This is a genomic window from uncultured Bacteroides sp. (assembly GCF_910578895.1).
Taxonomy (GTDB): Bacteria; Bacteroidota; Bacteroidia; order Bacteroidales; family Bacteroidaceae; genus Bacteroides.
The window spans coordinates 1-41,142 of record NZ_CAJTSC010000032.1 but is presented as its reverse complement, the minus strand read 5'-3'; the positions used below and the strand labels follow the sequence as shown (position 1 = coordinate 41,142).

General features: G+C 43.8%; 39 protein-coding genes and 1 tRNA gene. 18 read left to right on the top strand and 22 right to left on the bottom strand.

Features of this window, described 5'->3' with window-relative positions; translation table 11 throughout:
* Window positions 1-252 precede the first annotated feature (252 nt).
* A complete protein-coding gene (locus QZ327_RS09415) occupies window positions 253-723 on the top strand; it encodes a hypothetical protein (RefSeq protein ID WP_294618805.1) in 471 nt (156 codons plus the stop codon).
* Window positions 724-796: 73 nt separating this feature from the next.
* Here QZ327_RS09415 and QZ327_RS09410 read toward each other — a convergent pair whose 3' ends face one another.
* A complete protein-coding gene (locus QZ327_RS09410; protein WP_117967222.1) occupies window positions 797-1,936 on the bottom strand; it encodes an IS481 family transposase in 1,140 nt (379 codons plus the stop codon).
* Between the two features lie 392 nt (window positions 1,937-2,328).
* Between QZ327_RS09410 and QZ327_RS09405 the strand changes: the two genes are divergently transcribed.
* From QZ327_RS09405 to QZ327_RS09395, 3 genes are all read left to right on the top strand, one after another.
* On the top strand, window positions 2,329-2,709 hold the full coding sequence (locus tag QZ327_RS09405) for a hypothetical protein (protein ID WP_294618804.1): 381 nt from the start codon (window positions 2,329-2,331) through the stop codon (window positions 2,707-2,709).
* Window positions 2,706-4,025, top strand: coding sequence for a hypothetical protein (locus tag QZ327_RS09400; protein WP_294618803.1), 1,320 nt, complete (start codon window positions 2,706-2,708; stop codon window positions 4,023-4,025). The genes QZ327_RS09405 and QZ327_RS09400 overlap by 4 nt, the downstream gene beginning before the upstream one ends.
* Window positions 4,026-4,100: 75 nt before the next feature.
* A complete protein-coding gene (locus QZ327_RS09395) occupies window positions 4,101-4,754 on the top strand; it encodes a hypothetical protein (RefSeq protein WP_294618802.1) in 654 nt (217 codons plus the stop codon).
* A 288-nt stretch (window positions 4,755-5,042) separates the two neighbouring features.
* On the opposite strand, the gene QZ327_RS09390 is transcribed toward QZ327_RS09395, so the two are convergent.
* Window positions 5,043-5,720, bottom strand: a complete 678-nt coding sequence (locus tag QZ327_RS09390) for a hypothetical protein (protein ID WP_294618801.1) — start codon at window positions 5,718-5,720, stop codon at window positions 5,043-5,045.
* Window positions 5,721-5,938: 218 nt separating this feature from the next.
* Here QZ327_RS09390 and QZ327_RS09385 point away from each other — a divergent pair, with 218 nt between their 5' ends.
* From QZ327_RS09385 to QZ327_RS09350, 8 genes are all read left to right on the top strand, one after another.
* Window positions 5,939-6,307, top strand: a complete 369-nt coding sequence (locus QZ327_RS09385; RefSeq protein ID WP_195592467.1) for a helix-turn-helix domain-containing protein — start codon at window positions 5,939-5,941, stop codon at window positions 6,305-6,307.
* Window positions 6,308-6,319: 12 nt separating this feature from the next.
* Complete coding sequence (locus QZ327_RS09380; RefSeq protein ID WP_294618800.1) at window positions 6,320-7,921, top strand: phage/plasmid primase, P4 family; 1,602 nt, start codon at window positions 6,320-6,322, stop codon at window positions 7,919-7,921.
* Between the two features lie 13 nt (window positions 7,922-7,934).
* The gene (locus QZ327_RS09375; RefSeq protein ID WP_294618799.1) at window positions 7,935-8,915 is read left to right on the top strand and encodes a BT4734/BF3469 family protein; all 981 of its coding nucleotides are present in this window, start codon (window positions 7,935-7,937) and stop codon (window positions 8,913-8,915) included.
* Window positions 8,916-9,798: 883 nt separating this feature from the next.
* Window positions 9,799-10,008: a helix-turn-helix transcriptional regulator gene (locus tag QZ327_RS09370; protein ID WP_104405766.1), complete on the top strand. Its 210-nt coding sequence runs from the start codon at window positions 9,799-9,801 to the stop codon at window positions 10,006-10,008.
* A complete protein-coding gene (locus QZ327_RS09365; RefSeq protein WP_104405765.1) occupies window positions 10,005-11,138 on the top strand; it encodes a DNA cytosine methyltransferase in 1,134 nt (377 codons plus the stop codon). Before QZ327_RS09370 ends, QZ327_RS09365 begins: the two co-directional genes overlap by 4 nt.
* On the top strand, window positions 11,125-12,204 hold the full coding sequence (locus QZ327_RS09360) for a restriction endonuclease, SacI family (protein WP_104405764.1): 1,080 nt from the start codon (window positions 11,125-11,127) through the stop codon (window positions 12,202-12,204). The genes QZ327_RS09365 and QZ327_RS09360 overlap by 14 nt, the downstream gene beginning before the upstream one ends.
* A 2-nt stretch (window positions 12,205-12,206) precedes the next feature.
* Window positions 12,207-13,229 carry a helix-turn-helix domain-containing protein gene (locus QZ327_RS09355; protein ID WP_117693058.1) on the top strand — a complete coding sequence of 341 codons (1,023 nt, stop codon included), beginning with the start codon at window positions 12,207-12,209 and terminating at the stop codon, window positions 13,227-13,229.
* Between the two features lie 156 nt (window positions 13,230-13,385).
* Window positions 13,386-14,618: an ImmA/IrrE family metallo-endopeptidase gene (locus QZ327_RS09350; protein WP_117693061.1), complete on the top strand. Its 1,233-nt coding sequence runs from the start codon at window positions 13,386-13,388 to the stop codon at window positions 14,616-14,618.
* 52 nt (window positions 14,619-14,670) lie between these two features.
* Here the strand turns inward: QZ327_RS09350 and QZ327_RS09345 are convergent, their stop codons facing one another.
* The 14 genes from QZ327_RS09345 to QZ327_RS09280 all read right to left on the bottom strand — a co-directional run bounded on the left by QZ327_RS09345 (window position 14,671) and on the right by QZ327_RS09280 (window position 26,225).
* On the bottom strand, window positions 14,671-15,213 hold the full coding sequence (locus tag QZ327_RS09345) for a hypothetical protein (protein ID WP_234119096.1): 543 nt from the start codon (window positions 15,211-15,213) through the stop codon (window positions 14,671-14,673).
* A 24-nt stretch (window positions 15,214-15,237) separates the two neighbouring features.
* Window positions 15,238-16,449, bottom strand: coding sequence for a relaxase/mobilization nuclease domain-containing protein (locus tag QZ327_RS09340; RefSeq protein ID WP_234119094.1), 1,212 nt, complete (start codon window positions 16,447-16,449; stop codon window positions 15,238-15,240).
* Window positions 16,450-16,464: 15 nt separating this feature from the next.
* Window positions 16,465-16,863 carry a hypothetical protein gene (locus QZ327_RS09335; RefSeq protein ID WP_117693675.1) on the bottom strand — a complete coding sequence of 133 codons (399 nt, stop codon included), beginning with the start codon at window positions 16,861-16,863 and terminating at the stop codon, window positions 16,465-16,467.
* A 164-nt stretch (window positions 16,864-17,027) separates the two neighbouring features.
* Window positions 17,028-17,621 carry a hypothetical protein gene (locus tag QZ327_RS09330; RefSeq protein WP_234119093.1) on the bottom strand — a complete coding sequence of 198 codons (594 nt, stop codon included), beginning with the start codon at window positions 17,619-17,621 and terminating at the stop codon, window positions 17,028-17,030.
* A gap of 50 nt (window positions 17,622-17,671) precedes the next feature.
* A complete protein-coding gene (locus tag QZ327_RS09325; protein ID WP_117693681.1) occupies window positions 17,672-18,019 on the bottom strand; it encodes a hypothetical protein in 348 nt (115 codons plus the stop codon).
* 142 nt (window positions 18,020-18,161) lie between these two features.
* Window positions 18,162-19,547: a virulence-associated E family protein gene (locus QZ327_RS09320; RefSeq protein WP_234119091.1), complete on the bottom strand. Its 1,386-nt coding sequence runs from the start codon at window positions 19,545-19,547 to the stop codon at window positions 18,162-18,164.
* Between the two features lie 4 nt (window positions 19,548-19,551).
* Window positions 19,552-19,869: a DUF3853 family protein gene (locus QZ327_RS09315; protein ID WP_117693687.1), complete on the bottom strand. Its 318-nt coding sequence runs from the start codon at window positions 19,867-19,869 to the stop codon at window positions 19,552-19,554.
* 179 nt (window positions 19,870-20,048) lie between these two features.
* Window positions 20,049-21,293, bottom strand: a complete 1,245-nt coding sequence (locus tag QZ327_RS09310) for a DUF6043 family protein (protein ID WP_234119089.1) — start codon at window positions 21,291-21,293, stop codon at window positions 20,049-20,051.
* A 12-nt stretch (window positions 21,294-21,305) separates the two neighbouring features.
* Window positions 21,306-22,799 carry a tyrosine-type recombinase/integrase gene (locus tag QZ327_RS09305; protein WP_234119088.1) on the bottom strand — a complete coding sequence of 498 codons (1,494 nt, stop codon included), beginning with the start codon at window positions 22,797-22,799 and terminating at the stop codon, window positions 21,306-21,308.
* A gap of 609 nt (window positions 22,800-23,408) precedes the next feature.
* A tRNA-Ile gene (locus QZ327_RS09300) sits at window positions 23,409-23,482 on the bottom strand.
* Between the two features lie 92 nt (window positions 23,483-23,574).
* Window positions 23,575-23,886 (bottom strand): DUF4491 family protein, encoded by a 312-nt coding sequence (locus QZ327_RS09295; protein ID WP_294618798.1) that lies wholly within the window; start codon window positions 23,884-23,886, stop codon window positions 23,575-23,577.
* Between the two features lie 156 nt (window positions 23,887-24,042).
* Entirely contained in the window at window positions 24,043-24,507 is a 465-nt protein-coding gene (locus QZ327_RS09290) for an Lrp/AsnC ligand binding domain-containing protein (RefSeq protein ID WP_004291634.1), read from the bottom strand.
* Between the two features lie 248 nt (window positions 24,508-24,755).
* Window positions 24,756-25,619 (bottom strand): FKBP-type peptidyl-prolyl cis-trans isomerase, encoded by an 864-nt coding sequence (locus tag QZ327_RS09285; protein ID WP_294618797.1) that lies wholly within the window; start codon window positions 25,617-25,619, stop codon window positions 24,756-24,758.
* A gap of 12 nt (window positions 25,620-25,631) precedes the next feature.
* The gene (locus tag QZ327_RS09280; RefSeq protein ID WP_294618796.1) at window positions 25,632-26,225 is read right to left on the bottom strand and encodes an FKBP-type peptidyl-prolyl cis-trans isomerase; all 594 of its coding nucleotides are present in this window, start codon (window positions 26,223-26,225) and stop codon (window positions 25,632-25,634) included.
* Window positions 26,226-26,424: 199 nt separating this feature from the next.
* Between QZ327_RS09280 and QZ327_RS09275 the strand changes: the two genes are divergently transcribed.
* Window positions 26,425-27,123 (top strand): NAD-dependent deacylase, encoded by a 699-nt coding sequence (locus tag QZ327_RS09275; RefSeq protein WP_294618795.1) that lies wholly within the window; start codon window positions 26,425-26,427, stop codon window positions 27,121-27,123.
* 141 nt (window positions 27,124-27,264) lie between these two features.
* Here QZ327_RS09275 and QZ327_RS09270 read toward each other — a convergent pair whose 3' ends face one another.
* Both QZ327_RS09270 and QZ327_RS09265 read right to left on the bottom strand, forming a co-directional pair.
* On the bottom strand, window positions 27,265-28,011 hold the full coding sequence (locus tag QZ327_RS09270) for a glycosyltransferase family 2 protein (RefSeq protein ID WP_294618794.1): 747 nt from the start codon (window positions 28,009-28,011) through the stop codon (window positions 27,265-27,267).
* Window positions 28,004-29,269 (bottom strand): glycosyltransferase family 4 protein, encoded by a 1,266-nt coding sequence (locus QZ327_RS09265; protein ID WP_294618793.1) that lies wholly within the window; start codon window positions 29,267-29,269, stop codon window positions 28,004-28,006. Before QZ327_RS09265 ends, QZ327_RS09270 begins: the two co-directional genes overlap by 8 nt.
* Window positions 29,270-29,572: 303 nt before the next feature.
* Between QZ327_RS09265 and QZ327_RS09260 the strand changes: the two genes are divergently transcribed.
* The 5 genes from QZ327_RS09260 to QZ327_RS09240 all read left to right on the top strand — a co-directional run bounded on the left by QZ327_RS09260 (window position 29,573) and on the right by QZ327_RS09240 (window position 33,844).
* Window positions 29,573-30,424, top strand: coding sequence for a hypothetical protein (locus QZ327_RS09260; RefSeq protein WP_294618792.1), 852 nt, complete (start codon window positions 29,573-29,575; stop codon window positions 30,422-30,424).
* Window positions 30,421-31,173 carry an NTP transferase domain-containing protein gene (locus QZ327_RS09255; RefSeq protein WP_294618791.1) on the top strand — a complete coding sequence of 251 codons (753 nt, stop codon included), beginning with the start codon at window positions 30,421-30,423 and terminating at the stop codon, window positions 31,171-31,173. The genes QZ327_RS09260 and QZ327_RS09255 overlap by 4 nt, the downstream gene beginning before the upstream one ends.
* Window positions 31,174-31,402: 229 nt before the next feature.
* Window positions 31,403-32,446, top strand: a complete 1,044-nt coding sequence (locus QZ327_RS09250; RefSeq protein WP_294618790.1) for an N-acetylneuraminate synthase family protein — start codon at window positions 31,403-31,405, stop codon at window positions 32,444-32,446.
* Window positions 32,443-33,303: a glycosyl transferase family 2 gene (locus tag QZ327_RS09245; RefSeq protein ID WP_294618789.1), complete on the top strand. Its 861-nt coding sequence runs from the start codon at window positions 32,443-32,445 to the stop codon at window positions 33,301-33,303. Before QZ327_RS09250 ends, QZ327_RS09245 begins: the two co-directional genes overlap by 4 nt.
* A gap of 43 nt (window positions 33,304-33,346) precedes the next feature.
* The gene (locus tag QZ327_RS09240) at window positions 33,347-33,844 is read left to right on the top strand and encodes an HAD family hydrolase (RefSeq protein WP_294618788.1); all 498 of its coding nucleotides are present in this window, start codon (window positions 33,347-33,349) and stop codon (window positions 33,842-33,844) included.
* A 59-nt stretch (window positions 33,845-33,903) separates the two neighbouring features.
* On the opposite strand, the gene QZ327_RS09235 is transcribed toward QZ327_RS09240, so the two are convergent.
* From QZ327_RS09235 to metG, 4 genes are all read right to left on the bottom strand, one after another.
* Window positions 33,904-35,223: a glycosyltransferase family 4 protein gene (locus QZ327_RS09235; protein WP_294618787.1), complete on the bottom strand. Its 1,320-nt coding sequence runs from the start codon at window positions 35,221-35,223 to the stop codon at window positions 33,904-33,906.
* On the bottom strand, window positions 35,220-36,671 hold the full coding sequence (locus QZ327_RS09230; RefSeq protein ID WP_294618786.1) for a lipopolysaccharide biosynthesis protein: 1,452 nt from the start codon (window positions 36,669-36,671) through the stop codon (window positions 35,220-35,222). The genes QZ327_RS09235 and QZ327_RS09230 overlap by 4 nt, the downstream gene beginning before the upstream one ends.
* A 195-nt stretch (window positions 36,672-36,866) precedes the next feature.
* On the bottom strand, window positions 36,867-38,534 hold the full coding sequence (locus tag QZ327_RS09225; RefSeq protein ID WP_294618785.1) for an RNA-binding domain-containing protein: 1,668 nt from the start codon (window positions 38,532-38,534) through the stop codon (window positions 36,867-36,869).
* Between the two features lie 115 nt (window positions 38,535-38,649).
* Window positions 38,650-40,692 carry a methionine--tRNA ligase gene (gene metG / locus QZ327_RS09220; protein WP_294618784.1) on the bottom strand — a complete coding sequence of 681 codons (2,043 nt, stop codon included), beginning with the start codon at window positions 40,690-40,692 and terminating at the stop codon, window positions 38,650-38,652.
* Window positions 40,693-41,142 lie beyond the last annotated feature (450 nt).

Sequence of the window (41,142 nt, the reverse complement as noted above, 5' to 3'; positions counted from 1 at the left end):
AGCCTATATGGGGCTCTTCTTACTTTCCTGCCCGGTAATTCTATTCATTAGGGATCGGGCTTTCTTTATGCAAAATTACCGGTGCGAGAGTTTAATTCAGGTTAAGAATATAGTTAAAATACCTTTTTCTTTTATATTCCGACAAAAAAGAGGATATATGTAATGTCCGATGATTCATGTATTCGGAGTATTACTAAATTCAAAAATAAATAAAGTTATGGCACGAAAGAAAAAGTAGAAGAAGAACAACCGGTGACTGCCGAAGTTGTAGAGACTAAAAAGAAATCTTCAAAGAAAGCACCAAAGACTAAAATGTCTACTCAAAAAGAAAGCATACAGGAAACCGGTGTTCAAGAGCCGATTGTCAAAGAAGAAAATACGAAAGATTCTTTTAAAGACAAAGATTATACAATCGATGAGCTTATAGATATGTTAGGGCCGGATATTGATTGTGAGGATGATACAGAGTTTTCATTAACGGAAAATACTTCTTCACAAGAACAGGAATACACAATAGAGGATATGCTTTCCGCATTGGACGAGTCAATCGATGATGACGATGAAGAATGTGTTTCAGATGAAATACTTGATAAATTCGACAAGACACTCGAAGAAAAAGGTTTGGGCGATGATTATTTTCGGAAGAAAGAAGAACGGCTTAAAGAAATGGATCTGGAGCATGAACTTCACGAATTCGCCATTGATGAAATGCTGAATGAATAAGAATATCTAATTTTGTAACCTGCAACAGTCTCTTTATGTGTAATAGTCAAGACTTGTTCTGACATTTGTTTTACTATCGGACAAAAAAACTGTCAGATGTTTGTTGCGAAGTTACACAACTTTCTTCATCCTCACAACCGAATGAGATTTTATCATGCTCATTCGGTTTTATCATTTCCAGATTTTGCAGTTGATACTTTCTTGCCACAGCGATTCCTTCGATAAAAGTTTGCATGGGCGTTTTTCCGAAACAGTACTTTCCGGAGTGTGTTCTTTGGGTATTGTAGGAGTTCATCCACGCATCAAGGTCTGCTTGCAGTTGTTCGATAGAGGTATAGATTTTCTTTCTGAATGCAATAGCATAGAACTCATTCTGCACGGTTCTGTTAAATCGCTCACATATACCGTTTGTCTGAGGGCTTTTCGCCTTAATCTTGGAATGATCAATGTCTTCCACAGCCAAATACAGTTCATACTCATGATTTTCTCTATTTCCGCAGTATTCCGTTCCTCTATCTGTTAGCATACGCATCAGTTTCAAGTTATGCTGCTCGAAAAAAGGAATAACCCTATCGTTAAGCATATCGGCAGCGACAAGCGCATTCTTTCTGTCATACAGCTTGGCAAATCCGATTTTGGAGTAAGTATCAATGACGGTCTGTTGATAAATGTGTCCCACACCTTTGATATATCCTACATAATAAGTGTCTTGGGCAACAAGAAAACCGGGATAATAAGTTTCTATCTCTCCATGAGCCTGCTTTTCTTCTTTTGCTTTCTCCAATGCCGCCACTTGGTTCTCGTCGAGGACAATGCCCTCTTGTTCCACTTTGGCCGACAATGCTTTCAAGCGTTTCTGGAAGGTCTCCATATCGTTCCGTAACCAAATGGAACGTACTCCGCCTGGCGAAATAAGAATACCTTTCTTGCGCAGTTCATTGGATACACGAACTTGCCCCAATGCAGGATTGTCTATCGCCATCTGTACGACTGCCTGCTCAATGTGTTCTTCCACACGGTTCTTTATGACAGGCTTGCGGCGGGAAATCTCCTGCAAGGCGACTTCACCGCCTTGTTCATACAACTCTTTGAAACGATAAAAACTGTCACGGCTGTAGCCCATAATCTTACAAGCACGTGATACGTTTCCTAACTGTTGGGAGAGTTCAAGCAATCCCAGTTTGTTCTTGATGACCTTTTCTGATGTTGTCATAACTCAATCTGTTTTCTGTTACAAATTTATTCTTTTTATACGTAACTGTCAGATTAAGTCTTGACTAATTCACTTTATGGGATGTAACTTTGTGATGTGCCTTATTTTTTCTAATTTTGTACCGTCGTGGCAACATGGCGGACATATTAGAAATTTAAGGTACACGAAAGTGTTTAACTGATTCTCTACGACGAAGTCTGGTAAACTATCTGTAGAACGGGAATAAGTTGGCATCTCTCGCGTCATATCCGTATATGGCGTGGGGACTGTTGCTTGTTTTAGTTCAAGGTCTTACCAGAGCCCGTCGTATAAAATAAGTTAATGGCCTCACGCTTTCTGCATTTAATTAACTCTTCTGATTTGAGGCTAAGGGAGATAAAATTAAAATCAAAATGAAAACTTTTAGAATGATTGCAACCTCGTTATTAATGATTGTGTTGTGTTTGAATTTCGTTGCATGCAGTGATGACGATGATGAAAATCCATCTCCTTATCCTACAGCGGAAGAACTTGTTGGAACTGTATGGACTGGAGTCAATGCTGACAAAGACGCTTATCAAATCAAGCTGACAAGCAAAACGGATTTAACTTTGAACATTACAAGTGAAGATGGAGACAAGTATGTTGATAACGCTGTATTGAAATACCAATACAATGCGAAAGATGGTAAATTCACTTCAAGCTATGAAGATATGTCCATTGCTGGGACTATTACCAAAACAGAAATGACCTTTACAATAGAAGGTGAGAAAATCATATTGAAGAAGAAATGATGAACAAATTATTTAACGTAAGCACCATGCCCTTACTCGGCATGGTGTTTCTATTCATGGCAGCCTGTTCCGATGATGCGGATAATTCAGACCCGAATAATGACATACAAAACATTGAAATGCCATCATCTGGTGCTGAATCTCCGATTGTCAGCGGTAAGTTAGTTGTTATACGTGGTAATGGTTTCTCCGAAAATAGTGAGATATGGTTTCAAACATCTTCACGCTCAGGCGAGAAAAAGGCAGATGTTATTTCATATTCTGATGAAAGTATCTCATTCATCGCACCTAATATGACAGGTAATTGTGATGTCATTTTAAGACAAGAAGGAAAAGAAAAAACATTAGGCCAAATGTTCTTGGAAGAAAAAGATGTGGACAATATGAATGATTATACCTATGCCGCAGGTTACAACGTTGTGGATTTTGAAGACAACGAAAATACTTTTCCTATATTATATGTATTCGATAGGCAAAGTGGAGACTTTGAAAAGAAGAACGAACTACCCAATGGAGAAATCATAAAATTCATATTGGCTGAGAATAACGGAAATCAGAATATTTATTATTTCAAACGCTGTTTACCAATAAGTAAAGAAGTCAGTTTGTACAAATATAATCTTGCAAAACAGGAAGAAAAGAAGGTTTGTGCCAATTGGCTGAATAAATTTTACAATGCTTCGCCCGGAATGGCCATTGGTATGATTGAGAATACGTTATGCGGTTTGGAAGCATCTGTAGACAAAGGGTTTGAAATTGTTTCTTTTGACGATAATGGAAAAACAACTCTTTTGAAAAAGGCTTTCCCTTACGACCGAATTAACGGGAAATACGTTACTCAATTTTATTGTGAAGATGATAATCTACTGTTTAATTATGACTCAAAAAGCCGTTGTGTCTTAGTTACCGGAAGTATCAGATTTGAAGATGATAGAGAATCTTTTGACTGTCTTCTATCTTTAAACATGAAAACAGGCGACATCAAGCTTCTGCGTGATGAACAGAATGACGCATATTATTATGAAGTGCTTAACACGAAACAGGGATTTGTTTTACTTGAAATAGGAAAAGATATTGATAAGACTATTGTAAAAACAATCAATCCCGAAACTTTAGAAACAACATCTATCTTGGCTGAAATTGGCGAATACATTACATCTGCCATATATAATGAAAAAACAAATTCAATATATTGGGAAAGCAGTAATGGCACATCAGAAGACTATGTTATGGAATACAACTTTGATTCAAAAGAAGTAAATGTTTCAAACAGTAGTTTGCCATATATTGAAACTCTGTTCTCTATCAAGTATTGATTTTTTTCACAAATAATCTAATCCTCTTATTGCTTATGTAGTAAGAGGATTTTTTATACCCAAAAACTTTAAAACATGAACGAAAGAATTACTCCATCCAACATTACGAAACTGAAAGCAAATGAAATATTCGTGTTCGGTTCAAACTCAAACGGTGTACATAATGGAAATGCCGCAGCAACAGCGATGAAATTCGGTGCTATTATGGGACAGGCTGTGGGAATACAGGGACAGACCTATGCGATGCCTTCCAAACACATTGAGAATCTTAAAAAACATATTGATGATTTTCTACTGTATGCAGAACAACATTCGGAATATACTTTTTTAGTTACAGAGATAGGATGCGGAATATCCAAACATTCGCCATTTGAGATTGCACCGTTATTCAAAGAAGCGGTTCATATAAAGAACATCAATTTGCCTTTGTCCTTTTGGGATGTTCTGAATGGTGGCATACAAGCCAGAATCAAACAGGTTGCCGAAAAAGAATCTCCTTCCGTTTCTGATTTTTGTCAAAGAACGGGATTGTCTTTTACTATACTGATGAACATTTTATTCAGAAAAGAACTTCCTACCGTTTGGATTGTGCAAAAGATACTAATTGCCTTTCCGTCTATAAATGCAAGGTGGCTACTTTTGGGAGAAGGCGATATGAAGCTCACGAAACGCAACAGTTTTCTCACAAGAATAAACGATTTTCTGCATGTCCTTTTCGCTTCCAAATAGACGTGAAATTATTATTTCCTCATACCAAAAATGAGGATGTTTTCGTCTCCTGTATCGAACTTTTCTCCTGCCTCTAATACTTGGTATAAAGAAGCACGAGCATATCTCGAATATGAAAGAATAAATAAAAGTAGAAAATTATTACATAGTGAATAAAGTGAGTGAAGTGAACTATATTTTATAAAAAGTATAAGGTTTTATATCGTTATATGGTCTATAGAATAAGAAATATGCTCTATTATAGAAATATAGTTCACTTCACTCACTTTATTCACTTTTTACTTATTCTTATAGAAGGATTTCGGGAGGGAAATTCTTTATATCAAAATTTTCTATGGCATTCCATAAGTCTTCCTGATATTCATATAATGGCTCTATTAAGACTTCTGGTAAAATAGCCTTGTCTGATATTGGGGCGAGACGGAAACCGGAAGTTTCAAATTTGCGTCCAACCTCACTTTTCATTCTATAGGATTCAACGACCTCAAAAGAATACTCTCCTAAAAACTTCAATCTGCAATATTTTTGAGGATACCAGCCGATACAGACGATTTCACCTTCAAGCAATGATGAAAACTTGAAATAGTCCATTCCATTGAATCCTTTCTCTATGTCAAAGTCCGTATTGGTCTGTTTGTATTCGTGGCAGAATGTTTCCCAATCCTTATATCCTAAAGCACGAGCCATGAAAGATAATTTTCCAACATCCGGCTTTCTTTCCTTGTCTGCATCCTTATCTCCCCAATAACGACGTAATGTATCAACGCTGATAGTTTCAGATTGCTGGATAACGCTTCCATCCTCATATTTTGAGAGAGGAAAATTTGTATCGCTCTGTTTCTTTATATAATCGCATAGGTCAGAGTATGCATTGTCTGAACTCAAATCTATATTAGAAACTCTTACTAACTCGTTTTTTAAAGTTTCAAACCTCTCTTTGTCTATCGGTATTCTTTTCTTTGCCATATTGCTACATGATGTTTATGACAAAAATACAAAACGTAGCCAACTAATCAAATATATTTCATGCCTGAACGTGCCAAAATCAATAATTTCTTTTCGATAATACATGTAACCGGTTGATAATTAATATGATATAATCGTGCCTAAATGTGCCTGAACGTGCCTTTTTATGCCCTTCCAAAAGTTGCCGAACTTTGCACCAGAAACAAAAAACAAAAGGTATGGAACATCAAAAAACAAGTTATGACACGTTGCCGGAACGGATAGATTATCTGATTCAGGAAATATCGGAGATAAAAAACATTCTGATGAACAGAATAGAAAAAAGGGAAAAAATACCAAAGTGGCTGAATAAGGAGCAAGCCTTAAGATATATCCAAAAACAAGGGTATAAATTAAGTTCATCTAAACTCTATAAATTATCAGCGACAGACAATATACCTTGCCATAGGTCAGGGCGTAATCTGTATTTCTTTGCTGAAGAATTGGATAAATGGTTAAACAACCAAATTGAGGAGGAAGACAAAACGAGCCAAAATCTTTCAACTCAATCAATACAATTAATTATAAAATCGGCTCAAAAAAGATAGGAGATAAATAATATGAATAGTAATAATAATAATATCCCAATGATAAATCATCCATATAAAACAGCAAAAGGCTTGAAACGGTATGTAAGAGATATTTTGAAGCAAGTACAACAAGAGGAAACATTGAAGAAAATAATAGATATATCTTCTAAAATAGATTATCCGGTTATTTATCATCTTGATGATGATAAAAAACTTGAAAAACTTTCAGAACTACGTAGGAAAGAAAACAACGGGGGATTGTCAGAAAATGAAAAAAGAGAATTAATGAGCTTCGAACCGGATGATGAAGTCAAATATATTATATTGATAGAAGAATTATTGAAGAATGCGGATGAGTTTAAATTGGGGCTCGGCATTGAGCCGGACAGTATTCAGCCATATATTTATATGGGCTGTTACTGGAAAAACATAACCCGTCCACTTTTGAAGGAATTTCTTGCTGTAGCAGCAAATAAGGCGGGCTTCAATTATTATGATATAAGACTGAGTAGGAATCTTGAAAAACTGTATAACCAGTTTGTCGCTCTTTGCACTCTTGTACCGGATTTGAATGAGAAAAAAGATGAGGTGAAAATTAATCTAAAGAATGGGACATTTGTCATTTCAAAGGACAGACAAGTATCGAGAGACTTTGACAAGCGGGATTTTTTTAAATACCAATTGCCTTTTGAATATAATCCTGAAGCGACTTGTGATGAATTTAAGGCTTTTTTAAATAAGGTTTTGCCTGAAAAAGAATCACAAATGATTCTTGCAGAATACTTGGGGTATATTTTTACTCAAAACTTGAAATTGGAAAAGTGCTTGATTCTGAAAGGTGAAGGAAGCAACGGTAAATCCGTCATATTTGAAATAGTGCAAGCACTGCTGGGAGAACATAACACTTGTTCCTATACGATAAGTAATTTATGTAATGAAAATGGATATTTTAGGGCGCAGCTAGGTAATTATCTGCTTAACTATTCTTCGGAACTTGGAGGAAAGAATATCAATCCAGACTTATTTAAGAAGCTAATTAGCAATGAGCCTATTGATGCACGTTCTCCTTACGGCCATCCGTTTATACTTCGTCATTACGGGAAGTTCATGTTCAATACGAATAAGTTTCCTAATAATATTGAATTTACCCATGCCTACTTGCGAAGGTTTATAATCTTGAACTTTGAAGTTATTATTCCGGATGAAGAGCAAGATAAGCATCTCGCCGAGAGAATAATATCCAAAGAATTAAGCGGTATTTTCAATTGGGTGCTTGAGGGATTGGGCAGATTGTTAAAACAACAGCAATTTACAGAATCACCAAAAGCAAAAGAACTTCTTGAGGAAATGAGATTTGAGTCTGATAGTGTGGCGCAATTCCTTGAAGAAAAACAATATTTGCCTTCCACGTCAGGAAATGATAAAATCTTGTTGAAAAGATTTAGAGAAGAATATCAAGCGTATTGTCACATCAAGAAGCTGATACCTGTAGGGCAAAAAGAATTTTCGACCCGCATAAAGAGTTTGAAATTTGAGATTCAGAAAGGTGGCGGTGGAAATAATTATATTTTTGTGAAACGTAACGATATTGCTAGACAATTTTTAGAAAATTCATTGCCTGATGGCCTGTAAAAAAGTAAGAAATATGGAAAATATCATAAAAGTATCAATGTTTGAAAGTGCGCAAAGTCGTTATGCAAGCGGAGTAGTGAACTTGTGGGATTGGTTGTTCTTAGAGGACTATCGTACTGTTTTAATCAAAGAACTTCGGAATGAATCTGATTCGATGAAACGGCGAGAATTGAAAGAACTTCTTCCTGCAATAACTGTCAGTTGTGTTTGTTCTGAACGACGAACTGAAAAAATTTACGAGTATACGAATTTGATTTGTATTGATATTGACGGAAAAGATAACCCGTCAATATCAAACATAGAAGACCTTAAGATTAAGTTGGGTGAACTGCCTTATATTATGTATTGTGGTTTGTCTGCAAGCGGAAATGGCTTGTTCTGTATCATTCCTTATGCAGACCCTACTAATCATAAGAATGTCTTTGAATCTATTAAAAACGATTTTGAAGAAATGGGTATCATTATAGACAAAAGCTGTGGCGATATATGCCGTTTACGCTTCCTTTCGCATGATACGCAACCGTATGTCAATAAACATGCGGAAGTTTATATGTCTGAGCCAAAATCAAAAGCAGTGGAATATATTTATAAGCCAAAACAGAGATCTAAAACGAAACCACCTAAACCCCAAACGATTCTTATTCCCAGCGTTATAGAAACATTTCTTCGTCCAAGTAATTTGGTTTTGGAAAGCGCCACTCCTTTAACAAAGAAACAAAAGGTTGAACGGCTATTGAATGAAATAATCAGAAATCAAGTGGATATTACTTATTACTACAATGATTGGATTGCCATTGGCAATATTATTAAGAATATGTTTGGTGAGGAAGGTAGGGCTTTATTTCATAAGGTCAGTAGTTTTTATCCCAATTATGATTATGATGAAACTGATAGGGAATATTCCGTTATGATAATTGGACGGTATCGATATAATAGTGACCGCTTATTTGAAATAGCCGCAGAATACAAGCTCATTTCCCCAATCAAAAAATAATTTTGAGAAGAAAAGGGATAACTACCGGTGTGTAGCTTATCTCTTTTCCTATATCCGTTTGTGCAAATTATATGCGAAAACCTCATCATGGGCATGAATCGGAGAGAACTCTTGCCAATAGAAGAAACTAAAAGAAAAAGAATATCATTTACTGGTGTGTCACGTTTGTTATTGATTATCACCACTTTCCAGAGGTTGTGTGTAAATTGTGTGCAAGGAGTTTCGGTGTGCAAGAAAAAAGCCGCTACAAGGTTGCTTGTAACGGCCTGGTTTTCTTTGCTTTATGTCTTGTGGACCAGCCTGGGCTTGAACCAGGGACCTCCAGATTATGAGAACGATAAGATGATATTCTGTAATAGTTTGTTTCGTTAATATTTACTGAATGTCAGTTAGTTGCAAAATTCGCTATCCTCTATGAAACTCACCAAATACCCCTAACTGAAACCGTTTGTTTACGCATTGTTTACGCAGAAAACTGCCAGATTGCCATCCGGAGTTATGCGAAATGTAGTTCCATGGTATGGTGCATAAGACATAATGCCAAGTAAAAATGTATTTCCACTCTAAATATAGACAGTAAGGACACTCTGACACTTTTGACTCCAACTCTGACACCATACTTGTCATTCATATGTCGACTTAGACACCAACTTGGACACTTCTGAAACCAACTTAGACACTAACTCTGACACTTTTAGTTCAAACTCAGACACCAAACTTAGACACTCTGACAATGGTTTGGTGACTCTGACCCTTTCACGATACTTTATCCGATCAACATAGGAAATATCTAAAATAGGAATGTTTTTGGAAAATAATCATCATATAACGACTATATTTTGCTGATTTTTGATAATTTTGTATCGTAATAAGATTATACGCCATGTGTAAGGAATACATTAACAGAATAAAAATAGCTTTAGCAGAGCAAAATAAGACAAACCGTTGGCTTGCAGAAAAAACGGGCAAAAGTGATATTACAATAAGCCGATGGGTACAAAATAAAACCCAGCCATCACTTGAACAATTGGTTGAAATAGCCAAAGCATTAGAAATTAGTCCTAAGGATTTAATAAACGATATAAAGCAATGACTATAAAAGAACGTAACAATACCAACAAAATCAAGACAATTTCGCTTTTTTCTGGAGCAGGAGGTTTGGATATTGGGGCAATTATGGCAGGAGCACATATCGTATTCGCAAATGATATGATGAAAGAAGCTTGTATGTCATACTCAACTAATATTGGTAGCCATATTATAAACGGTGATATTAATTCTGTCATGAATAGACTTGACGGAATTGAAGATGTTGATATGGTTATTGGTGGTCCTCCATGTCAAGGTTTTTCCGTGGCAGGAAAGATGGATGTAAATGACAAAAGAAGCCAATTGATTTGGAGCTATGTAAAGGTTGTTTCAAAGGTTAAACCAAAAGCATTCATCATGGAAAATGTTAAGGCTTTAGGACTTCTTGATAAATGGAAACCGATAAGAGAAAAATTATTATTGGAGTTCCGAAACTTAGGGTATTCTGTCAATTTTATAATTCTTAATGCTTCTGACTATGATGTGCCACAAGCTAGGGAGAGAATTTTTGTTATTGGAATAAAAGGAAATTGTAATAATGTGCCAAATTGGGAAAAGATGATAAAGCACTATTCCCATAAAGCTCCAACTGTTCGTGAGGCATTGCAAGTGTTGGATAAGGCAGGATACGGCAACAATCCTAGTACATGTAGAGCGAAAATAACATTGGCATCAAATCCAATACTGCGCAAGTCTCCTTATGCAGGTATGTTATTTAATGGTTTGGGGAGACCTACTCGTATAGATGGATATAGCGCGACATTACCAGCTTCAATGGGAGGAAATAAAACACCCATCATTGATGAAAAAGAGCTATATGAAAATTGCGCTCCTTGGATTGTAACTTACCATGATGAAATTATGAAAGATCCTACTAAAGCAGCATTTATGGAAGCTCCTTCTTTTTTAAGAAGAATGACTGTGGAAGAAGCAGCAATCTTACAAACGTTTCCTATAGAATATAAATTCTGTGGTTCTCAATCATCGAAATATACTCAAATAGGAAATGCAGTTCCATGTAATATGGCTAAGGCTGTTGCAACAATGGTTATTAACGTTCTTAATGGTGATGAAAATGTAATTTATCAATCTAAAGAACATAATTTATTTGATTTTTGTTATGCAGAAAATTGATAAAGAAGAGGCGGAAAAGATTCTTCTAAAGACTAATGAAAAACCTATATTTCAAAACGATCCTATTGGAGTCTCTATAGATTTTATACTAAAAGGTTCTCATAAGACATACAGATATGTATTGGTTACGGCATTGTTAGCTAAGAGCGTCAATAAAGATGTTGATATTTTGAGCCTTCAAGCAAAAGATAGCTCCGTTGGAGCATATGATGCAAGAAGCCTATGTCATAAGGTAATAGTTCCATTTGAAAGGAGTACTTACCCTAATAGTCTTGGCGGTTCAAACGAACCCTTCTTGAATAAACCTGCCCGTTTCCAACGACTGGCTATGACTAATGCCGTTAGAAGTGGTAACGATTCGAAAATTCTTGAAAGTATGATAAATACTTTGTCGGAAATCAAAACAAAGGAACAAGCACAGATATACTTATCGTCAGCTTTGTATACCTTGCAACATATCTATAGTGAAGTTAAGGAAAAGTATTCAATTCCAGATTTGGAGATTGAGGATGAAACAAATCCTCAATCCATCCTAGACTATGTGAATACTCTCATTAAAAACTCATTTGAAGGTGAAATGTGTCCATTAGTTGTTGCTGCTATAGAACACCTTTATTATAAAGGGGCAAAGACTGTGGTTCCGCATAAAGTTAATGAAAGTGGGGCATCTTCAAAGGAGGTTGGCGATATTGACATTTTTGACAATGCGGAACAATTGGTGTCATCTATCGAAGTTAAGGATAAAGACTTTACAAAAGAAGATGTGGAACACGCTATTGCAAAATTTGCACAAGCTCAGATAGAAAAAAGCCTTTTTATATTTGGCAAGCATGTTAACTTTGAACAGCATGAAGTACATGAAACGGCAGCTGTACTCGGGAAAAAAGGATATTTTTGTTCAGTAGTATCAATCCTTGATTTTGTACGTATGCGTCTATATTCTATGAATGGAGATGTCTCAATAAATCAATTGGCTCATCTGTTATTGGAGTATGCCAAACAGATAAATGCTAAAGATGATACTATTGAATGGATTAAAACATGTACAATTGAATTTGGCTTATAATCATGCAGCAGATAAAAACAATAAATGATTTACAAAAACTTATCCAAAACGAAATAGAAGAATCAACCGTTTTGGAATATAAGGGTTCTTTTGCAAAACAAAATCCAAAATGGAAAGAAGAATTGGCTAAAGACATTAGTGCATTGGCTAATTCCAATGGAGGTACTATTATATTTGGAATAAGAGAAAAAGAGAGTGAAGGGGGAAATTCTATACCTAAAGAATTGCTCCCTATACCAAATACAGAAATGTCAAAAGACAAACTATCTCAACTTTTATCATCAAATATTCAGCCAAAAATTGAAGGGTTGGAAATCACATATATATCACATGACGAAGAAAGTGGTTTTTATGTTGTTTCTGTACCTCGCAGCAATACTGCACATCAAAATAGGCTTTCACATGTTTATTATAAAAGGAGAAATGCCACAGTAGAGGCTATGGAGGATTATGAAATTAGAGACGTAATGAATCGGAGCAAAACTCCAATAATTGATATTGATTTCACTTTGTTAGTCACAAAAATAGATGTAACTCAAAATAAAACTCCTTTTGGTCTCTTTACAGCAAACAAAATAGAAGAAAGGAGTACGAGATATGAATACACCTTAAAATTTCGGGCTGTAAATAATGGGCAAATTCTTGCAAAGTATGTAAATTTCTATATTTATATTCCCCAGCAAATAGTAGAACAGTCTAAAGAATATGACTTAGAGGATGGTTATTCTGTGATATATGAGGACAATACAATTAGGGATGTTGTCGGTTTTGAATTAGGAAGACCCCTATATGGTCCAGCTCGTTATGACCCAATACTTCCAGGTATGTGCGACAGAAAACATTCTTTAAAATTGTGTATTGATGAAATTAAAGAAATTGTTAATTTGCCGTGTATCAAATATGAAATTCATGCAGATAATGCACCTACAAGATTGAAAGAAATAAAATGGGAGAAAGTTACGATTGAACAGCAAAGTAAGGAAGAGTACATAGACAATGTGCCTCACTTCGCGCCAAATATCTAATGACACAGTCCACAATTTTATGTAAATGGAAACAGAGTCCTATTGTATGTATTCCTTGGACCTGTAAAATAAACCGTGTCAGCAATATTTCTGATATGTTTACAACGTAAAATATGCATACAGATTCTTGTGTAATAACGTTCTAAGATAGAATTTATGGCGAAAAAATTTAACAACCAACATAAAGGAGATTATTTTGAGAATTTGGTTTTCAAGAAATTAAAAGAGCTTATTAAAAATCAAGATATACCTGGCGTATCACGGTATAACGAGATTTTTTTACACAAGCAATATGCCAGTAAAACTGCACCTGACGTTATGTTGAATCCAGATATAACTATAGAAGTATATTCTAACTCAAACAAGGAAACATGGAGTAACCTTCTTGTTGTTGAATGTAAAAATCACGGAAGAAAGATTGATAACTCTATATATCGTGAGTTTGTGGGGAATCTTTCTGATTATCCGCGTTCAGGAGTTCGTGGTATAATGATTTCGTCTGCAGGTTTTACTCAACAAGTGATTACATTAGCTCAAAGTGATAATATTGCACTAGTTGTATTGTCTGAACAGAGTGATTGGGAAACGATTATTTGGAGAAAAATAAATAGTTTTGAACAGCATCAATTTGGACATAAAGTTTTAACTGGTGAAGCATCAACTAGCTATCCAATAGTATATTCTGGAAATTCGTTTGTTACAGTTTCGGATTTATTACAAGAATGCGGCATTCCGATGTCAAAGGCATTACATATACCATTTATGGAAGATAATGTGATTTGTAAAAAAGTGGAAGATATTCTGCAAAATACTAAATACTTAGTAAATGAGAATTTTATAGATCGTTGTTTCTCTCTAATCGCTCCCAATTACAAATTTGATTTTGTTGAAATGCAAGAAGATTGTTTAGGCAAATGCGATTTCAAAGAACATGTAATTACTATTAATTCAACATTGAGCAAACATCGTCAAAATTTTACCATTGCTCATGAATTAGGACATATAGCTTTACATTCGTCTATCGTAGAAAACTTATTTTCAATTGAAGACAGAGAAAGTGACAAGAATACGATTATTAGTAAATCAATTTATGGTAGAATGGAGTATCAGGCTAACACCTTTGCATCGTACCTTCTTATGCCTAATATTCCATTCATGGCAGAAGTAAATAAGCTTTTCAAAGAAAATTGGATTACAACAGGTAGACTTTATCACGATTATCAACCATGCAATATACGAGATTGTAACGTAGTAGTTGGAGCATTATCGTCCAAGTTTAATGTGTCTCAAGAAGCGGTTATTGTTCGTTTGAAACGCGCCAATCTCTACATAGAAGGAGAACGTTGTAATCCTTTACATGAACATATGAGACGTAATTCTTGGTGGTAAAAAGGAGACTGACCAAACTGTTTCCTATTGTTATTACGTTGCAAATGATACTTTATGTGGCACAATATACCACTAATCCCACCCCCACCGTATAAACGAGCAAGAATATCACCAAGACTTTCATCCAGAAATCCGAATACCAAACGCCTTCATTCCGTCTGAGCATTTTGCGCATATTGGATTCATGTTCGGTAATAAGTTTCGTTTGTTCGGCACGGTGATTTGCCAACACTGAAGTCCAACTATTTATAGAATGGTCTATGAGTTGCCTAAGTTCGGTAAGCTGCTCGGGAGTGATGGTTGCCTTGAATTCCGTGTCTCGTTCTGCTTTCACAATGGCATTGCAGATGCCATTGACTATATTATCACAACTACCAGCTGCCGCTTTGAGCGCACCTTCAATGTGACATTCGGCAGCGATGGCTTTCTCCAAATCCTCATTGAACTTTATCAACGTTTCTTTTGCTTCTCTTATTTCTATGAGAAGTTTATCAATTTCTTGTTTTTCTGACTCAATTTGCTGGTTGATTTCAACTTTCTCCAGCATATCATTGACATTTATAGGTGAAGTGCCCCTTGATTTTCCTATGCCCATTTTCTTATATTTATAGAAGGTAAATTATCTGTGAAGTCCTTTTCTGCGTTTGCACATAGTATTTGCCATTCTTGCACAGCGGCGTGCCCATTCAAGTTCATCCTCGTCCTTGTCTCTTCCCCAGTCACCTGTGTCAGAGCTGCCACCACCACTTGAAACCGCCATGCTTGTGGCAGCATCCAAATACCCGGCAAAGAGTAAAAGAGCCGTGTGTTGTATCTCTTCAATCTTAGCCAACGGATGAGCTTCCTCCAAAGAACATTCCTGCCTGATGATATTGTCAGCGACCTCGGGTATCTCCACATGGTAGCTGTGATATTCGTCTGTTGCTATATCATAGTGCCTTATAGCAGGCTGTGGAGCCATCTTGGGTTGTACAACAGAATCAACGTTGGCTGTCCGTGTTTGTTGGAGAATAGAATTTGTTGGCTCGGATTTCCTTTCCTGCTGATGCAGTTTTGCCCAAGTAGCCTCTATCTTTGATGGAGTCAGATTTCTCCCGATACCCAACACGGATGATTTATAATTTGAGTTACCCCGTTTGACTGAATAACCATAAACCTTTCCCTTATCATTTTCTTGTATGTGTACTTTGTAACCCCGTTTTGTCAGTTCCATTTCATATTGTCGCCAACTGAATTTGTCCATTGTACGAAGTATCTCCATGCAACATTTTGAGATTTCCTGCCTGTGCCGTATGCCGATTTCTTTGGACTGTACCCATCCTCGTTTTTCGTTGATGATATTCGCAGCCATGACTGCCCTCTCGCCAATCTTATGGCTATCATTTATTTTTCCATTCATATCCACACGGTTGGCATCAATGTGCAGGTGAAGAATGCCACTTTTAGAATCACGATGCAGGGCGGCTATGTATTGCGAACCTTTGAGATTGGTTTGCTTTGAGGAAGCTCGTTGGGTCTTTTCAGAAAGGTCTATGGAATCGAATACCCGGATGAACTCATCTGCCAAACGTGTCCAGTCATCCATTGTCCAGTTCCGGCTCTCTTCTTCGGATGGGGAAATTTCAATTCTTATCACATTTCTGCCAAGAGGTCTGCCCTTGTTGATTTTCTCGGCAAACATCTTCTGCACGAGCATCATCCGACCGTACATTGCTTCCGGTGAAATATCATCGGGCAATAGGTTGGCTTTGACTATATCCGCTCTGTCTTTATTGACGGAATATCTTATGGCATTTGCGCCATGCGGTATGGTACTGGCTTTTGCTATCATAACGGGTAAGGAATTTTATTCGGTAAGATAATTCTCTATTTGGCTCCAGCGGTTGATTAGTTGCGTGGCAGCTCTCATCCATTGTTCCACAAACCGGGTATCGCTGAAATACATTGCACGTTTATCCGCTTGAATGGACTTTACTGCTGCCGCAATACGGATAAGGTCGCCCCTTGCATCCGTCAGGCTGCACAAGGCTTCTACCTCACGGTCAGTCAGCCGTTGCCGTGGATGCTGCCCTAAGGCTGTGCGACGTACATAGTTACTCATGGACAAACCGCAGGTTTTGGCAAGTTCTTTCGCTTGGGTGTATTCCTGCTCCGTTACTCTGGCTTCAAGTCGCAAGGTGCGCCTCGTAACTTTCTTGTTATTTTTTTCATCAACATCTTTGTTGGTAATCTTTTTCTTCTTCATGTTTTGTTATGTTATGGGTGAGACATCAATCTAAAAAGGGACAACACGGTGGGAGCTTGCGACTGCCGGAATACGCCTATGTGGTACGAATAAGCGAAGCAAATTTGTGCGACATAGGAACTTCTTGCAAGACCCCACACGAGAACATAGGCTCCACCGCATTTCTAATATGATGATGTTGGGCTATCCGCAGAAATATCCTCGTTGGATTCTTCCTCTGCCGTAGACTGTGAAGAAACAGAAATAAGGGAAGAAGGTATTTCTCCATTATCTGATATAACAGGCATTTTGCCTGCGAAGGAAAAATCTGAATCGGAAACGTACCCCTCATTCGTTGCTTCTGTTTGCCTGCAATCATCCTCTCCTTTTTCTTGCCGGTCTTTTAGTCGAACATAGAAAGGATTGTCTATTCGGTTGCCATCCAACATCCATGCTGATATACATTTCAGCGTGTGGATGCTTGTGCGATTACTCTGCGTGGATGTGACAATTCCTAACTGGTTCATCTTGTCAAGTACGCGGGATATGGTCTTTTTGTCATAGCCTAACTTGCAGGACAAATCCACTTCCGAAAGGATGGCTTGCCCCACTTGTAAGGTTGTGGAAAATCCTTTTATGGCATAGTCGTTTTCTTCCAACACAGCCGCTTCAATAAGTTGGTGCAATATCTTCATACGGTCAATGCCGTATTTGCTTCCTGCCAGATACGCAAGTTGCTCTGACGAAAGCACTATACAATAGTTCAAATCTGTTTTCATCGTCTGTATAATTTGAGATGGTTTATAAATGGTGCAGCCAAAAGAGAAAGTCAGCGGTGCATACCGTAACCTCTCTCCGGCATATAATATTCCTTGTCGTATGCGATGTGATCAAGTACGTTTTGTAGCCTGTCCAGTTGTTGGCCGTCCAATACATGGATGGCGGCAATGGTAATGTTCTGTGACGCAATACGCCGATGTTCACAATTCCGTTCTGATATACTTCCGTCTCCATCGGCATGGACACTTCGCAGGTAATTGTTCACCGTTTCGGTCTGCTCCTTACTTGGAAAGGTGGAAGGGTAACGGTCTTGAACATACGTAACCATGTGGCTGACCGCATTTGCCAGCAAAGGGTCACGTTCTTGTAGCTGTTTGATAAGTTCTTCTTTCCTCATATTGTTGGTTTATATTGTCCCGTGTCCCAAGCGTTTTTAATAACTTTCTATTTTGTTTACTTCCTGTTTTTATTCTTTTTTGAGGGCAAAAGGGACAAGGGGACATAAGGACATTAGTTCTTTCTTTTCCCTTATTTTAAAATTAGAATGGCAATTCCTGTTCACTTGGCAGTGTCGCGCAGGACTCTTCACTTGGAGCGTCCACCCTCACCCATGGATATTTCGTCCGTCCCGTCTTGTCGCAATAGGCAGGATGCAGCCCCTTGACCTTCTCCAGTTCACTCCGTTTCCAATTGGGAAACATGGACATCAGACGGTTGATGTATTGTGAAGTGTATTTGGACGGATTTCGTCTGACCAAGTCATTGGGCAGTTCCTCTATAATTTGCCGGGCGCAAACCATGTTGAGTGAGGTCATTGTGGAATTTGGCTCTGAGTATGCTCCTTTCTGATAAGCCAGTCGTGTCGGAATCATCCAGCTTGCATATTGAATGGGAACCTCACGTTCCAGATACATTTCTATGTCCTCCATGATTGGGTCAACAAGAATGTTGGAATGTTGCATCTGCACCTCGTTGGCCTTATTCTCCATATCCGGTGACAAGTAGAGTTTCATTCCTTGTCGATAATAGGCGTATGCCTCTGCCCAAAGCTGAGGAACGGAACACAGTAGTTTATCCAGCCAATCCGACACATGACCATTGCCTTTGACCGGGATAATCCACCATCGGCGGTTTCCATTGTCTCCTTGCAGGAAGTTTGCCTCATTGGTGGTAGCCGCAAAAACATTATGTCGCATGAACTCCACTACTTTATGTCCATAAGCCGGACGCATATAATCACTGCAACGGCTTAGAAAAGCCTTGGCAGCTTCCGCGTCATTCGCCCGTTTCAAACCATTCAACTCACTGATTTCAATAATCCAGCCATTGGTTATGGTTTCCACTTTCTCCTTGTCACCACTGGCAAAAGAGAATGAATCGTTGAACCATCTTCCACTGATGGCTTTGAAAAAGGTACTTTTCCCAATGCCTTGCGGACCTGGCAAGGTCAGAACGTTGTCAAACTTGCAACCAGGGCTGAATACCCTGGTTACTGCTGCCACAAACCATATTTTCGTTTGTTCCCTGACAAGCGGAGTGTCATCCGCTCCAAGATAATCTATGATGGTTGTGGCTATGCGAAGTTGTCCGTCCCATGTCTCTTGTGCGATGAATTCCTGTACAGGATTGAAACTCCGTTCAGAAGAAGTGGTCTTCAGTATCTCAAATACCTTATTCTGCGTCAGGCGTATTCTGTATGTTCTTTCCAAGTAGTCTTGTATCTTTCCTGCTGATTCTTCATCAATCTTGTTGCCGTTGACATTGCAGAACAAAGGGTTGAAACATACATCGTCTTGGCAAAAAGTGTCGTATCTTATCTGACTAAGATTCTCATCTAGTGTGAAAATAAGCCGGAGATTGCTGATGGAACGAGCCGGATTCCCGTAACTGTCTGTTGCCAGATTCTTTTTCCAATTCTCTTCCATACCACTATTCTTTGATATGGATGCCACCAGATTCCTTTGCCAAAGCCAATGCAAGGTCTGCATCCACTACGATTTTTCGTCCTATCTGCGTGATGGCTTTGTCTATGATGCCGCTCTTCTTAATGCGATTGGCAGTGGGTACACTACAGCCGAACACACGGGCGATACCCTCTATGCCATAGTAGTTGCCTTTGGATGCCACTTGGGGAGTGGCAGTTTCTGTACTCTCCACACTTCTGGTGATGAGAAAGCAAAGCTCTTCTCCCGTCATCATGGCGATGGGCTTTTGGAGTAGTTGGGTAAAATTGAGTTTTTCTTCCATATCTTTACTTGTTTGATGATTAAATACTTTAAGCCTCGGTTCAACTCTGTGAAACCAATTTCGCAAGCAAAGGTAGTGTATGAAACTCTGTGTGTTGGTCGGTTTATTTATACCTTAATTTAACCGACCGAATTACAACAGTTGTTTGCAAAGTAAATACGGATAGCTGAATTTCCCAACTACCCGTTATTTACAAAATAATCCGTCCATCGGTCTATTATCCGTTTTGCTTTGGTGTAACTGCTTCCTCTTTGGGGCGAGTTCAAAGTAAGTTCCTTGATTTCCCCGTATCGCTTCTGCGGTATATCGTGCCCGTAATGTTGTTGAGAGAGCTGTTCTATGGCACGGTGGAATGTCATGTATCTTGTGGACGCTTTTATTTTGCCGGATTTTACCAATGATTTCAACAGATAGGCAAGACTTATGTCCTCTGTATTCTCTTCAAGAAACAAACGAATACCCTGCTTGATACGTTTCTTGTCGCCCAAAAGAATATCATCCAACGATTGTATCACCTTTCTATTGCCTCGCCTGCCTTTTACTTTTCGTAAGGCAAACATCACCTCCTTCCAGATTTCCGGGGTACAGTTTTCTATAGTATCTTCCCAGTCTGCTTTGGTTTCTGCGCCCATCTCTATACTTCCATTGACAAGCAGGGTAACGCATGACTTTACTAAAAGCATATCACCATGGTTAACCTCTTCACTGTTCAGCAGACGATTAAGCAACTTGGCCATACGGGACAGACCATGGTCAAACACTACAAAATGATACATGCAATAAGCCAAGTCCTCTTTCTTTTCCATTACACGGTCATAGAGATTAGCCATGAACCCGCTAATGAACACCGCATAAGAGAGGAAAATAATTTGAGAGATATAGGTCAGGAACTGATAAACCATTTTTCTTTCCAGTTTGCTCAACAGATAACATCCTTTGCTGTTTCTCATGAACATATCTAATTGCCCAATCAAGTAGGACCTTAACTCCTGCGGCAGACGATTCCATATTTCAATAGGCGTTTCAGAATGAACCATCAGCAGCTCTGACTTTGGCGATGTAAGCAGTTCTATTGTCCCCATTTTGATATTGACACCTATCCACAAACGCTTGTTGGTGATACATTGGGCAATGGTCTCGGTATATTGACCAGCCCATTGTTGGTTCGTGATGGCTGTTACATCCTTGCTGTTCACAAAATCAGAGAGCCAGTTATACATCATCAGGGCTTCGGGTGGAACGCAGTCACGCATCATCAGATACATATCTATCAGAACAGATATATCGCCTTTAGCCACAGCATCCATGCGCTTACAAAAGTTGGCATACACTTCCTCATTGGCCGATTTCCATGCACGTATAGCCATATCAGCAGTATCCTTTCTTTTGGAATAGGATTTTATCCTTTCTATGAAGTTTATCATCAGCATTACGGATTAAGGTTGTCTGAACAGTTTGAGCAATTCTTCTGTGGACATACTCGCCAACTTCGCCAATAGGACATCCCTTTCAGAAGAATTCTCCAAGTTTAACAACTTCGAATTGTTCTGTATCTGTATATCAAGAGGATAATGCTCAATGTAGATTTGGGTAATGGCATGATCAGAAGTTGAATGCCCCATGCTTTCAGAGATATAATCCATATCCACTCCGGCATTATGTAGATTAGTAGCAAACGAGTGTCGGCACCATGTGCCGGACGGACAGATGGACTTGTCCCAATTCAATGCCTCATGGCAAATCTTAATGACGCGGTCTTTCACGTTTGAGTTCTCTTGCATAGTGTATTTGCGGCGTAACCCTTCCGTTTCCGCTCCTTTTAATATATCGGGGAACACAAAACCGTCCCGAGTCGGAGGTGCGGCTATCTCATCCAAGATATATCGTAAGGGAAGGATGATAGGGACTATTACCTCTGAGCCGTCAGCACTCCGTCGGGATGTTTTCTTTCGATTGAAGCGGAAAGCTTTGCCATTTGTCTGATAATAATAACTATTATAGGTCAAGCGGCCTGCATCAGCCATGTTGAAACCGTTACATAAGTATTGAGCAAGAAATAATCCCAATGAATAATGCGCACGTTGCACATATTCTTCCGACCAATGTTCTGGATACTTCTTTGATACGAAAAGGTTGTATAGTTCCGTCATCTGATTTACGTTCAAGAAGCTCTGCTTGCGCTTTGCACTCTTTGGAATGCTCACAAGTCCTTTCTCTTTTTTGTTGGAAAAAGGATAGGGAACATCTTTGAGGTAGCCCTCATGTACACACCTGTTCCATACGGCACGGCAACAACGCAAATAGATACCGGCCGTAGTGTCACTGATTTTTCCGACAATCGCACCATTTTCGTCTTTTACTCCATTGTGCATACCATCCTTCCACTTCTGAAGTTCTGCCGCACAGATACAGAAGCCCTTAATTGCATTTTCTCCAAGAATCTTTCTGAATGATTTGAGAGAACACTCATAACTCTCTGCCGTGGTGAAACGTGCTCCTCCGTCTTCTGTACGCAACTCGTGAATGATTTGCTCCCATATACTAATAAAGGATTGTGATTGGGTTGTGTCCTCTTTAGATAGCACCACTTCTTCACCCATGATACATTGACGTACCATCTCAAATGTCAGGATGCCGCCTTTGTTCAGATTCATCAAGATTTCTTTGTACTTAGGGGCAACGGTATCTTTCCACTCCTTCTGAAGTTTGTAGTTCTCGCTTTTACATTTCGTCGCATTGCAGATGTCCGAGAACTTTTTCTCAGTAAAAGAACTTCCAACTGTAAAGTAGAAGAACTTGCGGTCTATCGTGAAGCGTAGGGATAAAGGGAACTCATACGCATTTTTCCTGCGAGTACGTGAATCCAACACAATAGAGACAGAACAGTTACGCTCTTTGAAAAGTGGCAATGACTTGGTTAATTTTTCCATTGCATTCATTGTTTATGTTCAACATAACCTCTGAATACAGCCGCTTTGCAATGTGAGGCGTACATATACAAAACGCTGCATATAACCACTGAGTCCCTATCCTTTGACGGATAAAACATTGTCGTTATATGCAGCGGTGCAATCTCGTTATCTTCTGTCGCTGACTGGTAACCGGGCTTCTGCTAATCGGTCTCAACCCCTGAAGCAACTCTCACGTTTCGTTTTGAAATAGAGTATTCTCCGACTAATACTCCCTCTACGCTTCGATTCATCGGAATGGGATAATCCTCCCACGATGGTTAGGCAAACTCACTTTTCTTTTTCAAGAAAGAGCACCATTTGGTCATGGCTCGCCATAAATGCATTGCATTTGCAAAGTTAAAACATTATTCTGTAAATCACATACAAATGGAAGATATTTGAGTCTATTTAATCATAAAATGCAGTCACAATAACAAAATCTATTGGTAAAGATGTTACAGGATTGCATGGAGCATCATAGAAATTCTATGTATAAAACACGCCAACTCAAACAGTTTGTTTACGCATTGTTTACGCAAAGGCAAGAAAAAAGGAGTTGCGAAATTCGTAACTCCTTGATTTTTAAAGTGGACCAGCCTGGGCTTGAACCAGGGACCTCCAGATTATGAGTCTGTTGCTCTAACCAACTGAGCTACAAGTCCGGTGTATCCTTATCTCGGATAGCGGGGACAAAAGTAGTATTTTCTCTTGAGATATGCAAGCATTTCAAGAGAAAATACGAAAGTCTTTTCATTCAGAACTTATATGTCCGTTTGGGGTTCTTGGGAAACCAGCCTTTTTTTACCCGTTCTTCTTGCTCAAAGACCTCTTTGATAGTCCAGAATGATGAAAAGGCAAATACTCCAAGAAGAGATGCTATCAGGATATTCTCGGTATATAATGAAGCAATGACACCGCCAATCCCCGACAATAGAAAAATCCACCAACACTTAGTGCCCCAATAGTATTCGGCTTTTATTACTATGGGGTGGAAGATGCCTATGATAAGGAACGTGCAGATGCCGATTACAAGTCCCGACAGGTGATATTCGTTTAAGGAATCCATATTTATTAGAGTTTATACAGAATAAGGAACAGGGTTGTTGAAAATCAGTATCCTAAAATCTTATTCGATATATTGTCTATTATAAAGTGATAAGGTGATAAAAATACGGGTGCGTCTTGGTCTTTTTATTGTGACACACCCGCCATAGCTTTTATCTTACTTCTCCGGGCAAATAGGAATTTCTTTCTTGATACTCTGTTCCAGTGAGATTAAAGTCTCCGTTGCAGTCACACCGGGGATTTCCTGCATCTTGTTGTTGAGCAAATCCATCAAGTGCTCGTTGTCGCGGGCGTACACTTTGGTCAGCATGGTGTATGGACCGGTAGTGAAATGGCATTCCACGATTTCGGGAATTTTTTGCATTTCAGCTACAACAGCCTTGTACATGGAACCTTTTTCCAGTTTGATTCCTACATAAGTACATGTTCTGTAACCCAGCGACTTGGGGTTTACATGGTAACCGGAGCCGACAATGACACCCAAATCAATCAAACGCTGTACACGTTGATGGATTGCAGCACGCGATACACCGCATTCGGCTGCTACATCTTTAAAGGGAATACGGGCGTTTTGGGAAATGATTTCCAGAATCTGCCGGTCAAGATTGTCTATTTTTTCCATAATGGTAAATAAGTAAAGTTCTTGTTATTATCAAATAGTAAGCAAATATAGGACTTTATTTTAATTTATCTATAAAATGAGAAGAAAAAAAGAATAAAAGTGATAATGCGCTAAAGCGATGGGGCAATAAGGTGATAAAGTGATAGCGTGGCAGGAAGGAGGCGAAGTGATAAAGTGGTGGGATGATAATGCAATAAGGCGGTAAAATGTTGCCACTTTACCGCCTTATACTTTATTGTGTTATCGTATTATTTTTCGATTTCTACCAGTTCCACTTCGAAAATCAGCGTAGAGAACGGTTTGATCTGACCGCCGGTTTCTCTTGCACCGTAAGCCAGTTCCTGCGGGATGTAGAGTTCCCACTTAGAACCTACAGGCATCATGGTGAGGGCTTCCGTCCAGCCTTTGATAACTTGGTTGGCGCGGAATGTGGCGGGTTCGTTGCGCTTGTAAGAGCTGTCGAACTCAGTTCCGTCAATCAGCGTACCTTTGTAGTTCACTTTCACTTTGCTGCTGTCTGCGGGGATTTCACCTGTACCTTTGGTGATGATTTTGTATTGCAGTCCGCTCGGAGTGGTTACAACGCCTTCTTTGGTTTTGTTCTCTTCGAGGAACTTCTCGCCGGCAGCTTTGTTGTCGGCATATTTCTTTTCCATTGCTTTGGCTTTTACTGCCTCCATTTGAGTCTGCATGAAAGTCTGGGCCTCTTCTTTGGTCATGATGCCTTTGCCTACAACGCCGGCAACGAAACCTGCCAACAGATTCTCACGGCTGATAGTTTGCGTAGAGTCTCCACCGAAAACCTGTTGGTTGAAGCCTTCTACCCACTGCTTGCTTACCATCTGTCCGATTTGCAGACCTGCCATGTAGGCAACATCTTTGTCATTGATTTTGCTTGCGCCTTCGTTGAAGCCTTTCAGGAAGTCTGCCATCTGGGTAGAGTCGATACCTTGTTGTGCAAGATATTGGTCCAGTCCTTCGGTACGTGCCATACCGATAGCGTAAGAGAGTGAGTCAACGTCCGTTTTCAGGTTTGCTTTCGGACTTTGTGCAGTACAGGAAGCCAGACCGGCAGCTACTGCAAGAGCCATCATAAATGTTACTTTTTTCATTTTGCCTTTAAATTATTTATTTAATACTTTAAGTAGTTCCACTTCAAATATGAGTGTGCTGTGCGGCGGAATCATTTCACCTGCTCCTTGTGCGCCGTAAGCCAGTTCGCTGGGGATATACAGTTTCCATTTGGCGCCTTCGGGCATCAGTTGCAAGGCTTCCACCCAACCCGGAATTACTTGGTTCACGCCGAATGTGGCAGGTTGTCCGCGCTTGATGGAGCTGTCGAACAGGGTTCCGTCAATCAGCGTGCCCTCGTAGTGGCATTGCACCTGGTCGGTGGCTTTGGCATACGTGCCTGTATTGCCTTCGTTGATAACTTCGTACTGGAGTCCGCTGGGCAGTGTAATCACTTCCGGGCGTTTTTTGTTCTCTTCAAGGAACTTCTTGCCGGCTTCGATGTTGGCGGCGTTCATTTTCTGTTCCAGTTCTTCGAAGTATTTGTTTACTATTTCGCGGGCTTCCGTGTGGCTGATTACCGTTTGGTTGCCTTCCAACACATCTTTGATTGCTTGTGCAAAGTCATCTACTTCGATGCCCTTAGCGCCCATACTTAAAAGATTTTGACCTATTCCAAGGCCGATAGCGTAACTGAATTTATCCATAAATTGTTTTTGTTGGCAGCTGAAAACGGTTTCTTTTCCAGCCTATTGCAAATTTATGAGTGGCAAAAGTACGTCTTTTATTTGAATGATTCTGTTTTTTACGGATTAAAAAATCTTAGTAAGCGAAAATAACTATTCCCTTTCCGGTTGTATTTATTACTTTTGTTGTGGTCATATGAATCTTAAGGAGATATAAAAGATGAAGAATTTAGTGGTTTTGTCTGGCGCGGGTATGAGCGCCGAGAGTGGTATCAGTACGTTCCGCGATGCAGGCGGACTGTGGGACAAGTATCCGGTGGAGCAGGTGGCTACCCCTGAGGGATATGCCCGTAATCCGGAGTTGGTCATCAACTTTTACAACGAGCGCCGTAAGCAGTTGCTGGATGTGGAGCCGAATGCCGGGCACATCGGGCTTGCCGGGCTGGAGAAGGATTTCAATGTGACGGTCGTCACGCAGAATGTGGACAATCTGCACGAGCGTGCCGGAAGCACGCGGGTGATACACCTGCACGGCGAGCTGACGAAGGTCTGCTCCAGCCGCGATCCCTATAATCCAAACTACATAAAGGAACTGCGTCCGGACGAGTATGACGTGCGTCTGGGCGACAAGGCAGGCGACGGTTCGCAGCTCCGTCCGTTCATCGTGTGGTTCGGCGAGGCGGTGCCGGCAATTGAGACAGCCATCGGATACGTGGAGCAGGCGGATGTGTTTGTCATCATCGGCACGTCGATGAACGTCTATCCGGCGGCGGGATTGCTGCACTACGTGCCCCGCGATGCCGAGGTCTATCTGATAGACCCCAAGCCGGTAGACGTGCATTCCGTGCGGCCGGTGCACGTCATCCAAAAGGGAGCTTCGGAAGGGGTACGGGAGTTGGTTACACTGCTCGGAGTCTGATTCTGCGGCATCTTTTTACTTGATTTCAGGAGACTACAGATGCCTTTTGTGACACCTATATACGGTTCGTGAGTTGTTTTTATATCGCTTACGGCATATTTGCACATTTGTGGGACGGTATGTTATGCGACAAAGAGATACCTATTTTTTCAGTACCGCCCTCAGCACGAACCAGGCGTGGCGTGCCACGGTGCTTGTCCATCCGTAGTGCCGCGCCATGATGCGGAAGCGCTCTTTCAGCGAAGCGTTCCGGTTGCGCGTGGTCATGCCCTCGTCCAGGTAGTCGATGAGGGTCAGATGGGTGTTGTGCAGCGTTTTCGCTTTTTTCATGATGCGGATGCACCAGTCGAAGTCGGCGGAGAAGCGGTATTTCAGGTCGTACGGTTCCACCAGGCTGCGGTTGGCAAAGAACGCCTGGTGGCAGACGAGCATCCCTTGCCTGAAGCTTTTCCACGTCAGTGTTTTCGGGGCGGAAAGCCGGCGCATGCGGACGAAGCGCCTCTCTTTATCCACCAGTGCCGTTTCGCCATATATCACATCGGGCAGTTCACCTCCCGGCAGCGTATGTACCATTTTTTGCAGCGTGTCATCTTCACGAAAACTGTCGCCGGCATTGAGAAAACAGAGGTAGTCGCCCGTGGCAAGCCGGATGCCTTTGTTCATGGCATCGTACAGTCCTTTGTCGGGTTCGCTCACTACCTGTGCGATGTGGTTCCTGTAACGCTCTATGACGGACAGCGTTTTATCTTTCGATGCACCGTCCACAACGATATACTCCACGTGGCGGTAGGTTTGCGAGATAACGCTTTGAATGGTGTCTTCCAATACCGCTTCGGCATTGTAGGTCACGGTGATGATGCTGAATTTCGGGGTAGGGCGGTTATACATTTCTTCCGATGGCTTTGTTGTACAGGTCGATATATTTCTTGGCAATGGTGCTTTCGGAGTAGTGGGTTGCCACCTTGCGGCAGGCTTGTTCTGCCAAGACGGCATAGTCGGGGTCGGTCAATGCCCAATAGATGCCGTTGGCGAAGTCTTCCGAAGATTTGTATTGCGCCACATAGCCGTTGTGCAGGTGGTCTATCATCTCGGGGATACCGCCCACGTTGAAGCCCACGCAGGGGATGCCGCATGCCATGGCTTCCATAATCATATTGGGCAGGTTCTCTTCCAACGAAGGGGTGACGAAAAGGTCTACCGCATTGTAGATGTCCACTAATGAGTGTTCGTTGCTCACGAAGTCCAACGGATAGACCTTGAAAGGCAGTAAGTTTGCCAATTGTTGCGACTCCTTGCCAAAGACAACGACACCGAGCTTTTCTTTCAGTTCCGGGTGCTTTTCCACCAGCAGTTTGCACGATTCGGTCAGGTAGTCGATGCCTTTTCGTTTATCCGTAATCTTTACCGAACCGAACAGTACGAGTTTGGCATCCTGCGGCAGTTTGTACTTGTGGCGTGCTTCTTGCTTGTTGCGCGGTCTGAACAGGTTGGTATTGATAGGATTCGGAATGCAGGTGATTGTGTGTCCGGCGAGCAAGGTACTTTTTTTTGCCAGGCGTTCCAGCCAGTGGCTGCATGCCACGAAATTGATGTGCCGTCCGTGGTATAACTCTTGTTTTTTGCGGAAAGTCCGGTGGGAGAGGTCTTTCTTGCCCCCGTTGCCGTAGATAAACGGGCAGTTATGGCACTCCTGCTGGTAGCGGGTGCACTCGCGGGCGTGGTGGCAGATGCCGGTGCAGGACCACATGTCGTGCATGGTCCATACCACGGGCTTGCCCGAAGCGAGTATCTTCCCGATGTTCTTGAGCGACAGCATGCCTTGGTTTATCCAGTGCAGATGAATGACGTCTGCCTGCTGGAACTCCGGAAGCGAAGTGATGTCCGTTCCCGTATTGGCAATGTCGACGGCAAAGATATTATCCCGTTTGAAGTGGTTGGCTTTCCATATAACGATACGCTCCCAGACGAACTTCCATACCATGCGCCAGTCGTAGCGCAAGGAGACTACGGTGATTTGGTCGGTCTGCTTGTCGCGCACCAGGAGCTTGGCTTTGATGCCGTTGTTCTTGAGCGCTTCCATCAGCCTGCTGGCGGCTACGGCGGCCCCGCCGATGCGTTCGGATGTATTGATAAGTAATACTCTCATAATTCTTCTTCTTTCTTCTGTCTTGAATGGCTTTATAGCCGATGGAACCGGACAGCGTTTTTTCTTTACTTGAAGTTCCATTTTGGAATATCAGGTTTCTCTCGCCGGTCTTTAGGATTCCAATATCTTTGATACAAAAGTACTGCTTTTGCCGCTTTCCGCTCCATAAATCTTCCGTTTTTTTAGTCTGTCACGGCTAAACTCCCTATCTTTGCCGGGGCGGAAAGAACCTGCAACGCCGGAAACGCGGAAACGAAGGCGGGAGAATGCGGATTTATCCTTGCCGGAAGAAAATGTATGAGTATGGAAGAGAAAATCTTGAAATGGTCGGGGCAGCTTTGGCAGTGCTTTCTTAGCATAGTGAAGATATTGTTGCAATCCAAGTGGCGTACACGCCTGCCGTCATCGTTTGGCAATCCGGACGAGTTGCTGATACTTGCCAATGGTCCCTCATTGAACCGCACGGTAGAAGAATCGGCAGATTTCATCAAAGGAAAAACCCTGTTGGCAGTGAACTTCTGTGTCACCTCGCCCATGTTCGAGCGTCTCCGTCCCGAAATCTATCTGATTGCCGACCCGCTGTTTTGGATTGTCCCCGAAAAGCGCGTACAGTTGTTCCGGACCTTGGCGGAGAAGACCGCATGGGATATGAGTCTTTTTGTCCCCGCCCGCGCCCTGAAGAGCAAAGAGTGGCAACCGCTTCTGGCAGGCAACCCTCATATCAGGCTCTATATCTACAATACTACCCCGATTGAAGGTTTTCAAGGTTTCTGCAACTGTATCTTCCGCAAAGGCTGGGGCGTGCCCCGTCCGCACAACGTGTTGATACCCTCTATCGCCATAGGGTTGCGTTTGCCTTTCAAGAAGATATACCTGGCGGGCGCCGACCACTCCTGGTTGCCGGAAATCACGGTGACGGACGAGAACGTGGTGTTGATGCACCAGAAGCATTTCTACGACCAAAACAAGTCGCAGGCGGCAACGGTGAAGCAGGAAAACCTGCGTAGCGCGCGGCTCTATACGATAATGTATCACATGTACGTGGCGTTCAAATCCTACTTCGTGCTCGAGGCATACGCGCGCCGCTTGGGTAAGGAGGTGATTAACATCACGCCCGGCAGCTACATAGACGCTTTTAAACGGATGAGGTTATGAAAGACGGAATTATCATTCAGGCACGCACCGGTTCCACCCGGTTGCACAACAAGATACTGCTCCCCTTTTACGGCGGGCAACGCATCATTGACATACTGATTGCCAATATCAAGCAGGCATGCGCCGGCAAGACAATTGTCCTTGCCACCACCGACCGTGCGCAGGACGATGTCCTGGCGGAGGTTGCCCGCGAAGCAGGCATCTGCTGCTACCGGGGAGACGAGGACAATGTGCTCGACCGCTTTATCCGTGCCGCCGCCGCATTCGGTCTCGACCGTTTTGTCCGCGTCTGTTCGGACAATCCCTTCCTGCGGCCCGACACGTTCCGGGTGTTCTTCGAGGAGCACGATGCCCGTCCGGCAGATTATATCGCTTACGGCTTTGCAGACGGTCGCCCCACTATCAAATCCCATTTGGGTTTGTTTGCCGAACTGACAACCGCCGACGCGCTTCGCCGTGCCGCTGCCGCTACACAGGAAAAACTATACATAGAGCACGTTACGATTTATCTCTATACACATCCCGAAGCCTTCAGTGTCCGCCTGCTTCCGTTGCCCGATGAACTGGAAGGGCGGTTGGACCTCCGCTTTACGCTCGACACAATGGAGGATTTCACCCTGTTGCAAGAGCTTTATGCCACCTTTTACGAGCAGACCGACCGTAGCATCCACGCCCTGCTCCGGTTGGTGGAGGCGCATCCGGAGTATAGGGACAAAATGCTGGAAAACATAGCGAGAAACGAGAAATAAGCTCCGGTCTCATTACGGGGCAACTTCTTGGGAAAGGAAAAAAGATTACATTGCCGGAAGGGGCCGGAAACAGTTGCCGACCGAGTCCCATTCAGTCCCTGACTGAAAGGCTTTGACTCACTGACTGAATGCCATTCACTCCCTGACTCATTGTGACCCTTGCTACAATAGGTTGTGGCAGGGGTGGAAGATAGACTTGATGATAGTAAATATAAATAACAGTTGCCGAATGAAGAGTACATACATTATCGGAGAAATCGGACAGAACCACAATGGTTCCGTCGATATAGCCAAGTTGATAGTCGACCTGGTGTCACGTCCTGTACGCGAAGAGGTCTTTAATCTGGAACTTCGCCCTATGGACGCGGTGAAGATGACCAAACGCGACCTGAATGAAGAGTTGACCGACTCGCAGATGAACCGTCCGTACGACTCACCCCACTCCTTCGGCAGCACCTACGGCGAGCACCGCGCCCGTCTGGAACTGACGGACGAAGAGCACTTCGAAGTGTACAGGCACGCCAAGTCATTGGGCATGGATTTCGTGGAAACGTTGTGTTCAAAGGGCTGCATGTCTCTGCTGAAACTCTTCACGCCCGACCGCCTGAAGGTGGCGAGCCGCGACCTCACCAACCTGCCGCTGCTGGAAGTGATGGCAGAGACCAAGATACCCATCATCCTCTCCACCGGCATGGCGGGCAAGAAGGAACTGGACGATGCGCTGGATGTCATCACCCGCTATCACAGCGATATATCCATACTGCACTGCGTGTCGCAATATCCCACCCGCCCCGACAATCTCAACCTGAAGACGATTGCCTATCTGAAGCAGCACTACGGGCAATATCCCATAGGCTTCTCCGACCACACTATCGGCATTGCCGCCCCGGTGGTTGCCGTAGGCATGGGTGCGGAGATTATAGAGAAGCACGTCACCATAGACCGCCGCATGAAAGGCACCGACCAGCAAGGCTCCCTGGGGCCGGACGGCGTAAACCGCATGATTCGCGACATCCGCATCGCCGAGCATTGGTTGGGCAAGGAAGAACTCTATATAGACCCTGCCGTCTCTGCCGCCAAGGTGAAGCTGGAACGTTCCATTGCCACAAACAGGGCGTTGCATCCCGGCGACATCATCACGGAGGCGGATATCCACCTGCTCAGCCCGGGCGACGGTTTCAAGTGGGCGGAGCGCGACAAGGTGGTGGGGCATCGCGTGCTCAAGGAGATACCGCGCAACGAGATTGTTTATCCCTCATTGATTGCGCAATGAGATTGCTTGCCGTTGTCGTCCTCTATCATCCGGGTGAGGACTTGGTCGGGAATATCAACAGCTGCCTGCCGCAAGTGGATAAACTACTTTTGTGGGACAATACGCCCGCAGATGCCGCAGGACGGATTTCTTTGGCGGGTGTCTGCCATCCGGAACGTTTGGAGTATCGGGGATGCGGTCGGAATGTAGGCATCGGTGCTGCATTGAACGATGCCGTAGCCTATGCCCGTGAGCACGGCTATACGCATCTGCTGACATTGGACCAAGACAGCTTTTTCCTGGATGGAGACTTCGGACGATACCGGAAGTCCATTCAGGATTATGGAGAAGACAGGCGGGTTATTTTCTCTGTGAATTATTTTATCAAGTCTCAACGTTCTTCTCTTTATCCCGTAACGGACACCATTGATGAGGTCTCTTCCGCGATGACTTCCGGCACTGTTTACCCGGTTGGCTTGTTTGCAGAACTGGGCGTCTTTATGGACGAATTGTTTGTTTGGGGCATCGATTGTGAATATTGTTGGCGTGCGGCACGGAAAGGGGTGCGTACCGTTTGTTTCAAAAACATTCTGTTGCAGCACGACCTGGGATATCAGAAAAAGAAACACCGCCTGTTGGGCAAGGAAGTTTTCCCGAACGAATATCCTCCGGCGCGTACTTATTACAATGTGCGGAATGGTATAATTCTCCACAGGCTTTATCCTGAAAAGTTAAATTTGAAAGCCCATTTGCGTTATCATTTATATAAACGTATGGTCTTTGTGCTTCTGTATGAACAACAGAAGATTGCTAAGTGGAAAGCCCTTTGGGATGGTTTCCGCGATGGGAAACGCGGCAGGTTGGGCAAACGTGCCTGATAGGATTTCCCTTGTTTTTAATTTTTAAATGATTGAAGAAAGTATGTTACCGAAGTTAGTTATTACCGATATAGACGGTGTGTGGACCGATGGCGGAATGTATTACACCGCCGATGGCGATGTGATGAAACGTTTCTCCGTGAAAGACGGCTGGGGTGTGATTTTCCTGCGCGAGCTGGGTATCCCCGTAGCCATTATGACGGGTGAGAACACACAGATTGTACAGAAGCGTGCCGACAAACTGAAAATCAAGTATTGCTATTTGGGTGTGAAGGACAAAGTGGCGCAGGCGCGGGCGCTTTGTGCGGAGCTGGGCATCTCGCTGGACGAGGTTGCCTTCATCGGTGACGACCTGAACGACTTGCCGCTGCTGCGGCTGGTGGGCTACAGCGCTTCCCCTTCTAATACCCCCGAGTATGTGAAGCGCGAGGTGAAGTACGTCACTGCCGCGCATGGAGGTTTCGGTGCCTTCCGCGAGTTTGTGGAGAAACTGCTGAGCGACAACGGGGCGTTGGAACCACTGTTGGAACACTTCTCATAGCACTCTATAACGCTTTTCATAGCATTTCCCATAGCCAGTTGCCGGCTTCCGGCGGGAAGTTATGACAGGAACCTGTCTGCCAGACGGTTAAAATCCCTTTCCGTGAGCGCGGCGGGTTGTGCCTGCCGCAAGACATTGATGTATGCAGACGCCATGGCATGATTGCTGAATTTCCGGGCGAACATACGGATGAACTCCTTGTCCCATTCTCGCAGCAGTGTCTCGCGGATGGCGTTGGAGAGCGCCTCGTCGCTGTATTCGCGAACCGGTGTCATGCACTCCCCGTGGTACAGGTCCTCAAAAGCATCTATGAGGTTGAAGCAGACGGCGGGTACTCCGTAGCGGTATCCTTCGATGATGGAGAGCCCGAAACCCTCGGATTTGCTTGCCAATACCATGACACTTGCTTTCTTTGCCCAGCGGAACACTTCATCGTGCGGCAGGCTTCCGGTGAAGGTGCACCATTGGTCGATGCCCAATCTTTCCGCTTCCTTTTGCAATGCACCGCCCAAGGTGTCTTTGCCTATCAGGCACAGTTGGCTGTTTTCCCTGATGCCGGGCGGCAAGAGGGCGAATGCCCGTAACGTCTGCAACTGGTTTTTCCGCTCGCAAAGGTTACCGATGGAGAGTATCCGGTATGTCCGTGTCCAGGGATCGCCGGAATTGGCGCACCCGTCGGTATTACCGCTATTTTCCGCATTGTCGGTGTTGCCGGCTTCATCCGCGTCATCATTCAGCGCATTCGGGACAACGTGTATGTTGCCGCACTCTTTCCACCCGTAAAGCTTGAGCAGTTTGCCGCGCATCCCGCTGCCTACCACGGTGAGCGGCATGCCTGCCCGTAGCAGTTCGGGCAACAACTGTATCTCGCCTTGCGTGCTGAAATCGTCCGGTCCGGGCTGGTCGTGAAACAGTCCGTGCAGTGCAAGCACGAAGGGTTTGCGCGTGTGCAGGGCGGCGGTGATGAAAGGGAGCGTCTCCGGTCCTAACGAGTGGATGAATACTACGTCCGGATTGGTCTCTTGTATCAGACGTATGTTGAAGCCGATGCTGGCTGTATACTTCAGTAGTTTGAGACGCCGCACCGTGGGCATCTTGTGCGAGGACAGGGCATGGCGCACGGCACGCGGCGCATCTTTCCAACGAAGGCAGGTAAGCAGTTTTCTTATCTTCCGCTCCAGCAGGACGAACCGCTTTTCTCCCTTTTCGGAACGGACTACGATGGTGTCGTTGGTCAGTGAAGAAGAAGATACGAATACCTCGGCGCCTTCGGCAGCAAGGGCGGCGGCTATTTGTACCACCATAAGCGAGAATCCCGTGTTGTAGTTTCTGGACACCTCCTTTACGGTAATGTCTTGAGTAAGAATCAGTATTTTCATAACGGTCGGTTGTTGCGTTTGAACAGGAAACGGATGCTCTCCTCGAATATCTTCGACCTCAGTCTCCATAGGGCTGCCGCATAGAGCGAAGCCGCTACGGTTATCTTGACGGCGAGCGTTGCATAGACATTCGTAAAAAAAGAGGCGGCATAACGGGCGGCTCCCAACGAACACAGGGCCAGAAGCAGGTAGGGAGCAATGTCTTTCAGAAGGGAAAGCGGGGAAAGCCCGATGTGCTTGTGTCCGAAGTAATGCCAGATGCCCAGCCACGCCACATTGGTAGCCGTATATACCACCAGCATCGTATGGATGCCGAGAGGATGGCTGAAACATACCAGCAGGAGCTGGGCGATTCCCAATGCTATCGTGTTCCACATGTAAATATGGGGGCGGCCTATGCTGTTCATCAGGTTGGTGTACAACGTGCTTATTGGCATGAAAGCACCCCACACGCAAAGCACTTGCATCACAGGCACGCACGGCAGCCACTTCTCGGTGATGGTGATGGTGATGAGTTCCTCGGCGATGATGCCAAGTCCCAGCATGGCGGGAAATGCTATGAATGCGGTGAAGCGGAGCAGCTTGCGGAAGATGTTCCGAAGTCGTTCCGTGTCGGTGTATGCCTCGCGGAATACGGGTTGCCCCACACTGTTGATCATCCCATAGATGGTGGAATATCCCATAGTGGTCCATTTGCTTCCCTGCGAGTAGTATCCCGCTTGCGCAATCGTGTAGAACTTTCCTATCAGCAAGGAGAGGATGTTGTTGTTGATGTGCGTGAACAGGGTAGTGAAGAATATCTTCAGGCTGAACGGAAGCATTTCGCGCAGGGGGGCTGTGTGGAAATGCCGGTTGGGCCGCCAAGGGCAGCGCAGCCAAAGCAGCAGGGTGTTGCTTCCGGCGTAAAGGAGTGTTTGCAGTGCGATGCCCCAATATCCGAAACCGAAATAAGCAAGAGTGATACCGGTGATTCCGGAGAGGATGATGGCAGTGATTTGTATCTGGCTACGCTCCTTCACCATCAGGTTGCGGAAAAGATAGGCGGAAGGAGCTGTGGAACAACTGCCGGACAGGAAACCGAGAAAGAGCACTCTTGCCAAAGGGCATAGCTCCGGGACTTCAAAAAAGCGGGCGATGAGAGGGGCGCAGGCGAACAACAGCGCATAGAGCGCGATGCCCATGCAAAGGCTGAACCAGAACACCGCATTATAGTCTTCGTCCTTGACTGTCTTCTTGTTGACGATGGCCGTCACGAAGCCGCTGTCGGCAAAAATACTGGCAGTGGCGGAAAAGATGGTGAGCACCGCCACCATGCCGTAGTCCGTATCGGTCAGCAGGCGGGCAAGGAATATCCCGAAGGCAAGGTTCAGCAATTGCATGGCGCCATTGCCTATGCCGCCCCACAGGAGTCCTTTGGCTGTCTTTTCTTTAAGTGATGTTGCTGGCATTGCTTGATTGATAATTAGAATATTGTCTGATTGCGTTTAGATTGTTCGTAAATCGCATTTAAATTGCTCGTAAATATAGGTGTGTATGTTGTTTATTATTAGGGTATTATATTTTGTTTTCATTTAAATCTCATTTAAATCTCATTTAAATCTCATTTAAATCTCGGATGTTTTAGGGATAACTTTCGGATGATATCATGTTTTAATCTGCCAGTATGAGATACTTCCTTGTCTTTGATTGACAATCCTGTTCTGCAAGCGTAGTTTGGTCAGCAGGTTGGTAACTTTATGATATTTTTGTTCTTCGTTCAGTATGTCCGGCAACTTCTTCCAAAGCAACTTGGTTATTTCTTGTTTGGTGAGCACATTGTGTTCCTTCAATGCTTTCATTATCAGGTCACAATAATATCCGTCCTCAAATCCTTTGTTATTTGAGTAATCCGTTTTTTTATCCAGTTGTTGTGCTACGGTTTTGGCTATGAACACATTCGGCTTTCTTCCTTCGATAAGTTTTTTCTTCCTAAGATGGGAAATCTCTTCATTGGATATGGAGCGGTTTAATTGTATCCGGTTTAGTGTTTCCACTTCTGCCAATGTCAATTCTTGGCGTTTGGCCAAGATGTTGGCATATTCCATATTCAGTATCTTTCCGATGATGGTGACTTGCACTCTGTTCTTTTCAATCTCATAGTCCGGCAGGGGAAACAGCCGCTGCCTTTGGAAATTGAACATCTTTCTGATGCCGCTTCCTATCGTGTCCACCATCTGCAATCCTACCATTGCACGAGCCAGGAAAGGATTGCGGTAGACTTCTTCCGGCGCATCGTCTTTCAGGACATTGCTGATGGATTGTGGGATAAATCCGCCTTTGTTGGTAAAAACAAGCTTGTCTTCGTATTCCACCACGTTGATTTGCCCTCCTTGTGTGTAGTCCTGATGTGCTACGGCATTATTGATGGCTTCGCGTATGACGTAAGGTTCGTAGGTGTCTACTTCTTCGGGGAACAAGGTGCGGAACTCCGGATTGATGTAACGGTACTTCAAGTTACGTATTTTCCGATAGATTTCTTCTATGGAGAGAATAAAAGGGCAACTCTTGATTAAGTAGTCCCGCTCCATTCCTTGAGAGTCTTTTAGAATCCAGCGTATCTTGGCTACGGCAGGAGAAATCAGTACCTCGCTCTCTTCTTTGCCTAAAAGGACGATAGCGGCATTGGTGATTTTGCCTTTGATGGTCAGTTTGGCTTTGTTTAAGAAAGTAGGAGTGTCCCATGTAGCTATTTCTGCGGCATTTTGCCTGTTTTTTGCCATGTAGAGGGAGCGGGCTGTCGCAATGGCTTGTTCGTCCAAATCATTGATGGTTGCATGGGGAATGATTTGCGCGCTCCAATCCGTCTGCTTGCTTTGGCTGCGGATGGCTTCCAGTTTGTGCAGGCTTAGTGCGACGAGAGACTCTCCGTCACGGCCATAAAAGTGTCCTTTATAAGAAGTGGGGATGCCTGTGGGGGCGGCAGGGATTTGAAACATGAGTACTCTCTTTCCCTGATACGCTATTTCATGTATTTCCGTAAAAGTGATGCCGCAGTTGGTTCCTTCGGCTATTTCTCTTTTCAGGGCATCGAGTGAGGGGCGTGTCGGTTTGTATGAACTGCCTAAGACGGCATGGGTCTTATCGTGGATGCCGAATAACAACCAGGCAAATTCTTCCTGTCCGAGATTGGCTTCGTTGCTAAGTGCGGAAAAGTATTCTCCTAACTTTTGCGTGTCGAATCCGTTTTGGGCTTTCTTGAACTCTACAACTTCATTCTCGCCCGGTAATTGGATGAATGCCTCTAATAATGTTATCAGTTCTTGGGTTGTCATTCGGTTGGTATTTGGGTGGGGAGTTAACAGGAGTTATCGGTAATTGGTAAGAGTTGGCGGCCGGCAATGCCGGCTGATAACTCCTTCTAACTCCCGATGACTCCTTGAATAAAAATTACTTCACCTCACTGCCCGGCTTCACCTCGCGTAGCAACGATGTCACGGCAAGCGATCCGTCATGATTTTCGGCAGAGAGTATCATGCCCTCGCTTACCAGCCCGTTCTTGAATTGGCGCGGAGCCAGGTTGGCGATGAACAGCACCTGCTTGCCCACCAGCTCTTCCGGCCGGTAGTGTTGCGCGATGCCGCTCACGATGGTGCGGTTCTCCAGCCCGTCGGCAATCTTGAACTTCAGCAGTTTCTTCATCTTGGGCACGGCTTCGCACTCCAGCACCGTACCTACGCGGATATCCAGTTTCTCGAACTCCTCGAAAGCGATGGTCGGCTTGATGGGGTTTGCCTTGTAGTTTGCCGCTTCGTTTGCCTTCTTGGTGGCAAGCAGCTTGTCCACCTGCGCCTGGATGATGTCATCTTCCAGTTTCTCGAACAGCAGTTCGGGCGTGCCCAGCTGATGCCCTACGGGCAGAAGGCCGGTGCTTCCCAGCGTAGCCCAGTCGAAGCTTTCCATGTTCAGCATCTTGCGGAGTCTTTCGCTGCTGAAGGGCAGGAACGGCTCGAAGGCGATGGCGAGGTTTGCCACCAGTTGCAGGGAAATGTTCAGGATGGTTGCCACGCGCCCCATGTCCGTCTTGGCAAGTTTCCACGGTTCGGTGTCGGCAAGGTACTTGTTGCCGATGCGGGCAAGGTTCATCGCCTCTTTCTGCGCATCGCGGAACTTGAATACGTTGAGCAGCTTTTCCACCTCTGCCTTTACATCGGCAAACTCCTTCAGCGTCTCGCGGTCGTAGTCGTTCAGCTCGCCGGCGGCGGGCACTGCGCCGTCGAAGTACTTCTTGGTGAGTTGCAGGGCGCGGTTCACGAAGTTGCCGTACACGGCTACCAGCTCGTTGTTGTTGCGTGCCTGGAAGTCTTTCCAGGTGAAGTCGTTGTCTTTCGTCTCCGGAGCGTTGGCGGTGAGCACGTAGCGCAGCACATCCTGCTTGCCGGGGAAGTCCTGCAAGTATTCGTGCAGCCATACTGCCCAGTTGCGTGAGGTGGAAATCTTGTCGCCCTCCAGGTTCAGGAACTCGTTGCTCGGCACATTGTCGGGCAGGATATAACTGCCTTCCGCCTTCAGCATGGCGGGGAACACGATGCAGTGGAACACGATGTTGTCCTTTCCGATGAAGTGGACGAGACGTGTCTCGGGGTCTTTCCACCATTTCTCCCAAGAGTCGGGCAGCAGCTCTTTCGTGTTGCTGATGTAGCCGATGGGAGCGTCGAACCACACGTAGAGCACTTTGCCGTCGGCACCCTCCACGGGGACGGGGATGCCCCAGTCCAGGTCGCGGCTCACGGCGCGCGGTTGCAGTCCCATGTCGAGCCAGCTCTTGCACTGGCCGTACACGTTGGGGCGCCACTCCTTGTGGTCCTCCAGTATCCATTGGCGCAACCATGCCTCGTGTTTGTCGAGCGGCAGGTACCAATGCTTGGTTTCGCGCATCACGGGCTGGCTGCCGCTGATGGCGCTTTTCGGATTAATCAGGTCGGTGGGGCTGAGGCTCGTGCCGCACTTCTCGCACTGGTCGCCGTATGCGCCTTCCGCATGGCAGTGCGGGCACTCGCCGGTGATGTAGCGGTCGGCAAGGAAGGTCTTGGCCTCCTCGTCGTAATACTGCATGCTGGTCTTTTCGATGAACTCGCCCTTGTCGTACAGCTTGCGGAAGAAATCGGAAGCCGTCTTGTGGTGCGTCTCCGAGGAGGTGCGGCTGTACACGTCGAACGAGATGCCGAACTCCTTGAAAGAGTCTTTGATGAGCGTGTGATAGCGGTCTACCACATCTTGCGGCGTGATGCCTTCTTTCTTGGCGCGGATGGTGATGGGCACTCCGTGCTCGTCGGAACCGCCGATAAAGACTACGTCTTCCTTCTTCAGCCGCAGGTAGCGGACGTAGATGTCGGCAGGCACGTAGACGCCCGCCAGGTGTCCGATATGAACGGGACCGTTGGCGTAGGGCAGTGCCGACGTCACGGTGGTACGTTTGAATTTCTTTTCCATGTTATAGTTGCGTTATTAAAGTTTCTTCTCTTGTTTCCTTGGCTCTCGTCCTCTTGTATCTCTTTTGTTATGAACGCTTTTTAGGATATGCAAAGATAGAGGTTTTCTGTTAAACCTACAAAAAGAGGGATGGATACTTGGGCGGCACGGCTCTTGAAGAAGCCGTGCCTGCAGGCAAGAATATATTCCCAAAGGGGTAGGAATAAATAGAACAGGTTTCTTTGTTTACAGGAGTTAGAGCCGATGCCCTTGTGTACGACATCGTTGCGGGGCATCGGCTTTAGCGCTTAAACCGGCCGGCGGCTGATAGCTCCTCCGGCTCCTTGCAGTGCAACATGCCGTATCGGTATACTCTTTCGGGCATTCTTTTTAAAGAAAGATTAAGAGCCTGTTTAAATTTTCTTCAAAAAGTCTTCTTCGGCTTCTTTTGATTTTCTTTCCGGTCTGTTT

Coding starts and splice junctions, on each gene's coding strand:
- QZ327_RS09410 (WP_117967222.1), bottom strand. CDS start 1,936: ATGACAACATCAGAAAAGGTCATCAAGAACAAACTGGGATTGCTTGAA.
- QZ327_RS09405 (WP_294618804.1), top strand. CDS start 2,329: ATGAAAACTTTTAGAATGATTGCAACCTCGTTATTAATGATTGTGTTG.
- QZ327_RS09400 (WP_294618803.1), top strand. CDS start 2,706: ATGATGAACAAATTATTTAACGTAAGCACCATGCCCTTACTCGGCATG.
- QZ327_RS09395 (WP_294618802.1), top strand. CDS start 4,101: ATGAACGAAAGAATTACTCCATCCAACATTACGAAACTGAAAGCAAAT.
- QZ327_RS09390 (WP_294618801.1), bottom strand. CDS start 5,720: ATGGCAAAGAAAAGAATACCGATAGACAAAGAGAGGTTTGAAACTTTA.
- QZ327_RS09385 (WP_195592467.1), top strand. CDS start 5,939: ATGGAACATCAAAAAACAAGTTATGACACGTTGCCGGAACGGATAGAT.
- QZ327_RS09380 (WP_294618800.1), top strand. CDS start 6,320: ATGAATAGTAATAATAATAATATCCCAATGATAAATCATCCATATAAA.
- QZ327_RS09375 (WP_294618799.1), top strand. CDS start 7,935: ATGGAAAATATCATAAAAGTATCAATGTTTGAAAGTGCGCAAAGTCGT.
- QZ327_RS09370 (WP_104405766.1), top strand. CDS start 9,799: ATGTGTAAGGAATACATTAACAGAATAAAAATAGCTTTAGCAGAGCAA.
- QZ327_RS09365 (WP_104405765.1), top strand. CDS start 10,005: ATGACTATAAAAGAACGTAACAATACCAACAAAATCAAGACAATTTCG.
- QZ327_RS09360 (WP_104405764.1), top strand. CDS start 11,125: ATGCAGAAAATTGATAAAGAAGAGGCGGAAAAGATTCTTCTAAAGACT.
- QZ327_RS09355 (WP_117693058.1), top strand. CDS start 12,207: ATGCAGCAGATAAAAACAATAAATGATTTACAAAAACTTATCCAAAAC.
- QZ327_RS09350 (WP_117693061.1), top strand. CDS start 13,386: ATGGCGAAAAAATTTAACAACCAACATAAAGGAGATTATTTTGAGAAT.
- QZ327_RS09345 (WP_234119096.1), bottom strand. CDS start 15,213: ATGGGCATAGGAAAATCAAGGGGCACTTCACCTATAAATGTCAATGAT.
- QZ327_RS09340 (WP_234119094.1), bottom strand. CDS start 16,449: ATGATAGCAAAAGCCAGTACCATACCGCATGGCGCAAATGCCATAAGA.
- QZ327_RS09335 (WP_117693675.1), bottom strand. CDS start 16,863: ATGAAGAAGAAAAAGATTACCAACAAAGATGTTGATGAAAAAAATAAC.
- QZ327_RS09330 (WP_234119093.1), bottom strand. CDS start 17,621: ATGAAAACAGATTTGAACTATTGTATAGTGCTTTCGTCAGAGCAACTT.
- QZ327_RS09325 (WP_117693681.1), bottom strand. CDS start 18,019: ATGAGGAAAGAAGAACTTATCAAACAGCTACAAGAACGTGACCCTTTG.
- QZ327_RS09320 (WP_234119091.1), bottom strand. CDS start 19,547: ATGGAAGAGAATTGGAAAAAGAATCTGGCAACAGACAGTTACGGGAAT.
- QZ327_RS09315 (WP_117693687.1), bottom strand. CDS start 19,869: ATGGAAGAAAAACTCAATTTTACCCAACTACTCCAAAAGCCCATCGCC.
- QZ327_RS09310 (WP_234119089.1), bottom strand. CDS start 21,293: ATGATAAACTTCATAGAAAGGATAAAATCCTATTCCAAAAGAAAGGAT.
- QZ327_RS09305 (WP_234119088.1), bottom strand. CDS start 22,799: ATGGAAAAATTAACCAAGTCATTGCCACTTTTCAAAGAGCGTAACTGT.
- QZ327_RS09295 (WP_294618798.1), bottom strand. CDS start 23,886: ATGGATTCCTTAAACGAATATCACCTGTCGGGACTTGTAATCGGCATC.
- QZ327_RS09290 (WP_004291634.1), bottom strand. CDS start 24,507: ATGGAAAAAATAGACAATCTTGACCGGCAGATTCTGGAAATCATTTCC.
- QZ327_RS09285 (WP_294618797.1), bottom strand. CDS start 25,619: ATGAAAAAAGTAACATTTATGATGGCTCTTGCAGTAGCTGCCGGTCTG.
- QZ327_RS09280 (WP_294618796.1), bottom strand. CDS start 26,225: ATGGATAAATTCAGTTACGCTATCGGCCTTGGAATAGGTCAAAATCTT.
- QZ327_RS09275 (WP_294618795.1), top strand. CDS start 26,425: ATGAAGAATTTAGTGGTTTTGTCTGGCGCGGGTATGAGCGCCGAGAGT.
- QZ327_RS09270 (WP_294618794.1), bottom strand. CDS start 28,011: ATGTATAACCGCCCTACCCCGAAATTCAGCATCATCACCGTGACCTAC.
- QZ327_RS09265 (WP_294618793.1), bottom strand. CDS start 29,269: ATGAGAGTATTACTTATCAATACATCCGAACGCATCGGCGGGGCCGCC.
- QZ327_RS09260 (WP_294618792.1), top strand. CDS start 29,573: ATGGAAGAGAAAATCTTGAAATGGTCGGGGCAGCTTTGGCAGTGCTTT.
- QZ327_RS09255 (WP_294618791.1), top strand. CDS start 30,421: ATGAAAGACGGAATTATCATTCAGGCACGCACCGGTTCCACCCGGTTG.
- QZ327_RS09250 (WP_294618790.1), top strand. CDS start 31,403: ATGAAGAGTACATACATTATCGGAGAAATCGGACAGAACCACAATGGT.
- QZ327_RS09245 (WP_294618789.1), top strand. CDS start 32,443: ATGAGATTGCTTGCCGTTGTCGTCCTCTATCATCCGGGTGAGGACTTG.
- QZ327_RS09240 (WP_294618788.1), top strand. CDS start 33,347: ATGTTACCGAAGTTAGTTATTACCGATATAGACGGTGTGTGGACCGAT.
- QZ327_RS09235 (WP_294618787.1), bottom strand. CDS start 35,223: ATGAAAATACTGATTCTTACTCAAGACATTACCGTAAAGGAGGTGTCC.
- QZ327_RS09230 (WP_294618786.1), bottom strand. CDS start 36,671: ATGCCAGCAACATCACTTAAAGAAAAGACAGCCAAAGGACTCCTGTGG.
- QZ327_RS09225 (WP_294618785.1), bottom strand. CDS start 38,534: ATGACAACCCAAGAACTGATAACATTATTAGAGGCATTCATCCAATTA.
- metG (WP_294618784.1), bottom strand. CDS start 40,692: ATGGAAAAGAAATTCAAACGTACCACCGTGACGTCGGCACTGCCCTAC.